A 57671-nucleotide genomic window follows, 5' to 3' on the forward strand; every position below is an offset into this window, starting at 1 on the left:
TTTTGAGAACTTAGCAAAACTCGATAATGAAATGGTTGTATTTACCTTTGAGGAAATGAAGCCTTATATCAGAAAATTAAGAGGTAACAAACCAACCAAGATCATCATTATTGATTTAGAAAAAAAGTTTAGAAACTTACTAGATGAAATTAAATCGATAATTAACAGCAATAATTTCAAGAGTAAAATACCCGATAAACACAAGCTCAACCCTGAGTATTGGTCTGAAAAGTATGTCCTAGTAACTAATCTAAAAACTTACTTTGTAAACAAAGCTATTGAAGATTTTAACTTGTCTAATGATCTGGTTGCTTGGGTAGACTTCGGATATTGTAGAGATAATACTACTCTGCTAGGTATTAATAATTGGTACTACCCTTTTGATGACTTACATGTTCATTTTTTCACATTAACAAAAGACAAGTTTTTTTTATTTTTTAACAATCCCAACTTCCCTCATACAAAAAACAAAGTTTTATCTGCTATTTTAAATAATAGAGCAGTTATCATAGGTGGCGTAACAGTAGCTAATCAAAATATTTGGAGAGAGTTCTTTAATGTTGTAAAAAATTGTCAAGAAGAATTATTTCAAAAAAACATTGTGGACGATGATCAAGGTGTTTATTTAATGTGTCATCTTAAGCAACCCAATCTATTTAAATTTCACTATCTTGGTAAAAATAGCAATGGTGAGCAAAATTGGTTTGGAACCATGCAAAAATTTCATGCTTAACTTATTTAGAGGCTGTAGTAGATAAGCACTATGCTAGACTACTTTTATGAAGATAACCCGTTGTAAACTAAGTAAAAAAGTACAGCGAAGGCTCTTAGAGTTTTCACGGCTGAAGTGACTGCAAGAACAGCCGCAGATTTGCTCGACATTCAACCTAACACTGCTGCACTTTTTTATCATAAAATTAGACTTGTAATAGACGACCATCTCTCATTAGAAGCTGATGAGCTCTTTTAGGTGTAAGTCAAATTAGATGAAAGTTACTTTGGCGGCGTACGTAAAGGCAAAAGAGGTCGCGGGGCTGCTGGTAAGACAGCTGTATTTGGTATACTAAAACGAAATGGTAAGGTTTATACCATTGTCGTAGCAGACACCAAACAAAGCACATTAATGCCTGTCATCAAGCGTAAAATCAAGCCTGACAGCTTTGTTTATACTGATAGTTATCGAAGTTACAATGCGTTAGATGTGAGCGAGTTTAAACATTTCAGAGTCAATCACTCTAAAGAGTTTACTTGCGGTAAAAACAATCACATCAATGGCATTGAGAACTTTTGGAATCAGTCTAAAAGAACACTCAGAAAATATAATGGGATCGATAAGAAGAACTTCCATTTATTTTTAAAAGAGTGCGAGTTTAGATTCAACTATGGATCACCGTCTACTCAGCTTAAAACGCTGAGAAAATGGTGTGATATTTAATCCTTATCTACTACAGCCCCTTTATTTATATATATCTATTTTTTAGATAGCCATAATAGGTTTGTTTTTCGAAATACTCTTCCTTGAAAGCCTCATGAATAGTCAACTTATGAATACTAGCTTGTGAAACTATTTTTTTGTATTCGTCTTCATTAAATTGCTTTTTTATCTCAGATTGTAATAAATGTGGAAAAGTATCATCAATAACAGGAAATTCAAAATCTATAATTTTTGACTCCTTTAATTCATTAATCATTACTTGAAAGAAAAAGTAATACTCAATTTTACTTTCATTTTCCCAATAATAAAGCAGCAAGTCAACCAAGGTCTTTGTAATCATTGAGTTTGGCTTAGAAAACATAATACTACTAAGATGTTTTACTTTAAATTCATCTCTCCAATTAAAGTAAAAATGTGTATCATTTGTACCCCAATTTTTATTAAGAGAGTTAGGATCACGGCTATACATAAAAAAATTACAGTTTGCATATTCCTTGGGTAGCCTATCTGTTAATAAAACGGAAGCATCTAGCCAAACCCCACCATAGATTGACAACAATGCAACACGCAGCAAATCAGAAAAGAATACTGGTCTAAAAACTCCATTTTTACGTTTTTCATCAACAAACTCTGGAAGCTTTATATATTCATTTATGTTTTCATCAGTAATTCTGATAACCTGATAATCGTGAGCATGACTGTCTACTGAAGAAAAACATATTTCCACCATTTCCGGTAAATTTTCTAATCCCTGTCCCCAATATTGCCAAATAATTTTTTTGCCTACCAGTTCTTTTTTGATTGGTGGAGTATCATACTTTTCTATTTTTTTGTCAGCGTATTGATCAAGAACCATCCTCCAGTAAGAGGCTACTTTTTCTTGCTTAATTTTATCATCATACTGATAATTCCAGCGCTTCCTTACATTTCTAGGCACTAGGCCATTATAGAAAACCTTAAAGGGCTTATTACGGATAACGTTAAAGATCTTTTGCATGGTCTACATACCTTTCAGAATTTTGTCTAATTTGGAACGTTTAATATTCAGAGTTATTCTTTGATGTATTCGCAGCTCTTTATTAGCAACAAGATAAAGCTCTGAGAAGTACTTATTGTATTGAGCATAGGTGTCTTTTAACAAATCTTCCTGATGGTTTTTAGCGATTTTATTTAACAGCCCTATATAACGTTTATATACTTTATACAGCAAATAATGATAGCCATCTTTTTCACCATCTCTCTGATAGTTTTCAACGCGATAAGTGAAAGCATATAAATAATCATCTACGTATTTTTTGTCGATATTCTTTAAAATAGACCCTTCACGCTCACGATACTTTATTACAGGCTGTTTTAAATAGCTATATTGAAAACTCTTTAATGAGATATCAGTCATATACAAAATATCTTCAAAATTCAATCCTTCTTTAAACCTTATGTCTTGTATTATCTGTCTTCTAAAAACCTTATTCCAAACATGATTACTATTATTTTCAATAATATTATCTAAGAAGCTATTGCTCTTATTGATATAATTTTTATTAGACGTGCCTATAAACCCTTTTTTATTTACCTCTTTTTTTCCTCGTAATGATACATAATCGGCACATAGCACATCCGAGTTCAATTTTTCTATTTGAGACATGACAGATTTATAAGCACCTTCGTACATAACATCATCAGAGTCAATAAACCAGATATACTCTGTTTGGCCCATATCGAAAAGCGCATTGCGTGTGTCTGACAAACCTCTATTATAAGGCGCATCGAAGATTTGCACTTGAGGGTAATTTTCAAAACGCTTGATAATAGCTGCACTATTATCTGTCGAAGCATCGTTCATTATTAAAATAGATGCTCTAGTATCGATTTGAGTGAGTATTGATTCTATACACTCTTCTACATAATCCGCTACATTATAAACAGGTATTAAAATACCAATTGTTAGATCTTCTTTATTCATACAACACTCACATTAAAAACTTTATAATTAACAGCTTGTTAATAAATTCTGAAATAATTGATAATACGCTTGAGTGACCTGTTTTTTATCATAATGAACTAAAACTTTCTCTCTAGCTGCCGTTGCTAGTGCTTGGTAGTTTGATGGATTAGATAGTACAGTCGCGATGATATTCGCCAGCTCTGTTGCTGCCCCGACTGGGAACAAGAAGCCATCCTTGTTGTCTTCAATCAACTCCTTTACTCCCATTGCAGTACTTCCCATAACGACACAGCCACTTGCCATCGCTTCTAGCACCGCTAGGTTCAGCCCTTCAAAACGGCTCGACATGATAAATACTTTATGTTGTAGCAATAGCTTTTCAACTTCGCTACTGTACTCTATAAAGGTCACTTGTTCATGCAGCTCATAGCGAGCAACCAAATCATGTACTTCTCTTTGGTAACGCTTGCGCCCACTACCAACTAAGGTAAGAGTGGGATTGATGCCTTTTTGCTTTAACTGATTCAGTGCTTCAATTAAAGTAACGTGATCCTTACTTTTAGCATATCTTCCCACCATAATCAGATCATGCGACCTTTCATTAACAGGTGCAAGATTCACACCGCCAAATCGAGTGGTATCAATACCATTTGGGATGGCTTGAATGGGTGCGTGAAGACCCTGCTCAGATAAGACTTGGGCTACGCCTTCAGAGACAGCCACAATTCTAGCAGTTGATTTACTTAGTTTACGCGTTTGGTATATCTTCCAAGGTGTATAGCGCTCTTTAGAGTTGTGTTCCACTTGTACCAAGCAAGGTACTTGTGCCAATAGCCCTGCCCGTCTTCCCAGTAAATGCTCAGGAAACCCATGCGCAACCAATATATCAGGCCGCCATTGCTCACATAGTTTTTTTAATTCGTGAACGGTCGCAAGATGGGTAGTACCTGTGACAACCTTGTAATCGATATCTTTATCTTCAAGTTCAGCAAGCTTTTCTGGTACGGTCGTTTTTTTACGACGCAGTACTAATAGGTTTTCAGTCGATTCTATTTGATTGTGAGCCTCAACCAAATCAATAGCAACTTTCGTGGCTCCTGAAAAGCCACCAGTGACAAAATGCAAGACTCTCAACAGCTTCTCCATTAATCTATTCAAAGTAAAACCAGACTTAGCTAAAAAATAAGATTCTATGACGCTCTCAATTTGAACGCACCTGCTTTAAGAATCGACATGCTAAGCAGCCGTATTCATAGATGGACACCATAGCAAGATGTAGCTTGAAACTAAGCGACGTTATGATACCGCATCCATAAATTATGTGCGAGCTTATCGTTAGTAGTTATAGCGAGCCTATGAACTTGATTTTAAGATACCTATTAGTACCACTCAACCAAAAAAGCTAAGACTTAAAACAGTCTTAGCTTTTTTATCTCATACAATATAATTTTAAATATTAATCAATAAAACTTAACCAATCCATATACTGCTCATTGCGACCATGAACCACATCAAAGTACAAGGTTTGTAGCTGCTCAGTCAAAGGTCCACGTCCACCATTGCCAATAGTACGATCATCATATTCACGAATAGGCGTCACTTCAGCCGCCGTACCCGTCATGAATATTTCATCTGCCAAATAAAACTCATCACGAGTGATACGGCGCTCAACGACCTTGATGCCTAGATTATCAGCGAACTGAATGATGGTGCGACGAGTGATACCGTCAAGTGCACCGCCCGCTAAATCTGGTGTATGCAATACGCCATCTTTGACTAAGAACAAGTTCTCGCCAGCACCTTGGCAGACGTAACCCTGCGGATCCATCAAGATAGCTTCGTCATAGCCATTACGAGTGACTTCTTGGTTGGCCATGATGGACACTGGATAGTTGCTCGAGGCTTTTGCCTTACACATGGTCACATTGGTCATATGATGAGTAAATGACGAGGTTTTTACACGGATACCATTTTTGATACCCTCTTCACCCAGATAAGCGCCCCAATGCCAAGCAGCAACCATTGCATTGATACTGTTATCACGTGACGATAAACCAAGCTTTTCTGCACCGACCCAAATGAGCGGACGAATATAGGCTTCTGCCAAGTTGTTTTGCTTGACCACATCTTTGTGCGCCTGCTCCAGAGTCGCTGCATCAAACGGTACATTCATTTGAAAGATTTTTGCAGAGCCTAACAGACGCTCGGTGTGCTCTTTTAGGCGAAAAATTGCCGTACGATTATCAGCAGTTTGGTATGCGCGCACACCTTCAAACACAGCCATGCCATAATGCAGGCTATGCGTCAGCACATGGACTTTGGCATCTGGCTGCTCAATCATTGTGCCATTCATCCAAAGCTTACCATCTTGTGTTGCCATATTCATTTTATAATCCTTATGTTAGCACTAACGGCTATTTTTTTAGGTATAGTCGACGCACGTATAAATGCTTCGACTAGAGGTTTTGATTAATCGTATTTATCAACATCATATGATAACACCGCAGCGTCAATTTTTATTGCTAAAATATAGTGTTATCCTTACTTAGAAATAACCAACAACTGACAGATTTATCGTAATGTGTCGCCGATTATATCACTGGCGGTGCTAGCAAATGAAATCTTTTAGTTTGAGTATCACAGGCTATTATTTATAAGCAAAAACCTTCTTAAAAATTAGGCGAATCGCCATCGGCCAAATTAACACCCATCAAATGTTGCCATTGCGCTTGTACTAATGCTCGTGTTTCTTTCCACAGTGACTCATCCACCAATAGCGATTGCTCTGATAGTGCCAATTGATGAGTAGCAGCACGAATTCTGAGGTAGGCATCCGTTAAATCTTGGCAGACTTGCTCCTCCCAAATACCCAGTGATGCCACTTCTTCAAAAATACGAACGTTGTCGCTCCATTTGGTCAGGCTCGGATGCTCATGCGAATAAGCCAATACTGCAAATTGCGCTAAGAATTCAATGTCAATGATCCCGCCTGCATCTTGTTTAAGATGAAACTTACCTGCTTGTTGTTGCCATTGACTGGTGCCCAGATGTTTTTGCATCTTAATACGCATACTGGTGACTTCTGTACGCACCTGCTCTATCGTGCGCGGTAATGATAATACGTCTCGGCGAATATCACAAAAGCGTGCCGTCACTCGTTTATCACCGCAAATCGCTCGCGCCCGTACCAAGGCTTGATGCTCCCACGACCATGCCTTTTCTAGCTGATAGGTTTCAAAAGCATGACAAGACACCACCATCATGCCAGCATTACCTGAGGGGCGCAGACGCATATCAATCTCATAAGCGCGGCCATCTCGAGTTTGGGTATTGAGATAGTTCATCAGCTTTTGTACCAAACGGGCAGCAAACTTCATACCGCTGACTGATTTTTCACCCGTGGTCATGCCCTGCTCTTTTATCTTATGTAAAAACACCAAATCCAAATCTGAAGAATAAGACAGCTCTAGCCCGCCAAGCTTGCCATAACCAATGATGGCAAAACCGCAATCTGCCTCGGTCACCGGATCGCCATCTTGACCAATAGGATAGCCGTAGCGTTTGACAATTTCTGCAAAAGCCCGTTCTAATGCGGCTTCTAGTACCACCGCTGCGATATATGTAAGAGAATCCGACACCTTCATAATCGGACGCTCAGCCAATACATCACTGGCGGCGACCGCCAACACTTGGTTCTTCTTAAATAATCTTAATACGCTGAGCAGCTCTTCTTCGTCATTAGGCTCTACGCGCAATAGCTGTTGACGCAAAATATCACGCAACTCTGGCTTGTCCGGCAAGTGGCGATAGCGCTGCTGTAAAAAAGTATCTAAGAGCACAGGATAATGTGCCAACTCTTTGGCAATCCAAGGACTGGCCGACAGCATGGGTATCAGTTCAATCGTTGCATTGGGGTTTTCTGCAATCATCACCAAATAGATAGAACGACGACAAATCGCTTCGAGCAATGTAATGAGACGCGGCAAAGCGGTATTGGCCAATTGCTGCTGCTCTTGATGAGCGAGTAACGCATGGATAATTACAGGATAAGCGTCATCCAACCGCTCGCGAGCCTCATCGCTTAAGTTAGCGACCATCTTTGACTGCCAAAAATCTTGTAACAGCACTCGGTTTTCTGCCGTTAACACATCATTCAATCGTGCAATCTGTTCATCAAGATGTTCGGGCTCAAGATCTGTGTCTTCATGATCCGGTACCTGACGTTCGGTCACCATACGCTCAAAGGGAACATTGACATTGTCTCGGTGGTGGTTAAGGGTATCTAACAGTGCATTCCAATCGTCAAACCCAAGGGTAACCGCCAAGTTATACTGCCACTGCGGATCATGTGGCAAACGCTGAGTCTGTTGATCATTAATCGCTTGAATGGCGTGTTCAAGCCGACGTAAAAAACGATACGCGGCTTGGAGCTCTTGATAAGTAGTCCTCTCTAGATACTCAAGCTTATGTAATACCTGCATTGCTTGTAAACAAGATTTCACCTGTAATTGAGGATGCCTGCCACCATAAATCAACTGAAAGGCCTGCACAATAAATTCAATGTCTCTGATACCACCAGCACCCAGCTTGATGTTATCCAAATCTTCCCGCTGAGCGACTTGGTTTTGAATAAGCGATTTCATCTCCCTGAGCGCTGAAAAAGCACTGTAATCCACGTAATAACGGAAAACAAAGGGCTTGATGAGCGCTTGTATCTCATCATAAAACGGCTGTTCTAGCTGCCCGACTACTCGCGCTTTTAGCCATGCAAAACGCTCCCATGCACGTCCATGTTGAGAGAAGTACTTCTGTAATGCAGATAGATGAATGGCCAAATCACTACCATCACCCCAAGGGCGCAGACGCATATCGACCCGAAAAACAAAGCCATCAGCCGTCTTTTGATCCAATAATTTAATAATACCTTGACCAAGCCTTGTCATAAACCGCTTATTATCTATGCTGCGCGTGCCTTTTGATTTATCACCGCTGGTTACACCACGAGCCTGATGGACAAAGATAAGGTCTATATCACTCGATAGATTCAGCTCATGAGCGCCAAGCTTACCCATCGCCATAATCGCCATGTCATCAATTTGCACGTTACCTTTGGCATTGACAAACGTTGGTTCGCCGTACTGTTTAATCAAATGCTGGTAGGTATAATCTTTGGCAAATGAGATACAGCCGTCTGCAAACTCAGACAGCTCGTCGGTCAATTGCTCAAGTGCTATCAGTTGTAAGGCATCTTGCCAAATCCAGCGCATCATCAGCAGTGTACGTAGATGACGCAGGCCACTCATTACCTTCACTTCATCAGCAAGTTGGTAATTATCATCTAACGTATAATCTTGAATCAAATCATCGATTTGCTGCCGAGTTAAGGTTCGATCTAACGGGTAGCTACGTAAAAACGTTTGGCATGAAACCGTTCGACTCTCCCAAATCTGATAAGCGAACTCGCTTGCCGTCTGCAATATTTGCAGCTGTTCGGTTGTATACTGACAATCTGTACCATGGGTCGCACGTGAAGGCATAGCGGATGACATAGGGAACATAACTCCTTGCATAGAGTGATAAGACTACGTGAACTTAGCGCATAAGTTTATCGTTTTTTCTTACGAAGTAGTCACAGCATCAACTAACGATACGCAATATGTCGGTATTTAATATAAAACTACGTTTAATGACAGTGACCCTATTTGCTTTTGAGCGCTTTATGGTAGCATAAACAACTTTAGCGCAGATGATTGAAAAGAGCTCTTATGACAACCATGACCCCATTGCTTCTGATTACTGCTGATCCTAGCCACCCACTTGCCCATTTAGCGCTACGTTATGCACGCGCTTATCTCAAAAATGCCGCCAATAGTAAAGATACCAATGACAATGCCACCTTAGATAATATCACCTTAAACGTATTTTTTTATGGCGATGCGGCTAATACTGCCAATGATCTACGCTGGCAGTCGGCGGATCAAATTAATTTGACCAAAGAGTGGCAAACGCTCGCTGAGCAGTTCCAGTTAGCGCTGCCTGTCTGTGTCAGTACTGCACTCAGTCGCGGCATTAGCGACACGGATAACAGCAAACGCCATCAACTTAATGGTGACAACCTTGCCACTGGCTTTTCACTGATCGGACTGAGTGAGCTGGCGATGATGATGCAAGGCGACTGTCGTTTGATGCAGTTTTGATGACTTGCCGTGCAGACAGATTACATCTTATGATAATAACTGTCAGCGACCAATTAGATTAGGAATTAACCATGAAATTATTAGTTCAGCTGCTCACGCCGACTGAAATGGCGAGTTATGAAGGCTGTGCGCTTGCATTAACGCTAGCGACCTTTGGTCATGAAGTACAGCTGTATTTGGATGCGCCTGTTTTTGGCTTGTTGATGCAGCCTGCGTCGCGTTTGCATGGCATGATTCAGTCGCTTGAGCTATATGACATGCCAGCCGCTTGGCTACCTGACGATGTTTTTAGCGGGTGGGTAACAGGTATGCTACCTATTGATTTGGCTTCACAATTGACATTGATACCTGAAGTGGTGAACGCTTCAGACTTTGAGCAAATACTACGCTTTTAGCCTCGCAATTTTATTTGTAATACTTTAAATACTAGGCCATGTCCTCATTTTAAAAATAGAGATGAGAATGAGGACACGCCTTATCCTAAATCTAGCAAAAAATCGGACACTGTTATGGCAACTTTATATCAAATACACAGCACAATGGATATGCTCAGGCGCAGTGTCGATGAGATGTCACGGACATGGCGCACCGGTGACAGTATTCTCTTGCTTGGTAGCACCGTGGCTTTTATCAGTTGGCTTGATGCGTATTTGAGTGACAATGAAATACAAGGCATCGCAAATATTTATGCCTTAGCCGATGATGTGGCGCAGCTGAGTACCAATACCAGTGCTAAGCTCAATCTAGAAGCCAAGTTGAGTGGGCTGTTAACCGATGAAGAATGGGTCAATCTAACTCAGAATACCAATGCTAGTAATACCAGTGCTAATAATACCGATGCTAATAATGCGGGGTTTGACAAAGTAGTGACCATCGCCCTATGAATAACGATAATACGATTAATCATGATATAACCAATCATGATATAACAGCGGCAATCAACGTTGAATTGGATCAAGACGGTCATTTATGTGACCATAATATCTGGACCCCTGATGTCGCTCAGCAATTGGCCGACACTCTAGAGGTGCATCTAGAAACTGAGCATTTACAAATTTTACAACAGGTACGGGCATTTTTTACTCAGTTTAATCACGCACCAGCCACGCGCCCACTGATTAAATGGTTACAGAAAACCTTGCCAGAGCATGATATCAGCAATCAGAAACTACAGCAGTTATTCAACACTGGCTTGGTTGCCCGCCATGTCAATCGCCTTGCCGGTCTGCCCAAACCACCCAACTGCTTATAAGATATATGGCATATATGATTGATAAGGTGTTATGAATGGCGATGAATACCTAAATGTTGGATCATCGCCTGCAATCAGTAAAAAATGCATGGCTATTTTGGATCGTACACTGTCAACGTCTCATACCCGATACTACGACCTTCATCACCAGTGAAGCCTTGCTGACGCCAGACCTCATACAGACATATCGCCACACTATTCGATAAGTTTAAACTGCGTGAATCAGCCAGCATAGGCAAGCGCAACCAGTGATCAGCGCCGATATCTTCACGTATATCATCTGCCAGACCTGCTGTTTCAGAGCCAAATACTAAGGCGACATTAGGTATCTGCTCAGGCATCAGGGCACAATCAGATTCGGCAGCCATCTGTTGCCCACCAAAGTCATAGTCATAAAAAGGCTTGCTCAGTTTGGTGGTCAATGCTGTGACAATATGACAATCCGCTGCCTGTAGCGCCAGTTTTGCTGTCGCCCAATCATCATGTACTTGTAGGTGCGCGTATTCATGATAATCCAAACCTGCACGCCGCAGCTTTTTATCATCAAGCTCAAACCCTAATGGCCTGACCAAATGTAGCTGCGCGCCCGTATTGGCACATAAGCGGATAATATTGCCCGTGTTACTAGGCATTTTTGGCGCTACCAACACAATATGGGTGGTCATATCGACTCCTTAAGTCGTCAAATCTGCGTATTATCGTCGATCCGAGATAACGTGGACAGACTCTACTAAAATGATGGTTATTTGAATTTCTGAGCAAAAGGTAATTAAAAGTTACAGTTTACTGCCAATAATTACATTTTGATACTTTGCACAGTTTTTAACTTTCACTATGATGTCTCTAACGGATATCGAGATAGTATTTATCTATTATTATCTTATCCAATAACCCCTCAGTGAGGCTCAAGCCTAATGCTTAGCATCACTGTTATTATTTATAACGACCCATTTTTGAGGATTCTATTATGAAAAAATTAATCATCGCATCTTTAACTGCTATGTTTGTTCTAACTGGTTGCAACACTTTTAAAGGTTTGGGCCAAGACGTATCAAGCGCTGGCGAAGCTGTTACTGGCGGCGCACAAGACGTACAAAATAAAATCTAAGTATTGATTTTTTTGCGTATTTGAAAGGCTTATCATTTATGTGATAAGCCTTTTTTTATAACTTTATTTTTCGATAGTAAAGACTGACATTAAAGACACCGTGAATATCTCCAATTATAAGAAGGCTCGCAATATCTGATTGAGATAACGTTGACCCAATAGCGTTGGCTGTAGTCGCTCCGTATTGTCTACTAGTAATCCCTGAGTAATCAATTGCACCACTTGTACAGCAATATCATCATCACTAAGCCCTGTCCTTGCAGTAAACATAGACCAAGCGACGCCATCATGTAGACGTAGCGCATTCAGCATAAACTCACTGACCAATTCATCACTGTCAATTTCCTGCCAACCCACCATTTTTGGTGCGTTTTGTTTAACAGAAGAATCAGTGGTATCTTGATAATCCACATAATCTTTAGGCAGTCGTGACTTACTAAAACGATAAATACCAGAATCTGCTAGCAAGTCATTCTTTAAGCCATTATCTGTTAATGCTGATGCTTCATGAGCAATCGTTACTTTACCATGCGCGCCCGCACCAATCGCTAGGTAGTCACCAAATTGCCAGTAATTAACATTGTGACGGCATGCCTTATCTGACGCGCCTGCCCACGCGGATACTTCGTAATTGCAGTAGCCCAATTGCTGCAACAACGCTTGACCTGCCTGCTCAATATCTGCCAAGTTATCCTCATCTGGTAAAATCGGCTGGCTACGGTAAAATACGGTATTGGGCTCAATCGTTAATTGATACCAAGAAATATGCGTCGCCCCAGCATCATGCGCCATCTGGATATCGTTCAGCGCCTCATTCATCATTTGCTGCGGTAGCCCATGCATCAAATCGACATTGACTCGCTCAAACCCAGCCACGCGAGCTGCACGAATCGCTGACAATGCTTGTGCAGGGTCATGTATGCGACCAAGGGTTTTGAGCTTATCAGCAGCAAAGCTTTGTACACCTATCGACAAACGATTGATACCCACCTCTAAATATTGAGCAAAAGGCGCATGCTCAAGCGTGCCCGGATTGGCTTCCATCGTTACTTCAATGCCATCAGCAAACTTAAAAATGTTGCGTAAGCCAGTAAACAATCGCTGGTATTGCGCAATGGGTAGCAGTGAAGGCGTACCACCACCGATAAAAATAGAACTGATTTCACGCGCTTGGGTTAACGACTGCTGCATGGCGGCATCTGACAGCAGCGCATCCACATATTCGTCATACATAGATAGCTGCATATCCATCGGCAGCTCATGCGAATTAAAATCACAATAAGGGCATTTTTTGACACACCACGGGATATGAATATAAAGCGCCAGTGGAATGGCGCTTACCTGTATCCCACTCGCAGTATTATTAGAGATGCTGAGATTATCAGAAAAATGAGCAGGTGTAATATTTGACATAAACGAAGGTATCTATAAAAAAGGTTACATAAATGGATGACTGCTGTCACTAGCAGAAAGTAGCGCTAGGATAACGGCTAATGTAATTAAAAAAAAGGCTATCTTAAAGAAAAGCCGATCAATAACAAAACCAGTCACAAATATCCATATTAACCCAGTACTTTTATAGGCAAAATAGTGAAGAATGATGGCATAAAATGACATTGTATTAAATGACATTGCATACAGTGATATTGCAAATAATGAATGGCTGATAATGATAAATAGGATAAAGATATGGCTTATTGGTTAATGAAGTCCAACCCCAAGTTTTTTGGTATTGATGATTTGCAACGCCTAGAGACAGACAGTTGGGATGGTGTGCGCAATTACCGCGCTCGTAACTTCATGCGTGATGAGATGCAGGTCGGCGACAAGGTATTCTTTTATCACTCTAGCGCTAAGCCGTCTGGCGTCGCTGGCATCATGATGGTAAGCAAAGCAGGCTACCCTGACCCTTGCCAGTTCCATCCTGAGCACCGTCATTACGATCCTATTGCCACCGAAGATGAGCCACGCTGGTATATGGTAGATGTCACTTTTGAGCAAGCATTTACTGATATTCTACCACTATCAGCCCTTAAATTTTTACCCGCACTTGAGGATTCACTATTAATGAGAAAAGGCTGTGAGCAACTTACCGTAATTCCACTAGACGCCAAACACTGGTACGCCATTATGGATATGGCAGAAACCCTTCATCTACTATCTGAGCAACCAGTGGTGAGATAGTAACGATTGAGTAAGGTTTTTAGTGTTATCAACGAACACTTATTGATGCGCTGCCTGCAAAAAATTTGCTATATTTGCGATTTATGCTCAACAATTCATTTCTCGACCTTCTTTATCACACCTTTATCTCCATTATCAGGACCCGCTTATGAGCGCACCCAAACTACTATTATCTGTATTAACCGTCAGTATATTAAGTCTGACCCTTAGCGCCTGTGGCAGTGACGGGGACAAGGTCAAAGAGGAATATGACCGAATAGAAGATCAGGTGAAAGATGAATATGATCGTGTGGAAGACAAGGTCAAAGAGAAGTATAAAGAAGTCGAAGATAAGCTGAGCGATGATGAAAAATCCATGGCCGAGATTCTGGAGTCAGTATTTTTACCAGAAGAATCACTCGATAATTTCTTGGACAAAATAACCCCAGAAGGCGGTCGCGGCGGTTTATATGTCGGACACTTTATTGAGATTGAAGATGGTGACAACGACGATATCGATATCGGTGCTGTTTACTTTGACATCAGCAAAGATGGCGCTGGCAGCGTCGATGGTAGCGTTAGTTATCAGCAGCAAGCCTGCCAAGAAAATAACACTTTGGGTATCAACTCAGCCATTAAGGTTGACAACTATATCGCGGGTAAAATAACAGGCAGTCTCGATACGTTAGCGTTTTTAGACATTAAATATGTCAATGATTTGGGCATAGAAACACCAAACTTATTAACCACCTTTGCGGGGAGCTTTGAGGAAAAAGAAGCAGGATCACCTTGGAGAGGTAGCTTTGAGTATCAGGATGGCCTCGGCGGTAAAAAGCTAACCAGTAGCGAAAAAAATTGCAGCGTCACTTACACCATCAGCGATCGCTCTAATTTTAAGACGTACCCACTTGATTATAGTCTGGGCAAAATGACTCTTGATGTCATCGGTAATGGCAGTCAAAAGACCGTCACTTGGCAAAATCCTGCCAATACCAAGTATTTACTGGTTAGCCAAATTGATGTCAACAAAGCCGAGTCTGGTGCCAACGGCTATGTGCAGAATGTGATATTAAGTAATCTTGAAACGCAGTTTACCCCTGTCATTCCAGCCATGTTCACCAATTACGTGATTGTCGTGCAAGCATTTGATGCCAATAATACCTTGATTGGCTATCAAGCGGTGGTGCAAGATTTGCCTGAGTCCCTATAAATGCCTGCTGATGTGCCTATAAGTTAGAATGGTTATCTTCAAGTGCTCACTCTCTTGAATCGATTACCTTTCACAGTCAGTTTTTAAGATCGATACAACGCTTTTAAAGCGTTGACATCATAGCGTGGCTTCTTTACCATTCTATTTATTTATGACCTGTCAATCCACTGCTTGGATTGACGGGTTATTTTTATTTTTGTGCCTGACTTTTTTTGCATACTCTGTCTATATAGGCTTGCTCATATTATTTATCGGAGTATTATCGTCGGCACGACTCCCCCTTTTACATCCAGCCAAAAAACTGGATTGGCTTGGTTAAACTTGCTTAGGGCGTGTCCTCATTCTCATTTGCTTTTCTGCTCAAATTTTTGGTTATGGTATGACCGTCTCGCTATTGTTTTGTTGATGGCAATATTTGCTCATCTATCATAATTACCGCAAAGAATAAAAAGTTGCTCACTATGGTTTTCCCATTATCTTTTAGAGATTTTAAAAGCTACAGCTTACGCTTAGGCGTGCTCGCGCTTCCTATTTTAATTACTCAGTTTTGCCAAGCAGCACTTGGTGTGGTCGATGCTATCATGGCAGGTCAAGTCTCCGCGCTTGATTTGGCTGCCGTCGCCGTTGGCTCTGGTATTTGGCTGCCGCTGTTTTTATTAGCCACTGGTATTTTAATCGCCACCACCCCTCTTATTGGTGAGGCGATTGGTCAAAATAAGCACCATCAAGTACCGCATATCACGCAGCAGTCTTTATGGACCGCCAGTGTCATTGGTATTATGGGCTTTATCATCGTTAATTTAGCACCCAATGTACTTGGGGTCATGGGTGTGCCTGAAAACATCCAACCGATAGCAACGCAGTATTTGCATGGCGTGTCGTTTGGTTTTCCCGCACTGGCTGTCTATGCGGTGCTACGCAGTTATTGCGAAGCACTTGGGCGACCTGAGCCGGTGACAGTGATTAGTATTATCGGGCTACTTGCCGATATTCCCCTTAACTATATATTTATCCACGGTCTGTTTGGCATGCCCGAAATGGGCGGCGCAGGCTGCGGGGTCGCAACAGCCATTGTGTTATGGATAAATGTTTTATTACTGGCGGCTTATACCAGCTTTACTAAGCGACAGCAGTTTGCCAGCACGCGCTTCTTTTATGCCTTTGCCAGTCCTAATCGTGCACAGATTAAAAAGCTCCTTAAACTTGGTATTCCGATTGGTATCTCTATCTTTTTTGAAGCCAGTTTGTTCAGCTTGGGCGCTCTTGTTATCAGTCCATTAGGTGAGCTAGCAACCGCATCGCATCAGGTGGCATTAGCGGTGACTTCCCAGCTGTTTATGATTCCGATATCGGTCGCTATGGCACTGACAATCATGGTATCCAATCGTTTTGGCGAAAAAAACCTCATGGCGTTACGTCAAGTGCAAGCCACTGGTCTTATCTGGACAGTATTGATTGCGCTCACTTGTATGATTGGTATTTGGCTATTTAGGCCGCAATTGGCAGCCGCATTCTCTGATAACCCAGCCGTTATCACGCAATCTATGCATTTACTTATTTTTGCCCTTGGTTATCAGCTGTTCGATGGCTGGCAAGTCAACGTCGCTGGTATATTGCGCGGCATGCAAGACACCACGATCCCAATGTGGGTCACGTTGTTCTGTTACTGGCTGGTGGCATTGCCACTCGGTGTTTATTTGGTTCGCTTCACCGATATAGGCGCACAAGGGTTTTGGATGGCATTAATCACAGGTTTATTCTTATCCTCTATTCTACTCACCCTACGCCTGCGCTACCAACAAAAGCGTCTGACGGCGATGTGGGGTTAATGCATCAGCTATACTGATGTAAATGCAGTATCTACTAACCATGACTAGCGCTACATGGTCACATAGACTATGATAAACCATTAAGCATTTCTTACTCGTAAGAAATGCTTACGTCATAATATGTAAAAAAACTCAGTTAACAACTGTACATCGATTGCTCATTGCCATGAATATAGGTATCATTAGCAATTACCTACACAATATTTAGTTACACTATTTCTTGAAATTAGTAGAAGGCAAAATTAAAACTATGGATATTGAAAAAATACGCACCCTAATCGCCCTCATGGAAGAAAGTGAACTGGTTAATTTAGAAATCAGCTCAGATGATGAACACATCAGCTTAACTCGTCACTATGATGCGCCTGCACCGACCATGATGGCCGCACCTGCTGCTGGCATTGCCCCTATCACTGCTGAAGCAAAGCCAGCGGTAAAAGCGGGTAGTGTTGAGACATCGCCGATGGTTGGTGTTTATTACTCAGCTCCTAGCCCTAATGATCCACCATTCGTAAAGGTCGGACAAAAGGTACAAGCTGGTGACACATTGGGCATCATCGAAGCTATGAAAATTATGAATCCTCTTGAGGCAACGCAAAGTGGTGTCGTTGACGAAATCTTAGTCGATAACTCCGAAGTGGTACAGTTTGGTCAACCCGTCATACGCTATAGAGCTTAACGACACTGTTTACCAACCTTTACCTCATTATGATAGAGATTTCGTTATCATTTGGCATTTTAGCTTGAGTTATTTTATCTTTATCGTAGCTCGATTTAATGGTGCCTAAAATAACGACTCTATCAATGACCGCCGCTTCGACAAGGATGACCCCATGATAAAAAAACTGCTCATCGCCAATAGAGGTGAGATTGCCCTACGTATCGTTCGAGCCTGCAAAGCCCTTGGCATAGAGACCGTCGGTGTCTACTCCACAGCTGATGCAAACTTGATGCACCTGCGCTTTGTTGATGAGGCAATCTGTATTGGCAAACCCAATGCCAATCAAAGCTATCTTGATATCAATACTATTTTAACCGCAGCTGAAATCACTGGTGCCGACGCTATCCATCCGGGTTATGGTTTTTTGGCTGAAAATGCTGAATTCGCTGAACGCGTCGAAGAAGCAGGTCTCACTTTCGTTGGTCCTAATGCTGACCATATTCGATTAATGGGCAATAAAGTCTCTGCCATTAATGCAATGAAAAAAGCGGGCGTACCGACCGTCCCTGGTTCAGTGGGCGCGGTAACGTTGCATAATGCTGAAGAGCAAGCACGCCATATCGGCTTTCCGTTATTGATTAAAGCCGCTTCTGGCGGCGGCGGTCGCGGTATGCGTGTGGTTGAGCGCTTCGAAGAAGTCATTGGTCAAGTACAGGCTGCTAAGCAAGAAGCTGAGCTGTGGTTTGGTGATGATACCGTGTATATGGAACGCTACCTACAAAATCCGCGCCACGTAGAGATACAAGTGCTTGGCGATGGTAACGGTAATGCCATTCACTTATACGATCGAGATTGTTCATTGCAACGTCGCCACCAAAAAGTATTAGAAGAAGCCCCTGCGCCTGATATCCCTGATGATGTACGTCAGCCTATCTTGGACGCTTGCGTCAAAGCATGTGAGTTGGTGAAATATCGCGGTGCCGGTACTTTTGAGTTTTTATTTGAAAATAATGAATACTTTTTTATTGAGATGAATACTCGTGTGCAAGTTGAGCATCCGGTAACTGAGATGATTACTGGCATCGACGTGGTCGTCGAACAGCTAAAAATCGCAGCCGGCTACGGTTTGTCTTATCGTCAAAGCGAGATTGAAATTCAAGGCCATGCCATTGAATGTCGTATCAATGCTGAAGACCCAGCGACCTTTATGCCTTGTCCTGGTACAGTCACTCAGTTATTTGCCCCCAGTGGTGCTGGTGTACGCTTTGACTCGCACCTCTACCCGGGCTACGAGATTCCAAGCTATTATGACTCATTGATTGGCAAGCTTATCTGCCATGGTCAAACGCGCCAGCAAGCCGTCTCTAAGACGCTGCATGCACTCGATGAATTGGTGATTGAGGGTATTAAAACCAATATCCCGCTGCATCGCGATGTCATTTTGGCAGATGACAATTTTATTCACGAAGCACAAAATATTCATTACCTTGAAAGAGAGCTTCTAACTGGCAATAAAAAGAAGGCGGATGTATAAGCTGCTTTGATTTATTGTTAAACATAAAAAAACCGCTACCTATTTAGATAGCGGTTTTTTATGTTTCTATTTTAGAAAAAATGGTTTTAAGTTTTATAAATAAAGAGAATGCTACGGCAACACTCTATTAAAATTCATAAAGCATTCATTACCATCAGGATCCGCACACCACTGCATTTGGTTGCCATCGTGGTTTAAAAACGCAATCAATGCTTCGTCAGTTTGGTCGATTTGGTTGCCTGAACAATCTACCTCATTGTTGTCATAGACTGTTTTTAGCGCAATAATGGGCAACCCTTCTTCGCGGTGCGTGATTAGGTAACGACCATATGTCCACTCTTTGCCACTCACTGCCCACATCTCATTATCGGCCGCAAAATTATATAGCTCGCGGCACTGATTTGCTTTTTTGGCAGAGACCTTTAACTGGTTGTTAGTATTTGGCTTAATATTAAGGACGCGCTTTTCACTTTGCACAAGGACACCGCCTTCTGTGTCAGCAGTCACTTTTGGCTCATCACTTTTTGTCTGTTTCAGCTCTTTTGCTACAGCTTGTCTGGCTTTAGCTTCTTTGGTCATCGTGATACTACTGTCTAAGTCGATTTCCCATTGTCCTGCGATAGCTGGGCTGATATGAGTGGTAATAGTCGGTTTAGTAACCACTTCGCCATTCACTGGCAATGACGCCAAAATAGCAGCCAATGAAAATGAAGCAAGTGAGATAGGTTCCATAATTAACCTTTTGTTTATAATAATATAATAATATGAGTTATGTACATTAGCGTAAGTCTTAGACATCAAAAACACAAGTAACATTATGCTATTAGTCGCGATGCTTTAGCCAACTGCAAGATAGGCGATAGTCATAAGTGTCTACTTTCTGCATATAGACTGTCTTTTTTCATGCAAAAAATAACGCCATCGCTTTACTTGCTAAAGACAAGAAGCGACAGCGTTATAGGTAAAAGTTATGAAAACGACCATAAAAATATTAAGCAGCGGCAGTGCTAACTGCTTGAGCAAACGCTGATAATGCGCCTTTAAGCATCGCTGATACAGTACTACTGCAAGTGCCAATGCCAGAATAAACTTCACCATCAACATTCAACTGAATGTAAGCAGCGGCGTTGGCATTGGTCTTGTTGTCATTATTGGTATCATCATCGATGCCATCACCGCTATTGTGCTGCGGATTAATCGCATGCTCAGCGTAGTTGATGACATGGATAGATTTACCCGTGTGCTGGGCAAGGCCGTCAATAAACGATGATAATGGACCATTACCAGTGCCATCAATATTAATGATGTCCCCATTCATTTGTACTTGACCATTAAAGTAGACTTCACCGCCTTTATTATTGACCGTATAATCTAATAGCTCAAAACTGCCTTGCTGTAGATATGTGTCTTCAAAGGTCTGTAAAATTTCATCATTCTGCAATTCACGGGCAGCTGATTCAGCCTGCTTCTGTACCACACCGCTAAAATCAATTTGCATCCAGCGCGGCAAATTAAAGCCATAGTTGCGCTGCAAGATATAAGCCACACCGCCTTTACCAGACTGGCTATTGATACGTACCACATCCTGATAACTACGACCAATATGTGCTGGATCAATTGGCAAGTAAGCCACATCCCAAACGTTATCCGTCTCGTTTTGATGCTTTTCGTTATAATCGAGAGATTTTTTAATGGCATCTTGATGTGAGCCGCTAAAGGCCGTAAAGACCAATTCGCCGACGTATGGATGACGCGGATGTAAGGGCAAATTGTTACATTCGCTGACCACCTGTACAATTTCGCTCATGTTACTAAAATCAAGCTCTGGATCGATACCTTGGCTAAACAAGTTCATCGCCATGACCATGATATCCATATTACCCGTGCGCTCACCATTACCCAATAGCGTACCTTCGATACGATCGGCACCCGCTAATACCCCAAGCTCTGCTGCTGCAACCGCGCAGCCACGGTCATTATGTGTATGCAAGCTGATAATGACATGCTCGCGCTGGGCAAGATGACGGCAGAAATACTCCACTTGATCGGCAAAAACATTAGGCATAGACGCTTCAACCGTCGCTGGCAAGTTTAAAATTACTTCCTGCCCTTGTTGTGGTTGCCATACTTCACAGACCGCATCACAGACTTCTACAGCATATTCAGTTTCTGTTTGACTAAAGCTCTCTGGTGAATACTGGAATACCCATTCCGTCTCAGGATACTGAGCCGCATACTGCTGTAATAGCTTGGCACCAGTGATGGCAATTTCCTTAATCTCGGCTTTGTCTTTACCGTAGACTTTTTCACGTTGTACACGGCACGTTGAATTATAAACATGGACAATCGCACGCTTCGCGCCTTTCAATGACTCAAACGTACGGGCGATCAAATGCTCACGAGCCTGTACCAATACCTGCAAAGTCACATCGTCTGGGACGTGATTTTCTTCGATAAGTTTACGAGCAAAATCAAACTCAACCTGCGCCGCTGATGGAAAGCCAATTTCAATTTCTTTAAAACCAACCTCAACCAACGTTTTAAAAAAACGCATTTTTTGTTCGATCGTCATCGGGTCAATCAGTGCTTGATTGCCATCACGCAGATCCACACTTGCCCAAATTGGTGACTTTTCAATCGTTTTGCTCGGCCAAGTACGATCTGACAGCGATGGCGCAAAAGCAAATGGACGATACTTTTTATAATCAAAAGCGGCATTTTTGGGTGTAATCTTTGCAGTCGTTGAAGCTACAGTGCGTTTGGCTTGGTCAGACATAATCAATCCTTAGATGATATGGGAATTTATGTTTTTAGCTGGACGGCTGGTGATTAGATCAATGTTTATCATACGAGATAACCAATGTTTATACCATAATAATATCAGAGTTTATGCAATAGAAATCAGCTTTCTTTGATAATATATGGCGCTATTTTAGTGAAAAAATACAATTTACTCAGTATAATTAGCTGAATTCACTAATAAAGCAACAGATCATGCCAAACAGTCATCTGGATAGTCCATATTTAGCCGATATTGATGAGATCGATCGACAGCTCTTGCGCGTATTGCAAACTCAGGCACGTATGAGTATCACCGAGCTTGCCGAACGCGTCAACCTGTCAGCCACGCCTTGTGCACGCCGTATTAAACGCTTAGAAGATGCTGGTATTATCACAGGTTATCACACCAAAACAGATGCGCAAAAACTTGGCTACCCGCTCGCCGTCTTTATCGCGATTAGTATGGACCGCCATACGGCTGAGCGCTTTGAGCAATTTGAGCGCAAGATTCAGAGCTTTGATGAAGTCATTAGCTGTAGCATTGTCACGGGTCGTACGGAAGACTACCTTATCAAGGTAAGGGTACGCGATATGGCACATTATGAGGAGTTTTTATTACATAGGCTCAATCGTATCGAAGGTGTTGCTCAAGTGCATACCAGTTTTGAGTTGCGAGAAATATTTAATCGTAGTGTGGTTTAGTAGTGTCGTTTAAATGGTAGTCGGTGGCTGTCGACGAAACAATAGTAACAGCACCAATCCAACCATCAATCCAGCGGCGGCAACGAGTAGCCCTGCATTGAAATTGTCGTCCTGCCCTGCCAATGCTACCGTCACCAATGGTCCCAAGAACTGACCCAATGCATAAGCCAAAGTTGCCAATCCTATCAGCAAATTTGAGTAAGCAGGATTGATGTTTTTAATCAAAGTGAGCGTCATCGACACCATACCTACGAATGTCAGCCCTAAAATAGCAGCATTACCATACAACCCAATAGCGCCGTCGAACCATATGGGCAAGCACATGCCAAATGCTTGTAATATTGTTAAACCTATTAATGTTTTTATTTCACCAATTCGTTTGGCAAGTGCGCCCCACAGTGGATTTGATAACATCGCAAACACACCAACGACTAGCCAAATGAGCAATCCAGCATACGTCTGCGTCGTGAGCCGCTGTGCTGCCATGACTGGCAAAAAGGTCGCAGAGGTAATATAACCGAATCCTGCCAGTACATAGCTCGCTGACAGCAAAGCAATAGCCTTACGATGACCAGCAATGGCCTCATACAAAGCGCGCTTAAAGCTCAAATAGGTTTGATGCACTGACACGTGCTGTTTAGGATCAGTCCGCAGCAAGTCGGAACCATTTGTTTGTCTTGGTTTTACCGCATAGAGTAGCCATAACAGAGGTAAGCTTGTAAAGCCTGCTACCAACCAAATGACATCAAAATGATAGCCCAATATTAACAACCACCACGTCAGTATGGCAGAGGCACTGATGCCCACACCAATACCTGCGTAGTGTACTGCCGACAGTACAGAGCGGCGTTCAGGACTTAAGCTTTGAATAACAAACGATGAGCTTAAAATCATCGCTACCCCGCTTGCAATACCTGCGATTAGACGAATGAGATACCATAGAGTTAATGACATATCGGGTACGACAAGTAGCATCGTTGTGACGACACTTATAATTGCCCACAGTGTCAGCGCTTGCCACGTCGAGCGCTGAGGCACAAACATGGCGATGAGGGCACCGATAAAATAACCGATGTAATTGATAGAGGCAAGCCAGCCTGCAATCGTCGTTGAAATCGAAAGTTGCACCATAATATCGGGCAAGGTGGCAGTAAACAAAAAACGCCCATAGCCCATGACGACTGCCATGCAGTACATACCGATACAGGCAATGGCAGCTTCATTGGTAATATGAGGAAAAGCACGGCTTTTGAGAGCAGTCATCATGACAGAGCCATTTTTGCGGCAATTAGCACACAATCCTTTGTGTTAGAGCATTCAAGAGCAGCGGCAGATTAATAATCAAACATACAAGCGAAAACTACGATACGTTTACTGTTGGTGACATGGTCACATCTGTTTCTGTGTGTCCTAGCATTTGTACGCGTTGATCACTAAACATATCCATATCAGGTGCCAGCGTACGCATAAAACGGTCAAAATAGAGCATCTGCTTGGTCAATAAAGCAAAGTCACGTGGGAAATGTATGCCATGGCGCTTACCGACTTCTACAATCTCAAGCATCATTTTATTTAGCTCATCGGCTTGCTCTTTGCTATTAAAAGGCACACCACTGATAAAGGATTTGTCCTCCGCCATAATAGTCTTCATCATACGCTGCAAATCATTACCCAATGCCACTACATCGACTTTATTGCCACCATGGGTCATTTCCATATCAATCATATGGCGCGCCATCGCTTGATAGTCACTGTCCTGCATGGCTTGCATCATACCCATGCATGCACGCCAACTCTCAGCTTTTAGCTTACCGACAATACCAAAATCTAAGAAGCCAATACGACCATCGGTTAATAGCATCAAATTGCCCGCATGCAGGTCAGCATGGAAACTGTTGCACAGCATGAGACTGGCAAACCACGTATTTAAGGTATCCGCCATGACTTGCGCAGGATCAGCACAATACTGACGCATGAGCGACTCATCGACCATAGATACGCCGTACAAGCGGCTCATGGTTAGTACACGCTTGGTAGTCAGCTCTTCATATACGTTGGGTGCTACCACGCGCGTATTACCTGATACGGCTAAGAACTGCTGAAAATCGCGGATGTTTTGTGCCTCAGCGATAAAGTCTGTCTCGGCAAGCATGCGCAGGCGAATCTCATCGATAATCGGCGCAATACTGGCAAACTTCATCGACGGCATCAGAATCTCAAGTAACTTAGTCACCCCATGCAATACGCCCAAATCCGTTTGCATAATGGTCTCGACGTCAGGCTTTTGCACCTTTAATACGACTTCATCGCCATTATGCAACCGTGCCGCATGCACTTGCGCAATAGAAGCTGATGCTAGTGGCTTTGAGTCGATATGGGCGAACTTATCATCAAGCGTCATGCCATCAACGGCCAACTCTTCTTTCAATACCTGCTCAATATAAGCATAAGATAATGGCGTGGTTTGATCCAAACAGCTCTGAAAAGCTTTTACATATTCACGTGGAAACAGTGACGGCGTACTGGCGATAAACTGACCAATCTTGATATAAGTCGTGCCCAATTGCTCAAACGTTTCTTTTAATAATGTGGCATCAGGCTTTTCACCTTTTGCCACTCTCAGCGCAGATAAACCTGCCACGCTGGCTGTTTGGCGAACACGGTTCATGACATTGAAGGTATGCTTTAATAAATGCGGACGATGAATTTTCATAAAAAACAACTATGGTCATAAGGAAGGTTTTTGAGAATAGGCGATCATAAATAATAACAAGCAACACAACCACTAATGAACAATCACTAATGACTACTACAGACAGGACACGCGGCATCTTGGCGATAGCCCATCAGCCGTTGCTGCATCTGGCTACCATCCCATACTAATAGCTTATTTGTCAGTGGATTTTTGGTTAATCCCAAATACTGCAGGGCAGCATTCGCTTGCAAATTACCCATGATAGCAGTGGTACTCGCTAGCACACCTGAGTTGGCACACGTACGCTCATCAGCCGCTGCATCAAGTACTACCGAACCAAACACGCAATGATAACAACCAGTGTTTAGTTGCGGCTCATATAAGGCTAACTGACCTTGCATCGCAATCGCTGAGGCAGATAATAGCGGGATTTTATAGTGCACGCTAATACGATTGATGACATCACGCGTAGCAAAATTATCGGTGCAATCTAAAAGCAAATCAGGCTTGCCTGTCGCCATATCGAGCAATTCATAAGCATTATCTTCACTCAATCTTGCAACTGTACCGCGAGCGGTAATGAAAGGGTTAATACGCTCTAACATGTGCGCCGCTGTTAGCGCCTTAGTTTGACCGATATCCTCAGGTAAAAACAGCGTTTGGCGCTGCAAGTTGCTGGCTTCAATAATGTCATCATCTATCAGATGAATTTGCCCAAGTCCTGCACGCACCAGCGTCTCAGAAGCAGGACAACCAAGCCCGCCTGCCCCTATCATAACCACCCGAGCTGATTTTAAGCGTAGTTGAGCGTCAATATCCCAACCGTCTAATAATATCTGCCTTGCATAACGCAGCAGCTCTTCATCCAACAACTGCCCTTCATCTGATGTGTGCGCCATATTTATTACCAATAACCTATTATTAAAAAAGTCTACTAACAAAAATCTGATGACTTAATTTGACCCAGCGTAACACGATCATTACCACCATAATCTTGTACTGTACGCACAGATTCGAAGTCACTGTCTACAAACAACTTGCGAACGGCATCACCTTGGTCAAAACCATGTTCGATAGCCAGTAGCCCACCGACACGCAAGTATTTCGGTGACTGTCCTACGATATGCTCTATATCGGCAAGCCCATGATTGGAAGCACTTAAGGCACTAATAGGTTCGGCTACAAGGCGTGCTAAATGCTCATCTTCCTCATCGATATAAGGAGGATTGGACACAATCACATCAAATAATAGCTCGCCATGACTGGGCAGCTCGTCATACCAACTGCTTTGTATAAACTCAATATCAGCAACATCATTGATAACTGCATTGTGCTGAGCAACCTTGAGCGCTTCTGGCGACATATCCACCGCAACGACTTGCCAACTTTCTGCCTCACTGTCTGAACGCTGCGTATTTAACTCATGTGCAAGACTAATCGCAATACAACCTGAACCCGTCCCTAAATCCAATAACCGTTTTGGGCTGCTGACACTGTTTGGCTGATATTTTATCCAAGTTAATACTTGCTCAATCAGTATCTCAGTATCAGGTCGCGGAATTAAAGTGTGCTCATTAACAGTAAATATCAGCGACCAGAACTCTTGCTGACCAGTCAAATACGCAAGTGGCATTCCTTGCTGCATCTTTTTTACACCTGCATTGAATTGCTCAAATTCACTATCAGTTAATTGGTAATCTTCATCCGTTATTAAAAATATCGCAGGCTTCTCGACGACATACAACAGCCAATCTGTTAGCCAAAATGACGGTAGCTTGCTATTTGCAGTCTCATTCGTCAATTGCTGAATGTGCTGCTTTATTTGACGAATACTTGATGCTGTCATATATAGTTCATCACCTATTAAAATTGATTACTCAAGTTTGGTAGAAAGTTCAACTGGATCGTCATTGCTACCAATAACCACATGCTTGTCTACCAAATAAATAAGTATCAAGACAGGTATCCCAATCAAGAATGTGATTAAGAAAAAGTTGGCAAATCCAATGTTGTCTGAAATGCCACCTGAATACCCACCCAGTACTTTTGGAAACAAAGTCATGAGTGATGAAAATATAGCGTACTGTACAGCGGTAAACTTAACTGAAGTAAGCGCTGATAAAAATGCAATAAAAACAGCAGTCGCAAAACCTGCTGCCAAATTATCAACAACCACTGCTAGGTACATATAATTCATATCACCAGGATGATAGGTCAATAGAATAAATAGAAGATTGGTTGTACTCGATGCTATAGCACCAATCAACATGACATGCATCATCTTCATTTTTTGAGCAACAAGGCCACCTAAAAATCCACCTGCAATCGTCATAAACAATCCCAGAAATTTGACCGCGTCAGCAATCTGAATTTTAGTAAAACCCATCTTAGCGTAGAAAACGTTTGATAGATTGCCTGCGACAATATCTGACACACGATAAAAACCTATCAACAATAGCAACAGTATTGCCTGCTTACCATAGCGACGGAAAAAATCAGCAATAGGCTCTACCCACAATCTTTTTGCCACCTCTTTTTTTGCCAGCCCGACTGATATAAGCGCATATCCCACAACCATAGCCACAGCCACACTACCCAACAATCTCACTACTTCTATCAAAAACTTTAGAAAAACACTGTCATCAGGAGCTTGGAATATTTTACCTATAAATACAAAAGCGCCTATAAACGCAAAAACTGACAAGATAAATAAGAATAATATTCTAATATTGTCATCACGAGACTGTACAACTGAGTCAATTTTGTTCACTATTTTGGGTTGATTTAAAATAAAAAATATCAGTAAGAAAGGTGCGCATGCCATTACCATCAAGAAATACATATTAATCGCTGGCAAGTACTCAATAGGTATTAACGTTAAAGGCCTACTCAATACTCTGGTTGCAAAGGTGCTGACGAATACTGGCAATCCATAAATCACACCAGGGATAAGGAGAAAAGCCGCGTATATGGAAAATATTTTTAAATTTCTTTTTTGTTTATATATTTCTAATGACTGTGCTGCTGGCTCATAAATAGCAAACGTCGTTAATAAACCGACTGACATGACACCCATCATCGTATAGTAAGTATTGCGCCATGCTTCATAATTATAAAGCTCTTCAGAAGAGCCAAAATAACTTGCTAAATAAAGTGCGCCTGCGCCTGCGACAATCATGCCAATACGATAACCAGCGACATATACTGAAGACAACGTAGGTTGCAATTCAAACCCTGCCAACTCAATACGATAAGAATCAACAACGATATCCTGAGTAGCTGATGAAAAACCAAGCAAAACAGCACCAAGCGCCATAACCCAAAGGACGTTTTCAGCAACAGGGTTAACACTAGCCATCGTAAAAATAGCAACCAGTATCATCAGTTGTGACATAAACATCCATGCCCGACGCCTACCTAGCCATTTAGTTAAGAAAGGAAGTGGCATTGAGTCAATCAACGGCGCCCAAATAAACTTAAACGAATAACCAAGACCTGCCCAACCAAACATTGTTATCACACCGGTTTCTAAACCCGCTTCACTAAGCCATAGTGATAGACTTGAAAAAACCAACAGAATAGGTACACCTGCTGAAAATCCAAGAAATAACATAATCATCACACGAATATCTGAAAAAGATTTCAATGCATCAGACCATGATTTTTTGACAGCTGATTGATTGGGTGGCACAGATTTGACAGCAGACATAATCGCTCACTAGCACTTAAGAAAAAGAACACAACCGCGCACAATTTTTATCAATCATTAGTATCATCTATCGGTAACTGATACTGATAAATAGCACTGATAAACGGGATCGATAAAAATTGCTTAACGTTGCACAAATACAGCCATTACAACAAAATTGAATTATGGTACTTGAGAACGCTGACCTTGACTAGACATTCTAACGATATTTTTGCATTAACCTTTCTTTCTACTAGTGAATAAAACCTAACTTATAGACTAGGGTTTACTTTCATATTAAGAATGGGTATAAAAATAAGGAAAATATCGCATTTTGCATCACAACCCTTTTATATAAACCCCTTTCTCTTGTGATTAGCCAATCATTATCCTGATAAGTTATTAATAATTCATGCTTTAATAACCAGAAATTCTTGCTACATTCTTACTTTTATATATTCATAAATTAAAACATTATTTGATATACCATTTATTTTATAAAACAATATGTTTGTATAAATTAGTTCCCTGAATCAATCATTCTTCTATATGCTAGAGATGACAAATGATTTTTGCAAACAATAGTAAATAACACACTCGATTGCCATTTATCTGATTACTGCCTAGGAGCCACATGATGACTAACTCAAACTCAACATCAGATGCTGCAAGTAACACCACTTATGATAAAGGAGATGGTCATGGACCAACCATTCATAGTGAAAATGTAGATACTTCGCACGAGCCACAACGTCCAAGCATGGGTGGCTGTCCTGTCATGCACCAAGCGCATACTACGAACGCCTCGGCAGCAACCGACTGGTGGCCGAATAGCTTAAATTTAGATATCTTGCATCAGCAGGATCACAAAACCAATCCAATGGATCCTGACTTTGATTATGCAGAAGCCTTTAAGCAATTAGATTTAGAAGCCGTCAAGCAAGATTTAAAAAATCTAATGACTGAGTCACAACCATGGTGGCCAGCAGATTGGGGTCATTATGGTGGGTTGATGATTCGTATGGCTTGGCATTCTGCTGGTACTTATCGACGCTCTGACGGCCGCGGTGGTTCTAACACTGGTAATCAACGCTTTGCGCCATTAAGCAGTTGGCCAGACAATGTCAACTTGGACAAAGCACGTCGTCTATTATGGCCAATCAAGAAAAAGTATGGTAACAAACTTTCTTGGGCAGATTTGATGATACTAGCGGGTAATATGGCTTATGAATCTATGGGCTTTAAGACGTTAGGTTTCGCTGGTGGACGTACCGATATTTGGCATCCAGAAAAGGATATCTATTGGGGTTCCGAGCGTGAATGGCTGGCGGCTACCAAAAATCGTTATGAAGATGATAATCAGCGTGAATCACTAGAAAACCCTTTAGCAGCGGTACAGATGGGCTTGATTTATGTCAACCCTGAAGGCGTCGACGGCAACCCCGATCCTATTAAAACGGCACAAGATATTCGTACAACTTTTGCTCGTATGTCAATGAATGATGAAGAAACGGTCGCCTTGACTGCTGGCGGTCACACGGTTGGTAAATGTCATGGTAATGGTGACGCTACCTTATTAGAAGATGAGCCAGAAGCGGCTGACATCAAAGAGCAAGGTCTAGGTTGGCGCAACCCTAAAGGTACAGGCAATGCTGGCGACACCGTCTCAAGTGGTATCGAAGGTGCATGGACGACGCATCCAACCCAATGGGATTATGAGTATTTTGAGTTATTGCTAAATCATGAGTGGGCACTGACTAAGAGTCCTGCTGGTGCTTGGCAGTGGGAGCCTATCGATATCAAGGAAGAGGATCGGCCTTTAGATGCACATGATCCAAGTGTACGCCGCAACCCAATCATGACCGATGCTGATATGGCAATGATTAAAGACCCTGCTTATCGTAAAATTTCAGAGAACTTTCATCAAAATCCAGAATATTTCGATGAAGTATTTGCAAAAGCTTGGTTTAAGCTTACCCATCGTGATTTGGGGCCAAAATCTCGCTATTTAGGGGCGGATGTGCCAAGCGAGGACTTCACTTGGCAGGATCCAATTCCACAAGGCAATGTTAATCTGAGCGCTGATGATATTGCAATCTTAAAAGCACAGATACTAGGCAGTGGTATCGACCATCGCGAATTTATTATTACCGCTTGGGATAGCGCTCGTACATTCCGCGCCTCAGACTATCGCGGCGGCGCCAATGGTGCACGCATTCGTTTAGCCCCGCAAAAAGACTGGCTAGGTAATGAGCCTGAGCAATTGGCTCGCGTACTTGAGGCGCTCACTGCCATTCAAACGAACTTTGATAAAGACGTCAGCATCGCAGATTTAGTGGTACTCGCTGGTAACACCGCCATTGAAAAAGCAGCAGCTAATGCAGATGTTCAAATTGAAGTGCCATTCGATGCGGGTCGTGGCGATGCGAGCGATGAGATGACTGAAACAGAGAGCTTCTCTGATTTAGAGCCACGACATGATGGCTACCGTAACTGGATCAAAGGCAGCTATGCCATATCACCTGAAGAGATGCTATTAGATCGTACTCAGCTGATGGGCTTGACTGCACCTGAAATGGTCGTTTTAATCGGTGGTATGCGTGTCTTGGATACCAACTACGCTCAGAGCCAACAAGGGGTCTTTACTGAGCGTGCTGGAACACTTAGCAATGACTTCTTTGTGAACTTGACAGACATGAGCTATTCTTGGCATCCCGTTAAGACAGACAATAATAACGCCTCTGCTCTCTATGAAGTACGTGAACGTGCTACTGGCAATCTGAAATGGCAAGCCAGCCGTGTAGACCTCGTGTTTGGGTCTAACTCTATCCTACGCGCTTATGCTGAGCTCTACGCACAAGATGACAACTTAGAGAAATTCGTTAAAGACTTTGTGAATGCTTGGAATAAAGTCATGAATGCGGATCGTTTTCGCTAAAACCCACTGAAATAGATACGCCTTTATCTTAAAAAAGCCCTCTTTAATCGAGGGTTTTTTTATTGTAATGGTTTACTTCTAGCAACGGACAAACGACTTATTCTATATTCCAAATAAACATAAATAGATAACCATTAAGTATATACAAGAATAAACACTTTGTTTTACACTACCTGCTTACTGCATATTTGTACATTTTCACTTTTGTATACAGACAGGGTTTGTATATTTATACAATAGGATTTAGTTATGGCAATCGACGTAGTGGTCAATCAGCGGCATTTACAGATTCAGCTCAAGCAGTTGGAGACAGTATGGCATACGGTGATTAATGGCTATAACTTAAGTCAGGCGGCGACCGTACTGCACACCAGCCAATCTAGCCTATCAAAACATATTGCGGCACTTGAAAATCAGCTCAAAACGGAAGTATTCGTCCGTCAAGGCAAACGCCTAACGGGTCTTACGACCATGGGTACAGCACTAATGCCGCATATCGAATCTATCTTCGCCGAGATCCGTACGATTGAAAACCTAAGTCTCGATTTTAATAATCCGAATATTGGCACGTTGACGATTGCCACCACTCACACGCAAGCGCGATATGTATTGCCGCAAGTCGTCAAAGAGTTTAAAGAGCGCTTCCCCAAAGTCAACCTAATACTACAACAAGCGGATCCAGAGACCATCGCGCAGATGGTCATTCGCGGGCAGGCAGATATTGGCATTGCAACCGAGTCTTTACTTCATAACAATTATTTACGCTGCTATCGCTATTATGACTGGACGCATCGCGTCATTGTGCCAAGCGATCACGAACTGGCCAATCACGAGTCTGTGGATTTGCCGACCCTCGCCAGCTATCCGATTGTGACCTATCACGGTGGCTTTACGGGGCGCGGTGCAATTGACAAAACTTTTGAAGAAGCAGGATTGGAACCAGATATCGTGCTAGCAGCACTCGATGCTGATGTAATCAGTACTTACGTAGGTCTGGGCTTGGGTATCGGCATTATCGCAGAGATGGCGTTTGAACCGAGTCACTATCAAAATTTAACTGCGATACCTGTCGATCACTTTGGGCGCTTTACCAGTTGGATGGCGGTACGTGATGATGCAGAAATTCGTCAGTATGGTCGAGCATTTATGGAACTGTGTCAAAAACAATTTAGCCAGTAAAGAACCATTCATTCATATTTTCACTAAACGTCAATGGCATCGTTATCAACAGATAATGATGCCATTTTCTATTCTCATTTCTACTCAAAATCGACTGCCGCGCATGTGATTCTTATAACTCTACCCCATTATTAAGATTTGTTATCGTCTTAACTTATAACCTTTATATTCAATAGAACCGCCCCATTATATGAACTATTGAACGACTAGTTACAGCAATATTGAATTAGTACTAGATTCTTGAGGTGCTGGTTTATCATTGCTGTCGCTAGTCTCTTTTATAACTAGAATCAAATACCAATATAACCATATAACCATGTCGTTGAAAGGCGGCATCATAAAAATAGGTGATTTATGAGTAACGCTATTCCCTTATCCTTTTTAGACCTAGCACCCGTGCCTGAAGGTAAAACCATCGCTGAGGGCATTGCCCAAACGGTTGAGACAGCACAGCAAGCAGAAAAATTCGGCTTAAACCGTTATTGGATGGCAGAGCATCACAATATGCCGGGCATCGCCAGTGCAGCGACGTCAGTACTACTAGCGCATATCGGTAGCCAAACCAAGCATATACGTATTGGTGCTGGTGGTGTGATGCTTCCGAACCATGCACCGCTCGTCATCGCTGAGCAATTCGGCACTTTGCAGGCATTATATGGTGATCGCGTAGATTTAGGGCTGGGTCGTGCGCCGGGTACTGATGGCGCAACCTTTCAGGCACTACGCCGTCAGATGCAAGATGCTGATCGCTTTCCGCAAGACGTTCAAGAATTGATGTACTTTTTAGGGAACGGTACAGATAATAGCCCAGTACAGGCATTTCCTGGGGCAAAGTCAAACGTTCCTATCTGGATATTAGGCTCTTCTCTTTTTGGGGCTACGTTAGCGGCGCATCTAGGACTTCCTTATGTGTTTGCCTCACACTTTGCACCGCAAATGCTTGGGCAAGCGATTACAGCCTATCGTGAACAGTTCAGACCATCAGCCTATTTGGACAAGCCTTATGTCATGCTAGCAGCCAATTTACTACTCGCCGATGACGATGCTAATGCACAGTATCATTTTACCTCTGCGCAGCAAAGCTTCGTACGCTTGCGCCGTGGTGAGACAGGTCAAATGCCGAAACCTACTCACGATATGGACAGTATCTGGAGCCCTGCTGAAAAAATGATGGTGGATAGCGCATTGTCAGTGTCATTCATAGGTTCTGTAGAAACTGTGAAACCGAGACTGGCGGCATTCCTTGCTCAGTATGAGCCAGACGAGCTGATTGTGACGGCTAACGTTTACGATCAGGCAGCGCGCATGCGTTCACTGGAACTTACACCTGAGTTAAATTTATTTACTTTACAATGAAATCAGACACTTGCATAATTATTAATAAACCTTAGCTGGATGTTTGACATGGATGCAACTCCTATTATCGGTGCCTCACTGCTTATTGGCTCATCAATATTTATGTACATTGTGGCCTTTCTTGCGGTGATGGCTGTCGGTGGTTATTTGACCTACCGCACCAGCCCAAAACGTAAGCAGCGGCGCGAAGACAAACGCAATAAAGACAATTCAAATTAATAAACGCTCTAAAAATATGCTGGGGGCGTATTAATTTAACGTTTAAAGCAATATAAAAAACCCTCTTTCTTATTTAGAAAGAGGGCTTTTTTTGGCTTGCTACATAATAAAAATACAGCAATCTTTACGTACTGTTATTCAGACGGCCTTACCATTCAATTGACGAGCCAAGATTTTTTTGTGCGGCTTGTTGTGCGACATATAGAGCGACTGCTGCATCAAAACTGGCTGCACCAACCGATTTAAATAACGTAACACCATGATTAGACTTAGCGGTTTTTTCTTGTAGCGCCCCTGTGACTAGCGCTTGTAAGTCACCACTGAGGTCGTCCCATGTCCATGCACAATCGACACTATCGTGAGCTTGGATTAAATCGCCCGCTTCATGACGACTGCCAACCAAATCATCGACAACGACCATGCGACTGTTTGCAATGACATCATTGCTTATCTCTTTCATTGAAGGCTGATAGGCGCCGACTGCGTTGATGTGTGCATCAGATTTAATATGGTTGAGATCAAACAAACCTTCTGTTGCACGGGTTGCGACATTGATAACATCTGCATCACGGATAGCATCATTGATATTTTCGCAAACCGTTATAGTAACGTCCCATTGCGGATACTCACGAGTAAATTTCACTTTGAAAATCTCAGCGCCTTCCCTGCTTCTATTCCATAAATATACTGTTTTAATCTCAGGACGTACCGTCAAAACCGCATGTAATTGCTCATAAGCCATGCCACCACAACCGACCACCGCCACACTTTGACAGTCAGCGCTTGCCATATATTTGGTCGCAATGCCTGACAATGCCGCCGTACGCACTTGAGTAATATAAATCCCATCCATAATTGCCAATATCTCACCAGTATCATTGTTTGACACGGTAATAATCGCCGTTGTGGTTGGTAAATTTCGGCTCGGATTATCAGGACAAATGGTGACCAATTTTACCGCGGTATACTCATTCTTACCATCATAAATCGTCGCGGGCATTGATAAATGCGAACCTGAGCGATGAGTGTCATCTTCACTAAAAGTTTCAATGACCAAACGTTCAGGCGCTTTGATCCAGTTGGGGTGCGCTGCCTGTTGATGTAACAATGCTTCTATCGCCCCAATGGCAGATTGCATATTGAGATGTTCGGTCACGATTGCTTTGTTTAGTAATTGCAATTTGAGTACTCCTATTTATAGATTTATTATTAGAACATGTTTTATCACGCCAAAACGGCTACTACATTAATCCCAACCCGCGTAATATTGCCGCACCAATCGCCATTCCAAACATACCTACGACGGTGGTAAAAGCCAAAATATTAGCAGCTAACACATCATTGCCACCCATGGCTTTTGCCATTACATAGCTGGCGGCGGCTGTTGGTGAGGCTGCCATCAAAAACAACACACCCATATGCACACCTGATAGACCAAATCCCAATCCAATAGCGATGGCAATCAATGGCGCAACAATAATACGTCCGATACTCGCCTGCATGGACAGCCCTGAAGGGTGCAACATCGACTTCAAATCAATACTGGCACCGGCGCAAATCAATGCTAAGGGCAATGCCACCGCGGCCAGTAAATCGCCAGTCGTATGAATCACACCTGTAATAGGCGGCAGCGGTGACGCCTTATAAGCAAATGCTGCTACCAATGCGATAATCAGTGGGTTGGTAAATAGTTTTTTGATAATCATGGTACTGCGACTGAGCCAAGTATCATCCACACTTTTGGAAACACGGCTGAGAGTGATAACCGCTAAGATATTAAACAGTATCGTCACCACACCCATATAGACAGCACCGATGCTTAAGCCACGTTCTCCGTAGGCATTAGCAACCGTTGCCAGTCCAATAATAGCCATGTTACTCCGAAATATCCCTTGTACAAACACCCCTTGATCAGCCGGTTTGCTCACAAAATATTTGGCGTAAATCTCTGCACCTATAAACAAGATGAATGTCACCAGAATACCAGCCACTATCAGCGTGATTTGTTTGCTGTAATCGACATCACTATCAACGACGCTAAAAAAAAGCAAACAGGGTAAACAGTAATTAAAGACAAAGCTCGATGCTTGGTCAATAAAAGTCTGGCTCGCCTCACCGCGTCTCTGCATAAAAAAACCCAACCACATTAAGGCAAGGTTGGGCAAGACAATGGTAATAGCAAAGACAATAGCATCAATCATAAATAGGCTCAGTTCGTTGACAAGCCCATCATGATATGGACATCAGCGAGATAAATTAACAAGTAATCATTAAGTTTTATAACCTAGTATAGAGACAAAATAGCAAGTAAGACAAGCGCCTGCTCTATTTTCTTTTAACAGCGGCTGTATTTTTAACAAACAAAAGCCCATAACGATATATCGCTATGGGCTTTTGTTATACTAGTTATACTACTATTACGAATCTAGCGCGGCCTTCGCTTTTTTATGTTTCTTCACTGTCATAGCTAATAATTGAACGGCTGCAGGCGTCACACCGCTCACGCGTCCTGCTTGAGCAAGCGTCGCAGGACGTATTTGCGTCAATTTCTGTACAATTTCATTCGATAATCCCGATACCACGCTATAATCAAAGTCCAGTGGTAGCGCTGTATTTTCTAGGCGTTTCATCTGATCAATGTCTTCTTGCTGACGATCAATATAGCCTGCGTATTTGACAGAAATCTCTATCTGCTCGCCTACTTGTGTATCGACCTGCGAATCAGTGATGGCAGCGATATCAGCAAAATGAATCTGCGGACGCTTGAGCAAATCAAAAGCAGTTGATTCTTTTGACAGCACCTCGCCCGTTTGCTCTGTGACTTTTTTGCCCAACGTATTAGCAGGGGTTGCCCACATATCTTTGAGACGTGAGGTCTCCGTTGTGATCGCCTCCATTTTTTCTTGATACGCTTGCCAGCGCACATCATCTACTAGACCAAGCTTGCGACCCGTCTCAGTTAGGCGTTGATCTGCATTGTCTTCACGTAATAGTAGACGATATTCTGCGCGGCTCGTAAACATACGATATGGCTCAGTCGTACCATGGGTAATCAAATCATCAACGAGCACGCCAAGATAGGCTTCATCACGGCGCGGTGTCCACGTTTCAAACTCACTATTATTAGTAGTAACCAATGCCGCATTGGTACCTGCTAGCAAACCCTGTACACCAGCTTCTTCGTAGCCAGTCGTACCATTGATTTGCCCAGCGAAGTAAAGACGATCGATAGATTTGGTCTCAAGCGTTGGTTTCAAATTTTGCGGATCAAAATAATCATACTCAATCGCGTAGCCTGGACGGGTGATATGCGCGTTTTCTAAGCCTTTCATACTATGAATAAACTCTAACTGCACATCAAACGGCAAACTTGTTGATATACCATTTGGATATAGCTCATGTGTCGTCAAACCTTCTGGCTCGATAAATATCTGATGGCTGTCTTTATCTGCAAAGCGATGAATCTTGTCTTCAATTGACGGACAATAACGTGGACCCACACCTTCGATTTTGCCAGAGAACATCGGCGAACGGTCTAAATTTTCACGGATGATGTCATGGGTGCGCGCATTGGTATGGGTGATGTAGCAATTGACCTGCTCTGGATGCATCGACACATCACCCATATAACTCATGACTGGCAGTGGCGTATCGCCCGGCTGTACGGTCATCACACTAAAATCAACGCTACGTGCATCAATACGTGCTGGCGTACCTGTCTTTAGACGACCGACTGGCAGCTTAAGCTCACGTAAACGATCAGCCAACTTGATAGAAGGTTGATCCCCTGCACGACCACCTTTTGAGCTTTCGAGACCAATATGAATCACCCCGCCCAAGAACGTTCCTGAAGTCAGTACCACCGTTTGCGTATTAAAGATAATACCCGTTGCAGTAACCACTGCCGTCGCACGACCATTTTCAACTAAGATATCATCAGCTGCTTGCTGGAATATATCAAGATTTGGCTGATTTTCAAGCGTATGGCGAATGGCGGCTTTATATAAAATACGATCTGCTTGCGCACGCGTAGCACGAACGGCAGCACCTTTACGACTGTTAAGCACACGAAACTGAATGCCTGACTTATCCGTTGCCAATGCCATTGCACCGCCAAGCGCATCAATCTCACGTACCAGATGGGATTTGCCGATACCACCAATTGCAGGGTTACAACTCATCTGCCCGAGCGTCTCAATATTATGTGTCAACAGCAAGGTCTGCGCGCCCATACGTGCGGCTGCCAAAGCAGCTTCTGTGCCAGCATGACCACCACCGATCACTACCACGTCGTAATTTTTTGGGTATTGCATATACGCCTCACTTGACTCATAACGCTGCTTTTAGCCAAAAACTATCATTACCAGAATTTTATGGCTAAATAGCATGGTCATCAGCAAATAAACGTCAGTCGGATTTAAAAAGTTAACGACTTGGAAAAGCCGCTAGATATTGGATTGCTAACCCATCATTATAACAATTTTTTGATGCTTAAAAAACGCCGCAGTAGAAACTATTTACATTAAGTGTTAAGCATCATTTTTAAACTTAGTAACTAGTAACTTAATAATTAGCGCCTAGTTACCAGGGCTCAGCGGTACGATTTGATCTGATTGACCACTGCTCAGCATATGCTGACTGCCATAACCTTCTGGATTGATCTGCAAATAAGCATTCATCAAGCCAATAGCATCGCCATCATTACTCGCCAAAATTTGCTCTTTAATCATGTCCACTGGCGGTAGCAGCAAGTTTTTTAGCAATGCCAAACGCTGCTGGTTATTACCTTTATTAACGACCATCTCGATAAGTTGACGCGCATCGATAGGTAAATCTGGCGTATTCTGTGCCAATAATGCCAAATGATAAGCGCCCGCAGAATCTTGATCCGCAACGATACGCTGCTCAATCGCAATATAAGTGGCTTCTGTTGCGCCGCCTGCCACGCTAAGCTGATGAATACATTTCAGGGCTGAATGTGGCTCATTGCCAGCAATTTCAATGATGCGCGTGGATTCATTTTTTAAATGCTCACGGCGTTTCTCTATGGTCGCTTGCTCAGCAGATACCGGTTCAGGTGTTTGTTGTTCTATTAGTTGATTGCTCATAATACTCTCTCATTATTTATGTTTTTATAATGCTTGCTGTTGAGCCATATATGGGGTCAATACTGACAAAAACAATAAAAGCCCGAGCGCCCATCTAAGGACTGGCTCGAGCTTTTATTGTTAAAACTTATCAGCTTGATAATAAAAAAGCTTAGATAAGTGTTTTCAGCATTATGCAGCAGGGCTGTTTGCTTCAACCAATGGCTTAAGCTCGCCTGATTGATACATTTGCAAAATAATGTCTGATCCGCCCATCAATTCGCCGTCAATCCACAACTGTGGAAAAGTCGGCCAATTAGCCACTTTAGGTAACGTCGCACGGATTTCTGGGTTTTCTAAAATATTTACAAACGCAAATGGACGACCGATTTGAGTAAGAACTTCAATCGATTTAGCAGAAAAACCGCACTGCGGAAATTGCGGCGTGCCTTTCATATAAATAATAACTTTATTGTCACGGATTTGATCACGGATCAATTGTTCAACGTCGTTTGCAGCAGTATTTGGGGTTTGTTCACTCATAAAAGCTCCTATTGATAAAGCGGTTCATTGAAAACAGTGATTGATATTACAAAATGATTGAGAAAAGAGATGGCTGATACATGGGGCAAGCGCCACGGTATTACAAGTACAACTCTATAGACTATATATATAAAATCTACATAGATAAAATCTGCGCGCAACTGACCCAGTCAATATGACTCGGAGTGCTCAAACAGCGATGACACCCGATCCAAGCTATCTAGATTCGACAACATTAGGCACTAATAATACCACGGCATTGGCCATAATGCCCTCTTGCCGACCTGTAAAGCCTAACTTTTCAGTGGTGGTGGCTTTAACGCTGATATTATTGACCGCAGTCTGCAAATCACTGGCAATATTATCACGCATGGCTTGGCTGTGCGGTGCCAGCTTTGGACGCTCACACATCACAGTGATATCAGCGTTGCCTAGACTATAACCAGCCTCTTGCACTTTACTGTAGACATAACGTAGCAGCACCCGCGAGTCCAACCCTGCATGGGCAGCATCTGTATCAGGGAAATGCTGACCGATATCGCCAAGCGCCAATGCACCAAGCAGTGCATCAGCAAGCGCATGCAGCACCACATCTCCATCAGAGTGTGCAAGCAAGCTGTGCGTGTGTTCAATAGGCACACCTGCTAGCACCACATATTGCTGCTGCTGACCATTATTGTGAAAAGCGTGAACGTCGATACCTTGACCAATTTTTATCATTATTATTCCAAGATGAGTGAAACGTGATTAAAATAATTCAAAACCACTATCTAAATTTCTAAAGCGATTTTACCAATGCCTAGACACCATCGGTCGCCACCAGTTTCAATTAACTGGTATAATATGACGTTTATTTTATCATAATACCAGATCCAAAAGATAAGCTGACGTCGTTCTGCTGAGACTACCTATTGTAGCAATGGCATAATTTTTGGCGTCAATATCTATTTTGGAGAACGTACAAATAGTTGAGCCGCTTTATGTCAGCCATACAAGATACCTCAAGCATAGCCGTTTCCGAGTCTTTTACGACTCATCGTCCATTAACACTTGCCGATATCGAAAATCCTAGCGCCAAGCACGTGATTGTCGGTATGTCAGGTGGCGTTGATTCTTCTGTATCAGCCGTTTTACTTCAACAAGCAGGCTTTAAAGTCGAAGGTCTGTTTATGAAGAACTGGGAAGAAGATGACGGCACCGAATACTGTACGGCAATGGACGACCTAGCGGACGCACAAGCGGTATGTGACAAAATCGGTATGAAGCTACACACAGCCAATTTTGCCATGGAATATTGGGATCGGGTTTTTGAGCATTTTTTGGCCGAATACAAAGCGGGTCGTACGCCCAACCCAGATATTTTGTGCAACAAAGAAATCAAGTTCAAAGCATTTTTAGACTATGCTTTGACGTTGGGCGCAGATTATATCGCCACCGGTCACTACACGCGCCGTAGTATGAACTATACGAATGCTAATGGCACTGAGGTTGCGCAGCTATTACGCGGGCTTGATAACAATAAAGACCAAAGTTACTTTTTACATGCGGTTGGCGGCGATAAAATCGCTAAGACACTGTTCCCAGTCGGTGAGCTTGAAAAACCAGTGGTTCGTCAAATCGCTGAAGAACATGATCTTATTACTGCCAATAAAAAGGATTCAACGGGTATTTGCTTTATTGGTGAGCGCCGCTTTAAAGACTTTTTACAACAGTACTTGCCGGCACAAAAAGGCGATATCGTCACTGACGATGGTCACATTATCGGTCAACACGATGGTTTAATGTATTATACGTTAGGTCAGCGCGGTGGTATTGGCATTGGCGGTGTCAAAGATCGCCCAGAAGAGCCTTGGTTCGTATTGGCAAAAGACTTGGACAACAACCGTTTGATCGTTGGACAAGGTCATGAGCATCCCATGATGCTGAGTAATGAGCTGCAAGCTTATAAGCTCGATTGGGTCGATGGTTTACCGCCTGCAGATATATTTACCGATGAAGGTTTACGTTGTATGGCAAAATCGCGCTACCGTCAGCCAGACCAAGCGTGCCGAGTGTTTTCTGTTGATGATAAAGGTTTAGAAGTACGAGTGATATTTGATGCGCCGCAACGGGCAGTGACGCCAGGTCAATCAGCAGTATTTTATATCGATGAGGTTTGTTTGGGCGGCGGTGTCATTGCCTCTATTGACGCGCCTTGCGGGATTTGACATCTCATTTAACATTAATTAATACAATGATTTGTCTTTTTTTAGGATACTGAATGACCGCTCGCCTTTTCGCCTTGCTGAATATCTCATTTTCTTGTTCGATATGGGTAAAGAGAGGTCTTACGCTTACTTTCATTGCTGCGTCATTTAGTGCACAGTCAGCACCATCAGAGCTGGGTAGTATTACGGTTACCAGCTCTAATGCTTCGACTGGTACTGCTTCTGGCACCTATATCGCAGCAGGTTCTGGTGCTACTGGTCGTTTTACTTTAGTGCGCAATGAAAATATTGGTTATAACAGTAATGCTGAGATAACACCGTCTAGTGGTACGCGTACCAATGGTATTGAGATCAGGAATGATTCTAATACTAGTATTGATAGAGATAAATTTGAGTACACTTTCACTATTACGCCTAATGATAACGCCTCTATACATACCATAAAAATTGGTCAAGCCAGCTATTCAATGGGTGGTAACTCAGAAATTGCACGTCAAACGTTAAGTTTTACCCAAAATAGTCAAATTAGTCTACCTGTGCAAGCCACTATCAAAAACAACCCAGATGTCCCCTATTACTATAATGCAATGGGTGATTATTTTATGGGGACCAAACTTAATGCGACTCAATTGAATTCACAAAATGCTGTGTTCAACCCGCAGCTGCGTACCGATAGCTCAAATGTGAATGGTAGTGGTTTATATTATTATAATATTACTAATCTAGCGGGTGCTACTGGTAGCCAAAATCCATATAGCCCTACTTTAACTAACAATCTAGTCGCCCTTAGCTCAAATAACGGGGTTTTACCACCGACGCCAACTTTTGAAAATATTATTAAAAGTATCAATAATGGCAGCACGTATTCTGCACTCTCATCTAATACGGCTATTTCCAATGGTGGTACTTATGTCAGTTATGGCATTGAAAATAGTCAAAGCAATTACGTTGTCGCGGTAAGAAATGCGAACGCTGTGACTTTGACCTATGAAGGTATTATGAATGGTAATATCGGCATTGCGCGTAACGTAGTCGGTGAAACTTTTAATGAATGGATCAGCTTTGGGGTAGAAAGTGAACCATTGAATTACGTCTTTTCAGGCACTGTATTCAATGATAATGGCGGTATAAACGATAGCGACATCAATGTCAAAAAAGATAACGCTACGATAGACAGCGGTATATATAACAATACCAACTTCTTCAATGGTACTTTTGACTCTGCTGAAAGTGGTATTGCAGGTAGCACAGTCAAGCTGGTTGACTGTACAACCAATGCTCCTTTTGAAACTATCAATATTCCTACTAATATTGTCGGTAAATATGAGATTAAAATACCTATCGCTTCTCTAACTGGCAAAAGTACTGTCTGCCTGATTGAAGAAAATAGTGGTAGCACTTATCCCATTCGTACTACTAATGAAAAAACTGTTATTTCCTTAACTACTAACAAGTATAACTATGAAAATAATAACTTTGGCAGAGTGATTGATAAGAACACAGCTTTAGTCCTTGAAAAAGAACAAGCACTTAACGATTGCAAAATCTCCTCATTGTTACCAAATCTAGAAAACAAGCTTGCCTATAGTCAAGCCGCCCTATCTGAAGTAACTCCAGGACAATGTATTGCTTACAAAATCACTGCGACCAATCGAGCCAACCTTAGTATCAATCACTTTGTTCTACAAGATGTCTTGCAAGAAAAAAATGTGAATCGCGCGATAGTGACATCAAAACTTGCGAATCCAATTCATCAAGCAAGCGAATATGCCGCAGACAGTGTCGTTATCGGCAATAACGGTACTGTTAAAACGGTAACCTCAATTTTAGATCCAAGGACAAAACGTAGTTTTTACTTTAATACTAAGTATGGCACGACATACTCTAATACACCCGATGCCCCTTAATAATGGCGTTATATGCATATTTTGATTTTATCAACGGCTACATTTGCTACACTACCCGTATTTTTTTGACCACAGTCTTATATGATGTGTTCATTTGTGTGATTTCACAGTTTTCATCACTTTTACTTTTTTAATTTAAAGGCATTATTATGAACTTACTTACCGCACTCTCCCCAATCGATGGTCGTTACGCCTCCAAAGCTGACAGCTTGCGTCCTTATTTATCTGAATTTGGTCTCATTAAAGCCCGCGTCACTGTCGAGATTCGCTGGTTACAGTCATTGGCTGATAACAGCGCTATTGGTGAATTGGCAGCATTTGATACCGATACCAATGCCTTTTTAAACAGTATCGTTGATGACTTTAGTGAAGCAGATGCCCAAGCTATCAAAGACATCGAAGCGACGACCAATCATGATGTAAAAGCCGTTGAGTACTTTATCAAAGACAAGTTCCGTGGTCAGGCAGCACTTGAAGATTCATTAGAATTTATTCATTTTGCGTGTACTAGTGAAGATATCAACAACTTGTCTTATGCATTAATGCTAAAAGACAGCCGCGAGATTGTGGTTGCTAAAATGCAAGAAGTGACTGATAGCATCGTTGATTTAGCGATTACCCATGCTGACCAACCCATGCTATCACGTACTCATGGTCAAACCGCTAGCCCAACGACGCTAGGCAAAGAAATGGCAAACGTCGCTTATCGCTTAGCCCGTCAAATCAAACAAGTCGGTCAAGTAGAGCTATTAGGTAAAATCAATGGCGCGGTTGGTAACTATAACGCTCATTACGCCTCATACCCTGACGTCGATTGGCAAGCACATGCAGAACGTTTCATCGATGAAAGTCTTGAGCTGACTTTTAACCCTTATACCACGCAAATTGAGCCGCATGATTATATCGCCGAGCTATTTGATGCTGTCAAACGTTTTAATACCATCCTAATCGATTTTAACCGTGATATTTGGCAATATATTAGCTTAGGCTATTTTAAACAGCGCCTAAAAGATGGTGAAGTTGGTTCTTCTACCATGCCGCACAAAGTGAACCCGATTGATTTTGAAAACTCAGAAGGTAACTTGGGCGTTGCTAATGCCATGCTGGCTCATTTGGGTGAAAAACTGCCAATTTCACGTATGCAGCGTGATTTATCAGACTCTACCGTACTTCGTAATATCGGTGTTGGTCTGGCACAAAGCATGATTGCTTATGATGCTTGTTTAAAAGGTGTCAGCAAACTTGAATTGAATGCCCAGCGCTTAAACGACGATTTGGATAATGCACAAGAAGTATTGGCAGAGCCGATTCAAACGGTTATGCGTCGCTACCGTGTTGAAAACCCATATGAGAAGCTTAAAGCTCTGACTCGTGGTAATGCGATGACTCGCGAAGCCATGCTGACATTCGTTGAAAGTGATGAGCTATCTGCGGTGAGCGATGCGGATAAAGCGCGCCTACGTGAGATGACGCCAGCCACTTATATCGGTAATGCGGCGGAGCAAGCGCGCACGATTAAAGAGTGGATTGCTAAGATTTAACTGGCAACAAACTTATCTTTATAAAATGTAAAAAAGATATAAATGAGCTCATTTATATCTTTTTTCAAAAAACCTTACTCTAAACACTATGATTTTTTTAAATACATAGTTAATGGGTGAGGTTTTATTCTTTATCGTCTTCATCTTTTTTATCACTGCTATCACCCGGTATGATGGCTTTGGTCACAGCAACAGTACCTTTGACGACGCCTTTAGTAGTTTTGTAGGCGACTTTTACAGGTACAGTGACGATTTTATGCACACAAGCTTGCAGCATAAATATACTGGCGATGATGACGATAAATTGTAATTTTTTCATAAATTTCCTACGGATAATGAGAGGCATTGATGGCTATAATTTCACCATCAGCTAGACGCTAATCATAAACCAATACATGTCAGCTATAAAGCACTGTTCTAGTTTTATATTCTGTCTACCTTGATATCCTTTCTACTTAAACACACGGATCTACCCATGACTTCTATACCGCTTTGTTTACCCGACTCTATCACGCCTGAGCAATTTTTAAGCGAATACTGGCAAAAAAAGCCACTCTTAATTAAACAAGGCTTACCACAGCTAATTGGCATGTTTGAACCTGACGACATGCTTGGTCTAGCACTAGAAGAAGATGCCGCAGTGCGCCTGCTGACTCAAGCAGCAAGTAAAAAAGAAGGTCAGGCGCAGTGGCAACTCAAAAAAAGCCCATTGACTGAAACTGATTTCGATAACTTACCTGAGCAATGGACTGTACTGGTGCAGAATATGGAACAGTGGTCGCCTGAGCTTGGTCAATTGTGGCAAGCCTTTGACTTTATTCCACAATGGCAACGTGATGACATCATGGTTTCTTATGCGCCAAAAGGTGGTTCAGTCGGCAAACACTATGATGATTATGATGTGTTTTTAGCGCAAGGGTTTGGGTCTAGACGTTGGCAACTGGGCAAATTCTGTGATAAAAATACCGAGTTTGTCGCTGATGAGCCGATTCGCCTCTTTGATGATATGGGTGAGATTATTTTTGATGAGATATTAGAAGCGGGTGACGTGCTTTACGTACCGCCGAAGCTGTCACATTTTGGTGTGGCACAAGACGATTGCTTAACCTTTTCATTTGGCTGCCGTCGTCCTAACTTGATGCAAATCATCGACAGCTTGGCTGATATCGCCACCAACGATAGCGATTTATTTATCCCAATGCTGCTGCCACAAGCGCTGCAAGCGTCAGGTGAATTGCAAGCGAGCAGCATCAATGCGATCAAAGATCAGCTATTACAAATGCTACAGTCTGAGCGTGGTAGTGATATCATTCGTCAAGCAGTTTCTGAAGTCGTCAGCAAACGCCAGTATGATGCGCTGATGCCAGAGGATACATTAGATACAGATGAGCTCATGCAAGCTCTAGCAGAAGGTGCTACCTTGCAAGCGGATTATAGCAATCGTTTGTTATACACCCAGGCGGATAATGACATCGTTTTATATGCCAATGGGCAACGCATTGACGGGCTTGACGAGACCGCAGTAGCGGTATTGGTGCGTTTGGCTAATGGCGAACACCTAAATAGTCAAGATGTCGCCGATGTTGACTCAGACGATTTGAGCGAATGGCTAGAGAACGGCTGGGTGTGGATTGATATTGCTGAATAATATCTATTAATCAGACATTAATCAAATAACGTAAATAAAAAAAACCGCTATCCGACAATTACTCAGATAGCGGTTTTTTCTTATAAATCGTATTCGGTATTTATAGCTATACCAAACACTGCTTCGCACTTATCAAAACGGATATAAGAGCGAAGTGGGTTTGTAATTAATACGGTTATTCTGTACCAAGTTCAAGCAAGCTAGCATTACCACCGATCGCTGTGGTATTGATTGTTTTGACGCGCTCAGTGACAAAACGATGCAAATAATCAGGCGTTAGCATCTCTGACAAGCCTTCCATATCAGTGACGCTGATGACTTGCGTTAAGATACCGTCTGTATTGGCAAGCTCTTGACTGATAGTCTGTACTTCGCTTCGATTGCCAGAGACTGCAACCTGTGCCAGACGATCGATATATAAAAGCGTGACGGTTTGCGAGTCATTCGCCACACTCAATACATCTTCGCTGATACCTGTATCATATAGTATCTTGGCAGCTTCATTGCACATCTCATCTTGGCTTGGGCAATGCAGGATGACTTCATTACCTGTCAATAGTGCGGCTACCAGCTGTCCTAATACTGCCATGGCTCTAGCAGATTCACCACCAATAACCATGGTCTTACCACGACCAGTGACATATAGATCGTTGGACTCACCAGTTGCACCAGTCATGCGATGCACCTCATCCAAGCTAGGCGCGGCGCTCAATAGATGATTGAACAAACGCTTTGCTTTATTGGCGTCACCAGTCAGCAGCGCCAACTTTGGAATAGCCGCTTGTAGATATGTTGCGCGATTCACTGCGCCAAGTAATCGCCAAGATTCACAAACCTGGGCATGATTTTTTTTGAATTCAGTCGCCATGTTGCTACTCCTTATGCGAGTTCTGTTTGAGTGGTGGTTTGGGTAGTGGTATTAGCAGTTGTTTGATTACTGCTATTTGACTCTGAGCTAAGCTGCATCAAACGTGCGACATAATGCGGGCCACCAGCTTTAGGACCCGTGCCAGACAGACCACAACCACCGAATGGTTGTACGTTTACGACGGCACCGATTTGGTTGCGGTTGATATAAGTATTACCTACAAACGCACGGCGCTCGATGTGCTCAACGGTATTTTCGATACGACTATGAATACCTAGGGTCAAACCAAAGCCTGTCGCGTTGATGGCATCAATCAGCTTATTCAGATCACGTGCTTGATAACGCAGTACGTGCAAAATCGGACCAAAATGCTCGCCACCGATCACGTCGATACTTTTCACTTCGATCGCTGTTGGCAATACAAAGGTAGACTGTTCTTGACTGACAACTGAGCTTGAGCTCATTGGTGTCTGTGCCAAGATAGTCGCTGTTGGCTCAGCGTCCATACGCTCGATATGCGCTTCAAGACTACGTTTGGCATCCGCATCAATCACTGGGCCCACATCTGTAGCAGCATATAAAGGATTGCCGACCGATAGCTCAGCCATATTACCTTGTAATAGCTCAATTAAATTATCAGCCATTTCTTCTTGCACGCACAATATACGACAAGCTGAGCAACGCTGACCTGCTGAACCAAATGCAGATAAGACAGCGTCTCTAACCACTTGTTCTGGCAATGCCGTTGAATCGACAATCATAGCATTCTGACCACCAGTTTCAGCGATAAAGACAGGTAGCTCACCACTGGCTTGTGCATGATCATTTAGGCTTTGGTTAATACGTTGAGCCGTTTGGGTTGAACCCGTAAATATCACACCTGCTATATTGTCAGCCGCTGTCAATGCACCACCAACATCGCCAGCACCGATCACTAACTGTAAGGCTTGTGTTGGTACGCCTGCTTGGTACATTAGCTGAGCACCAAAATGGGCAATCAAGCTGGTTTGTTCGGCAGGTTTCGCCACAACCGTATTGCCTGCTGCTAGTGCCGCTACGATTTGACCAGTGTAGATAGCCAATGGAAAGTTCCATGGGCTAATACAGACAAAGGTGCCACGTGCTTTATAAACTTGACGAGATTGCTTGCCAGCCAAATCGGTGAATTCATGCACGACGTCGTTTAAACGCTCTGCTTCATCGGCATAAAAACGGCAGAAATCAACCGCTTCTTTGATTTCATCAATACCGTCTTGAAGGGTTTTTCCCGCTTCGATTTGGCATAGCGCCATTAGCTCAGCGTAGTTTTCTTCATAGAGATCCGCTATCTTACGCAATATTTCAGCACGCTTAGCAGCTGATACTGCTTGCCAGACACGTTGCCCTGCCACTGCCGCATCGATTGCTTGACCAGCTATTTCAGCATTGGCATAAGTGACTTCACCAGCACTTACTTCGTGGTTCCAAGGTGCACGTACGGTTTGAGTCTCAAGCTTGTGCGTTACGCCCTCTACTTCATATTCATCAACTGCTTTGCCATTGACGATGGACGTCGCTGACCAAGTTTTATGCAAATGGCTATCGATAGCAGATTTAAAGGGCAGCCATTGTGACTCTACGAATATATTAGGACCAAAACTGGCACGGCGCGCACCATAAATCTCTAACGGCAACGGAATCTCTGGATTGTGTAACGTCGCATTGGCCAGCAGCTTGTCATAGGGATGTACTGTCAGCTTCTCAATCGGATAAGACTTGTCTAGCAGCTGATGGACAAACGAGCTGTTGGCGCCGTTTTCGAGCAAGCGACGTACCAAATACGGCAGCAAGTCTTTATGCGCGCCAACTGGGGCATAAATACGTACCGGAATTTGATACGCTTGTAAGATATGATCATAAAGAGCATCGCCCATACCGTGCAAACGCTGAAACTCAAACTCTCTATGCTTACTCATGGTCATAATTGACGCTAGGGTGTGCGCATTGTGTGTCGCAAACTGTGGCCAAATCAAGCCGCGCAGATGATCTGACAATAAGAAACGCGCACAGGCAAGGTAAGCAGTATCCGTGCCTTCTTTGCGTGTCCAGACAGGATAGCCTGACAGACCTTTTTGCTGGGCAAGCTTGATCTCAGTATCCCAGTAGGCACCCTTTACCAGACGTACTGGAATACGATCTCCCACCTCAGTCGATAGACGAGCCAGCCACACTAAAATAGCAATGGCGCGCTTAGAGTAACCTTGCACGACCAAGCCAAGACCATCCCAGTCAGCCGTCAAATTGTCACGGTACAAAGACTCAAACAGTTTTAAAGAAATTTCAAGGCGGTCGGCTTCTTCGGCATCGATACTAAGATCCACATTGACTTCACGTGCCGCTTCGATGAGCAGCAAGCAGCGTTGACGTAATAAACCCATGACTTGGGCTTCTTGCGTGGCTTCATAGCGAGGGTGCAATGCTGACAACTTGATAGATACTGATGGCTTAGGCATGCCTTCTTTGACTTTGATACTGGCAGTGGCTCTGATCGCATGCAGGTAGTCATTGAAGTATTTTTCAGCGTCTTTATGCGCAATAGCCGCTTCACCGAGCATATCAAACGAATAGGTATAGCCTTTATTACGATAAGGTTGGCTATTTTTATTGGCGTCCTCGATGGTCTCGCCCAATACAAACTGATGACCCATGATACGCATGGCTTTTTGCATGGCACTACGAATAACAGGCTCGCCCATCTTTTTAGTCATGCGATCCAAAAAGCCTGATGCTGTGGTGCTACTATCAATACTGACGACACGACCTGTCATCATCATGCCCCATGTTGAGGCATTGACCATAAAACCGTTGTCATTTTTGATGTGCTTTTTCCAATCAGCCACACTCATTTTGTCATGAATCAAGGCATCAGCAGTATAATTGTCTGGCACTCGAATCAAGGCTTCTGCCAAGCTCATCAGCAAGATACCTTCTTGGGTGTCAAGACTATACTCAAGCAGTAACGAGTCGACCATCTTGACCGCTTTGCCATCATTACGTACATGCTCAACCAGCTGGCGCGTTTGCTCAGCAGCGGCGTCACGTTCTTCTGTGCTGGGTTTAGCAAGTGGCAATAATTTGGACAACCAGCGCTCTTCATCAACGCTATACAACGGCGAAATACGGGCGTGCAGAGTTTCTGCCGACTGGGCAATGTAATCTGGCGATAGCAAATCGACAGGATTAAACAAAATCGGCTCTTGCGGGGTAAACTGGTCTACTGGGTTCATAACAACTCCATAACTATCGTTTAAAAACCATCATAAATAGTGCTTTAGGAAGTCTGATCGTCTGGTATAACTAACCATCACCATCATTCATTTAGATGATGGCTATCGATAGATACTTATAACAATAATCAAAAGTCCAAACGGCGCCATCACAAAACGAGAAAATCCAGCGTAGGCTGGAAGCGGTTAAGTAGGTCGTTCGACTGTTAAACGGGCTACGTTAACAATACAAAGGCAACAACGAACAGCTAAGCGGCATTAGTGCCTTCTTCTTGTTTGTAGTGAAAGGAGTGTGATGATCAGATATCGCTATTAAAACGAAAAAATCGCTTTAGCAAAAAAATCTGCCATCTTGAGTGCTGCTAATTCACTGTAAGAAAAACCTCTACGGCGTTGATTGAGGTGATGCGCTTAACTCGGCTATAATATCATGAAAAAAATTTTCAAACTAACGATATTGCTTATTTACACAAATTAATATATTTCTAAAAAACAATTAGTTAACAGCACTTTATCCCTTATGACGCACTGGTTATACTTTTCTATTTACTATTGGCGATTAATTGTTTTTTTAAATCAAACACTTGAATAAATTTAGGGAAATTTGAGCCATTTTAAATCAAAAAAAACCCCTTTATCGTTTCCGAATAAAGAGGAATTTAACGTAACAAAACTCGAAAGCAGTAAAGTAATATCGAACGCTCACTGCATCCTAGTAAAACTTATAAAACCACCAATTTGGTCAGCAAAATAACGGTCAATACCCAAACTGGGATCGTAATTTCAGAGAATTTACCAGTCATCAGTTTTACCGCGGTAAAGGTGATGAAACCAAGCGCAATACCATCAGCGATAGAGTACGTCAGCGGGGTCAATAACAGAACAACCGCTACAGGAGCCGCTTCTGTCAAATCTTCCCAATTGATTTCTTTTAGGGTAAATAACATCAGTACCGACACATAAAAAATCGCGCCAGCTGTGGCGTAAGCAGGAATCATACCAGCCAATGGTGCAAAGAAAATACTCAGTACAAACAATACGCCAACCGTCACTGCCATCAGACCTGTACGACCACCTGATGCCACTCCAGAAGCACTCTCAATATAACTGGTGGTCGATGACGTACCCAACATTGCACCAGCGACCGTAGCAGTAGAATCGGCCAGTAGCGCTTTGTCCATATTAGGAATATTGCCGTCTTTATCAATCAAACCCGCTTTATTGGCAATACCAACCAAACTACCTGTCGTATCAAATAAATCGACGAATAAGAAGGCAAAAATAACGCTGATCATACCAACGTCAAACGCACCCGCAATATCAAGCTCCATCAATGTTGGTGTGATAGATGGCGGCGCAGACATGATGCCAGCAAACTGTGTATGGCCTGTCAACAAGCTAATCACGGTGATAACCAAGATACCAATCGTCACGGCACCTGGGACTTTTTTATAGACCAAACCAATAATAATAAAGAAACCCAAAGCAGCCATCATAGGTGCAAATGAGGTCATATCACCCAGCATCACCAATGTCGCATCACGACCGACAATGATACCTGAGCTCTGTAGCGCAATAAATGCTAAGAAAGCACCGATACCTGCCACAATACCCTGCTTAAGGCTGTTTGGAATGGCATTGATAACCCATTCGCGAATCTTAAACAAACTCAAAATGATAAACAAGCAACCCGATAAGAAAACAGCACCTAGCGCAGTTTGCCAAGCGTAGCCCATACCCAATACAACGCCGTAAGTAAAAAAAGCGTTCAAACCCATACCTGGTGCGAGTGCCACCGGCAGTCTGGCATAGATACCCATAATAAAGCAGCCTATTGCCGCTGCTAAACAGGTGGCAACAAATACCGCCCCTTTATCCATACCAGCTTCCGCCAATACGTTGGGGTTGACAAAGATGATATAAGCCATGGTCAAAAAGGTGGTTATACCGGCAAGGATTTCCGTTTTGACTGTGGTGTTTTCACCATTAATCCCAAAATAGCGTTCAATTGCATTCATAAGTGTCGCGCCCAGCTTGCTAGTGAAAGAACAAATTTATTGATGCCTAAAATAAATATGACGTCAGCCAATGGATGGCGACGTCATTATCAAAAGACAGCGGTAACAAGGTGCAACATTTTAGAGAAGTTGCGGTACAAATTCAATCATTACCAGTGCCTTATGGGTACAAACCCACCTTTTCAGTCGATTGAGACATAACAGCCAGACAATATTTCAGATATCCACATATAAATTAACCTTATACTATGGATTGTACAAACAGCTGTTAATTATTTGGTATTTAACACTTTAACAAATGACCTTTTCGACATTTAGCAGTACACTAGGCGGCTGATAGCAATATGCATCATGACTGTCATATTATATTTTCGTTATTAAAGATCCTATCTGGTCTGCGTGTCGCGCCATACCAGCTATTATTAATTACCCATGAGTCCCATACATGCCTGAATCATTAAATATTATCGACCTTATTACCCAAGCCAGTCTCTTGGTGCAGATTGTGATGGCATTATTGTTATTGGCGTCTTTAGTCAGTTGGGTAATTATCTTTCGTATGAGCGCGCGGCTTGGTACGGCCAAAAATTTCGATCAACAGTTTGAAACTTGGTTTTGGTCAGGTGAAGATTTAGCCAAGCTTTACCAAGGCGTACAAGGCTCGCCTGAACGCCAAGGACTTGAACAAATATTTTATGTGGGATTTTCTGAATACTTAAGAATGCATAAAAAGCGCCAACCCAAAGATGACATCATCGATGGTGTTGAGCGCAAGCTACGAGTCGGTTTAGGACGTCAGCAGCAACTATTAGAATCAGGACTGACTACGCTAGCGAGTATTGGCTCAGTCGCGCCTTATGTTGGATTGTTCGGTACAGTTTGGGGCATCATGAACGCCTTTTTAGGGTTGTCACAAACGGAGCAAGCAACCCTAGCGTCTGTCGCACCTGGTATTGCCGAAGCATTAATCGCAACCGCTATGGGCTTGTTTGCAGCGATTCCTGCCGTACTGGCGTATAACCACTTTACCGCCAAATCTAGTCGCTTGTACGATTCACGTGCTTTATTTTGCGATGAAATGACGGGCATGCTCCAGCGCGAGACCAGTGCAGAAAGCACTGTTGGTAGAGACAATATCGCTACGAGAGAAACGCAATCTACGGCCAATCAGGCACAAGGACTATGAAATCATGAAACAGAGTCCCTATCGCCGTGAAAAAAAAGCGCTAAATGCGGAGATGAATGTCGTTCCTTATATCGATGTGATGTTGGTGCTGCTTGTCATATTTATGGTCACAGCGCCCATGCTGATTACGGGCGTCGATGTTGATTTGCCAAAAGAGCAAACCAATACCATGAGCCAAAGCCAACTACCCGTCATTGTGTCCTTGACCGATAGTGGCGATATTTTTATCAGTTATGAAGACAATGTTGACCTGCCGATTAGTGAACCAGAGCTGATTGATACCCTATCTAACTTACAAAATCAAAGTAGCGATGCTGGGGCGCAGCCTTTACAAGTCATGATTAATGCCGATCAAAACAATCAATATGGCGCTATCATGACACTCATGGCCACCTTACAACAAGCAGGCATTCAAAAGGTGGGATTATTAACAGGCGCACCCTTGCCCACACCATCATTGTAATAAATCCTATTCCTCGCTCAGCTTGCTATAATAAAGTAGATAATTTGATGAACCTCGTCCTTGAGTATCTTTACCATGCATAATGCTCCTGTCGTTTATGTACCGACCCAACCTGAAGGCAATGGGCTAACATTGCCTACGCTACTTAGCGTGCTGGCACATGGTCTCGTGATTGGGATACTCGTTTATACTTATCAACATACTAAAACCGACACTGTGGAAAGTATTGAGACGGTCATGGTCTCCCCTGAGCAATTGGCTGAAATGCAAGGTCAAATCCTTGCCAATCGTGCAGCGGCAGCTAGCGCGCTGCAAGCTGCAAATAGCACAAGCAGTGCATCGAGCACCTCATCATCAGAAAGCTTTAGCGATAGCGCCAGTCAGCCAATGCTGATGAGCGAGGAACAAAATCAGCGTCTGCTTGAGCAAAATCAAGAATACGAGCGCAATATGGCTGAGTTTGCAGCACAATTGGATGAGTCGGTGACAGAAGAGCATAGTCAGGTGGAGCAAAACAAAAATGAAAAGCTGATAGAAGAACAAAATCAGCTGGGCGATTTCCGTAATAAACAAAATAACCCGCCAAAGATTACACGCCCGACTGCGACTGATAAAAATTTAAAGATTAATACAGGTGATTCTGGTAGCGCAGGTCAGAGATATGATCTAGAAGCAGACGGCAACTCAACAACATCTAATGGTGGTAGTGGCAGTACCTCTCGTTCTACTGGTGAGTTCAAAAGTGCTATATTAAGTAAAATACAAAGCAAACTTGATACCCCAATCGAAACACAGGGTCTAACCACGTCATTGTCGCTCAAATTAGATACCAGAGGCAACGTGAAATCTGCAAAGGCTAGTGGTCCAAATGCTGTCGTCAACCAAGCAGTTGAACAAGCTGCACGCGCTGCTAGCCCATTGCCAATTGATTTAGACAATCCTGAAAGTTTTGCAAATTTGACAATCAACGTTACTATTAATTGATTTTGTATAGCCTCTAATCCTATATCATTAATGGTTTTCTACTATCTTAAGGTTCTTGTTTATGAGTTTAAGCAAGTGTCATATATTACGTAATACCTCAACTTTACTGCTATTGCTGTCTTTTTTTCTATTATCTAGCTACTCTGTCGCTGGCACATTACCAGAAAGCCATAATGTCAAAAATGAGTTTATGGATCAAAAAGCCTTGTTTGCCGCTATTACTACTAGAAAAAATGATTTAAGTAATGAGAGTCATGTAACAACAGCTATATTAGAAAAAATTAAACGTAATATTACTCTACCCACTGCTACCCCAGAATCAACAACTACTTTATACTTTAAGTTGGATGAAAAAGGTAATGTGTTATCTGTTAAAGCTCAAGGTACAAATCCTGCTGTAAATCAAGTAGTAAAAAGAGCAGCCTTATCTGCTAGTCCATTACCCATTGGCTTAAATAAACCTGAAAACTTTAAAGACTTGATAATTAAAATTAACGTTCAATAAAAAACACCTAACGTTGTACAGTTAATCTCACTATAAATAATAATTAAGCCTGTATGATGAACCAATTATTTCTATTTTAGGATATTACTTCATGAAGCTATCTACACATTCTATCCTTCGTGCCACTTCAAGCCTGTTGTTAATCACTCCCTTGTTATCAGTGCCTGCTTATGCCGCTGAATCAATGGTGCTTGATATGACTGTTACTGCGCCAAGACAACAAAACCAAGTCGCGTTTGTACCCTTTGCTGGTGATTCTGTGTTGTCACCCATTATCGTCAACGACTTAAGCAAAGAAGGTCTAAAAATTACTAGCCAAAACCTACCGCAGCAGCCACGCAGTAGTAGCGAGCTGGCGGGTACTTTGCCAGTATGGCAAAATTTAGGTATTCCGTACTTAGTAATCGGTAGCACGCGTACCAACCGAGGTAAAATTATCACAGATTATGAAGTGATTGATGTCAAATCGGGGCGAATTCTTGAGGGTAAGCAAACCTCGACAACAAATAAAGATCCTGACAGTATGCGTCGTGCTGGACACGTCATTGCCAATAAA

General features: G+C 42.6%; 49 protein-coding genes and 1 pseudogene (1 of these 50 running past the window's edge). 26 read left to right on the forward strand and 24 right to left on the reverse strand.

Annotated features, from left to right (window positions below; translation table 11 throughout):
* The coding region (locus tag ACT3S4_RS08015) for a WlaTC/HtrL family glycosyltransferase (protein WP_444760855.1) at window positions 1-733 on the forward strand (733 nt) is incomplete at its 5' end.
* A 46-nt stretch (window positions 734-779) separates the two neighbouring features.
* Window positions 780-1435, forward strand: a pseudogene (locus ACT3S4_RS08020) (IS1595 family transposase).
* 25 nt (window positions 1436-1460) lie between these two features.
* On the opposite strand, the gene ACT3S4_RS08025 reads toward ACT3S4_RS08020, so the two are convergent.
* From ACT3S4_RS08025 to glnE, 5 genes are all read right to left on the reverse strand, one after another.
* Window positions 1461-2432 (reverse strand): capsular polysaccharide synthesis protein, encoded by a 972-nt coding sequence (locus ACT3S4_RS08025; protein WP_198330327.1) that lies wholly within the window; start codon window positions 2430-2432, stop codon window positions 1461-1463.
* Window positions 2433-2435: 3 nt separating this feature from the next.
* Window positions 2436-3398, reverse strand: coding sequence for a glycosyltransferase family 2 protein (locus ACT3S4_RS08030; protein WP_087815254.1), 963 nt, complete (start codon window positions 3396-3398; stop codon window positions 2436-2438).
* A 27-nt stretch (window positions 3399-3425) separates the two neighbouring features.
* Window positions 3426-4514: a glycosyltransferase family 4 protein gene (locus tag ACT3S4_RS08035; RefSeq protein WP_176393082.1), complete on the reverse strand. Its 1089-nt coding sequence runs from the start codon at window positions 4512-4514 to the stop codon at window positions 3426-3428.
* A gap of 322 nt (window positions 4515-4836) precedes the next feature.
* Window positions 4837-5766, reverse strand: coding sequence for a branched-chain amino acid transaminase (locus tag ACT3S4_RS08040; protein ID WP_087815250.1), 930 nt, complete (start codon window positions 5764-5766; stop codon window positions 4837-4839).
* 283 nt (window positions 5767-6049) lie between these two features.
* A complete protein-coding gene (glnE, locus tag ACT3S4_RS08045; RefSeq protein ID WP_087815249.1) occupies window positions 6050-8929 on the reverse strand; it encodes a bifunctional [glutamate--ammonia ligase]-adenylyl-L-tyrosine phosphorylase/[glutamate--ammonia-ligase] adenylyltransferase in 2880 nt (959 codons plus the stop codon).
* 216 nt (window positions 8930-9145) lie between these two features.
* On the opposite strand from glnE, the gene tusD reads away from it, so the two are divergent.
* The 4 genes from tusD (at window position 9146) to ACT3S4_RS08065 (ending at window position 10829) form a co-directional block, all read left to right on the forward strand.
* Window positions 9146-9577: a sulfurtransferase complex subunit TusD gene (tusD, locus tag ACT3S4_RS08050; RefSeq protein WP_201501367.1), complete on the forward strand. Its 432-nt coding sequence runs from the start codon at window positions 9146-9148 to the stop codon at window positions 9575-9577.
* A gap of 71 nt (window positions 9578-9648) precedes the next feature.
* Window positions 9649-9972, forward strand: a complete 324-nt coding sequence (locus ACT3S4_RS08055) for a hypothetical protein (protein ID WP_201553732.1) — start codon at window positions 9649-9651, stop codon at window positions 9970-9972.
* A gap of 114 nt (window positions 9973-10086) precedes the next feature.
* Window positions 10087-10461, forward strand: coding sequence for a hypothetical protein (locus ACT3S4_RS08060; protein ID WP_227690009.1), 375 nt, complete (start codon window positions 10087-10089; stop codon window positions 10459-10461).
* Window positions 10458-10829, forward strand: a complete 372-nt coding sequence (locus ACT3S4_RS08065; protein ID WP_374190031.1) for a TusE/DsrC/DsvC family sulfur relay protein — start codon at window positions 10458-10460, stop codon at window positions 10827-10829. The genes ACT3S4_RS08060 and ACT3S4_RS08065 overlap by 4 nt, the downstream gene beginning before the upstream one ends.
* Before the next feature lie 92 nt (window positions 10830-10921).
* Here ACT3S4_RS08065 and ACT3S4_RS08070 read toward each other — a convergent pair whose 3' ends face one another.
* Complete coding sequence (locus ACT3S4_RS08070; protein WP_201501369.1) at window positions 10922-11494, reverse strand: tRNA (cytidine(34)-2'-O)-methyltransferase; 573 nt, start codon at window positions 11492-11494, stop codon at window positions 10922-10924.
* Between the two features lie 302 nt (window positions 11495-11796).
* Here ACT3S4_RS08070 and ACT3S4_RS08075 point away from each other — a divergent pair, with 302 nt between their 5' ends.
* Window positions 11797-11937, forward strand: a complete 141-nt coding sequence (locus ACT3S4_RS08075; RefSeq protein ID WP_045447789.1) for an entericidin A/B family lipoprotein — start codon at window positions 11797-11799, stop codon at window positions 11935-11937.
* A gap of 114 nt (window positions 11938-12051) precedes the next feature.
* Here the strand turns inward: ACT3S4_RS08075 and hemW are convergent, their stop codons facing one another.
* The gene (gene hemW, locus ACT3S4_RS08080) at window positions 12052-13350 is read right to left on the reverse strand and encodes a radical SAM family heme chaperone HemW (protein ID WP_201501370.1); all 1299 of its coding nucleotides are present in this window, start codon (window positions 13348-13350) and stop codon (window positions 12052-12054) included.
* 276 nt (window positions 13351-13626) lie between these two features.
* Between hemW and ACT3S4_RS08085 the strand changes: the two genes are divergently transcribed.
* The 5 genes from ACT3S4_RS08085 to accC all read left to right on the forward strand — a co-directional run bounded on the left by ACT3S4_RS08085 (window position 13627) and on the right by accC (window position 19334).
* On the forward strand, window positions 13627-14121 hold the full coding sequence (locus tag ACT3S4_RS08085; protein ID WP_087815241.1) for an EVE domain-containing protein: 495 nt from the start codon (window positions 13627-13629) through the stop codon (window positions 14119-14121).
* A 148-nt stretch (window positions 14122-14269) separates the two neighbouring features.
* Window positions 14270-15310: a hypothetical protein gene (locus ACT3S4_RS08090; RefSeq protein ID WP_087815240.1), complete on the forward strand. Its 1041-nt coding sequence runs from the start codon at window positions 14270-14272 to the stop codon at window positions 15308-15310.
* Window positions 15311-15771: 461 nt separating this feature from the next.
* Window positions 15772-17139 carry an MATE family efflux transporter gene (locus ACT3S4_RS08095; protein ID WP_055124142.1) on the forward strand — a complete coding sequence of 456 codons (1368 nt, stop codon included), beginning with the start codon at window positions 15772-15774 and terminating at the stop codon, window positions 17137-17139.
* Window positions 17140-17389: 250 nt separating this feature from the next.
* Window positions 17390-17818: an acetyl-CoA carboxylase biotin carboxyl carrier protein gene (gene accB, locus ACT3S4_RS08100; protein WP_045447773.1), complete on the forward strand. Its 429-nt coding sequence runs from the start codon at window positions 17390-17392 to the stop codon at window positions 17816-17818.
* Between the two features lie 154 nt (window positions 17819-17972).
* The gene (gene accC, locus ACT3S4_RS08105; RefSeq protein WP_060490945.1) at window positions 17973-19334 is read left to right on the forward strand and encodes an acetyl-CoA carboxylase biotin carboxylase subunit; all 1362 of its coding nucleotides are present in this window, start codon (window positions 17973-17975) and stop codon (window positions 19332-19334) included.
* Window positions 19335-19445: 111 nt separating this feature from the next.
* Here accC and ACT3S4_RS08110 read toward each other — a convergent pair whose 3' ends face one another.
* Window positions 19446-20066, reverse strand: coding sequence for a hypothetical protein (locus tag ACT3S4_RS08110; protein WP_045454982.1), 621 nt, complete (start codon window positions 20064-20066; stop codon window positions 19446-19448).
* 259 nt (window positions 20067-20325) lie between these two features.
* Window positions 20326-22110: a 2-isopropylmalate synthase gene (gene leuA, locus ACT3S4_RS08115; protein ID WP_444760856.1), complete on the reverse strand. Its 1785-nt coding sequence runs from the start codon at window positions 22108-22110 to the stop codon at window positions 20326-20328.
* A gap of 218 nt (window positions 22111-22328) precedes the next feature.
* Between leuA and ACT3S4_RS08120 the strand changes: the two genes are divergently transcribed.
* Window positions 22329-22817, forward strand: a complete 489-nt coding sequence (locus ACT3S4_RS08120; RefSeq protein ID WP_201559817.1) for an Lrp/AsnC family transcriptional regulator — start codon at window positions 22329-22331, stop codon at window positions 22815-22817.
* 9 nt (window positions 22818-22826) lie between these two features.
* Here the strand turns inward: ACT3S4_RS08120 and ACT3S4_RS08125 are convergent, their stop codons facing one another.
* The 5 genes from ACT3S4_RS08125 to ACT3S4_RS08145 form a co-directional block, all read right to left on the reverse strand.
* Window positions 22827-24083 (reverse strand): YbfB/YjiJ family MFS transporter, encoded by a 1257-nt coding sequence (locus ACT3S4_RS08125; RefSeq protein WP_444760857.1) that lies wholly within the window; start codon window positions 24081-24083, stop codon window positions 22827-22829.
* Between the two features lie 94 nt (window positions 24084-24177).
* A complete protein-coding gene (locus ACT3S4_RS08130) occupies window positions 24178-25530 on the reverse strand; it encodes an ABC1 kinase family protein (protein WP_444760858.1) in 1353 nt (450 codons plus the stop codon).
* An 86-nt stretch (window positions 25531-25616) separates the two neighbouring features.
* Window positions 25617-26411, reverse strand: a complete 795-nt coding sequence (locus ACT3S4_RS08135) for a HesA/MoeB/ThiF family protein (protein WP_087815234.1) — start codon at window positions 26409-26411, stop codon at window positions 25617-25619.
* A 35-nt stretch (window positions 26412-26446) separates the two neighbouring features.
* A complete protein-coding gene (prmC, locus tag ACT3S4_RS08140; protein WP_087815233.1) occupies window positions 26447-27358 on the reverse strand; it encodes a peptide chain release factor N(5)-glutamine methyltransferase in 912 nt (303 codons plus the stop codon).
* Between the two features lie 27 nt (window positions 27359-27385).
* Window positions 27386-29221: an AmpG family muropeptide MFS transporter gene (locus tag ACT3S4_RS08145; RefSeq protein ID WP_087815232.1), complete on the reverse strand. Its 1836-nt coding sequence runs from the start codon at window positions 29219-29221 to the stop codon at window positions 27386-27388.
* A gap of 739 nt (window positions 29222-29960) precedes the next feature.
* Here ACT3S4_RS08145 and katG point away from each other — a divergent pair.
* The 4 genes from katG to ACT3S4_RS08165 all read left to right on the forward strand — a co-directional run bounded on the left by katG (window position 29961) and on the right by ACT3S4_RS08165 (window position 34892).
* Entirely contained in the window at window positions 29961-32138 is a 2178-nt protein-coding gene (gene katG / locus ACT3S4_RS08150; protein WP_201555040.1) for a catalase/peroxidase HPI, read from the forward strand.
* 249 nt (window positions 32139-32387) lie between these two features.
* Window positions 32388-33317: a LysR substrate-binding domain-containing protein gene (locus tag ACT3S4_RS08155; RefSeq protein WP_045446223.1), complete on the forward strand. Its 930-nt coding sequence runs from the start codon at window positions 32388-32390 to the stop codon at window positions 33315-33317.
* A 354-nt stretch (window positions 33318-33671) separates the two neighbouring features.
* Window positions 33672-34673: an LLM class flavin-dependent oxidoreductase gene (locus tag ACT3S4_RS08160; protein ID WP_087815229.1), complete on the forward strand. Its 1002-nt coding sequence runs from the start codon at window positions 33672-33674 to the stop codon at window positions 34671-34673.
* A 48-nt stretch (window positions 34674-34721) separates the two neighbouring features.
* Window positions 34722-34892, forward strand: a complete 171-nt coding sequence (locus ACT3S4_RS08165) for a hypothetical protein (protein WP_176393081.1) — start codon at window positions 34722-34724, stop codon at window positions 34890-34892.
* A gap of 148 nt (window positions 34893-35040) precedes the next feature.
* On the opposite strand, the gene ACT3S4_RS08170 is transcribed toward ACT3S4_RS08165, so the two are convergent.
* The 6 genes from ACT3S4_RS08170 to ispF form a co-directional block, all read right to left on the reverse strand.
* Window positions 35041-36072, reverse strand: coding sequence for an ornithine cyclodeaminase family protein (locus tag ACT3S4_RS08170; protein ID WP_087815227.1), 1032 nt, complete (start codon window positions 36070-36072; stop codon window positions 35041-35043).
* A gap of 61 nt (window positions 36073-36133) precedes the next feature.
* On the reverse strand, window positions 36134-37093 hold the full coding sequence (locus ACT3S4_RS08175) for an AEC family transporter (RefSeq protein WP_087815225.1): 960 nt from the start codon (window positions 37091-37093) through the stop codon (window positions 36134-36136).
* Window positions 37094-37309: 216 nt separating this feature from the next.
* The gene (mnmG, locus tag ACT3S4_RS08180; protein ID WP_087815223.1) at window positions 37310-39205 is read right to left on the reverse strand and encodes a tRNA uridine-5-carboxymethylaminomethyl(34) synthesis enzyme MnmG; all 1896 of its coding nucleotides are present in this window, start codon (window positions 39203-39205) and stop codon (window positions 37310-37312) included.
* Window positions 39206-39469: 264 nt separating this feature from the next.
* Window positions 39470-40000 carry a hypothetical protein gene (locus ACT3S4_RS08185; protein WP_087815221.1) on the reverse strand — a complete coding sequence of 177 codons (531 nt, stop codon included), beginning with the start codon at window positions 39998-40000 and terminating at the stop codon, window positions 39470-39472.
* A 171-nt stretch (window positions 40001-40171) separates the two neighbouring features.
* A complete protein-coding gene (gene grxD / locus ACT3S4_RS08190; RefSeq protein WP_045446215.1) occupies window positions 40172-40522 on the reverse strand; it encodes a Grx4 family monothiol glutaredoxin in 351 nt (116 codons plus the stop codon).
* 216 nt (window positions 40523-40738) lie between these two features.
* A complete protein-coding gene (ispF, locus tag ACT3S4_RS08195; RefSeq protein ID WP_045446213.1) occupies window positions 40739-41242 on the reverse strand; it encodes a 2-C-methyl-D-erythritol 2,4-cyclodiphosphate synthase in 504 nt (167 codons plus the stop codon).
* A gap of 260 nt (window positions 41243-41502) precedes the next feature.
* Between ispF and mnmA the strand changes: the two genes are divergently transcribed.
* The 3 genes from mnmA to purB all read left to right on the forward strand — a co-directional run bounded on the left by mnmA (window position 41503) and on the right by purB (window position 46177).
* Window positions 41503-42729: a tRNA 2-thiouridine(34) synthase MnmA gene (mnmA, locus tag ACT3S4_RS08200; protein ID WP_087815219.1), complete on the forward strand. Its 1227-nt coding sequence runs from the start codon at window positions 41503-41505 to the stop codon at window positions 42727-42729.
* Between the two features lie 53 nt (window positions 42730-42782).
* Window positions 42783-44636, forward strand: a complete 1854-nt coding sequence (locus tag ACT3S4_RS08205; RefSeq protein WP_087815217.1) for a hypothetical protein — start codon at window positions 42783-42785, stop codon at window positions 44634-44636.
* Between the two features lie 149 nt (window positions 44637-44785).
* Window positions 44786-46177 (forward strand): adenylosuccinate lyase, encoded by a 1392-nt coding sequence (purB, locus tag ACT3S4_RS08210; RefSeq protein ID WP_201553726.1) that lies wholly within the window; start codon window positions 44786-44788, stop codon window positions 46175-46177.
* A 124-nt stretch (window positions 46178-46301) separates the two neighbouring features.
* Here purB and ACT3S4_RS08215 read toward each other — a convergent pair whose 3' ends face one another.
* Window positions 46302-46496, reverse strand: a complete 195-nt coding sequence (locus ACT3S4_RS08215) for an NF038104 family lipoprotein (RefSeq protein ID WP_087815212.1) — start codon at window positions 46494-46496, stop codon at window positions 46302-46304.
* 156 nt (window positions 46497-46652) lie between these two features.
* Here ACT3S4_RS08215 and ACT3S4_RS08220 point away from each other — a divergent pair, with 156 nt between their 5' ends.
* Entirely contained in the window at window positions 46653-47825 is a 1173-nt protein-coding gene (locus tag ACT3S4_RS08220) for a cupin domain-containing protein (protein ID WP_201553725.1), read from the forward strand.
* Window positions 47826-48000: 175 nt separating this feature from the next.
* Here the strand turns inward: ACT3S4_RS08220 and ACT3S4_RS08225 are convergent, their stop codons facing one another.
* The 3 genes from ACT3S4_RS08225 to ACT3S4_RS08235 all read right to left on the reverse strand — a co-directional run bounded on the left by ACT3S4_RS08225 (window position 48001) and on the right by ACT3S4_RS08235 (window position 53977).
* Window positions 48001-48693, reverse strand: a complete 693-nt coding sequence (locus ACT3S4_RS08225; RefSeq protein WP_045446201.1) for a 1-pyrroline-5-carboxylate dehydrogenase — start codon at window positions 48691-48693, stop codon at window positions 48001-48003.
* Window positions 48694-48704: 11 nt separating this feature from the next.
* Window positions 48705-51959: a bifunctional proline dehydrogenase/L-glutamate gamma-semialdehyde dehydrogenase PutA gene (putA, locus tag ACT3S4_RS08230; protein WP_087815208.1), complete on the reverse strand. Its 3255-nt coding sequence runs from the start codon at window positions 51957-51959 to the stop codon at window positions 48705-48707.
* Window positions 51960-52681: 722 nt separating this feature from the next.
* Window positions 52682-53977 (reverse strand): NCS2 family permease, encoded by a 1296-nt coding sequence (locus ACT3S4_RS08235; protein ID WP_055124161.1) that lies wholly within the window; start codon window positions 53975-53977, stop codon window positions 52682-52684.
* Between the two features lie 445 nt (window positions 53978-54422).
* Here ACT3S4_RS08235 and tolQ point away from each other — a divergent pair, with 445 nt between their 5' ends.
* The 5 genes from tolQ to ACT3S4_RS08260 form a co-directional block, all read left to right on the forward strand.
* Window positions 54423-55163, forward strand: a complete 741-nt coding sequence (gene tolQ / locus ACT3S4_RS08240; protein WP_045452254.1) for a protein TolQ — start codon at window positions 54423-54425, stop codon at window positions 55161-55163.
* Window positions 55164-55167: 4 nt separating this feature from the next.
* Window positions 55168-55626, forward strand: coding sequence for a protein TolR (gene tolR, locus ACT3S4_RS08245; protein WP_045452251.1), 459 nt, complete (start codon window positions 55168-55170; stop codon window positions 55624-55626).
* Between the two features lie 75 nt (window positions 55627-55701).
* Complete coding sequence (locus ACT3S4_RS08250) at window positions 55702-56610, forward strand: energy transducer TonB (protein WP_444760859.1); 909 nt, start codon at window positions 55702-55704, stop codon at window positions 56608-56610.
* Window positions 56611-56671: 61 nt separating this feature from the next.
* Window positions 56672-57115, forward strand: coding sequence for a cell envelope integrity protein TolA (locus tag ACT3S4_RS08255; RefSeq protein WP_087815200.1), 444 nt, complete (start codon window positions 56672-56674; stop codon window positions 57113-57115).
* Window positions 57116-57206: 91 nt separating this feature from the next.
* Window positions 57207-57671: the 5' portion of a PD40 domain-containing protein gene (locus tag ACT3S4_RS08260; protein WP_176393080.1), read on the forward strand. 837 nt of this gene lie beyond the right edge of the window; 465 of the gene's 1302 nt are visible here — the first part of the coding sequence; its start codon is at window positions 57207-57209; its stop codon lies beyond the right edge, outside the window.

The organism is Psychrobacter sp. AOP30-A2-5, from assembly GCF_052378115.1.
Classification (GTDB): domain Bacteria; phylum Pseudomonadota; class Gammaproteobacteria; order Pseudomonadales; family Moraxellaceae; genus Psychrobacter.

Coding starts and splice junctions, on each gene's coding strand:
- katG (WP_201555040.1), top strand. CDS start 29,961: ATGGGTGGCTGTCCTGTCATGCACCAAGCGCATACTACGAACGCCTCG.
- leuA (WP_444760856.1), bottom strand. CDS start 22,110: ATGTCTGACCAAGCCAAACGCACTGTAGCTTCAACGACTGCAAAGATT.
- prmC (WP_087815233.1), bottom strand. CDS start 27,358: ATGACAGCATCAAGTATTCGTCAAATAAAGCAGCACATTCAGCAATTG.
- ACT3S4_RS08075 (WP_045447789.1), top strand. CDS start 11,797: ATGAAAAAATTAATCATCGCATCTTTAACTGCTATGTTTGTTCTAACT.
- glnE (WP_087815249.1), bottom strand. CDS start 8,929: ATGTCATCCGCTATGCCTTCACGTGCGACCCATGGTACAGATTGTCAG.
- ACT3S4_RS08215 (WP_087815212.1), bottom strand. CDS start 46,496: ATGAAAAAATTACAATTTATCGTCATCATCGCCAGTATATTTATGCTG.
- ACT3S4_RS08065 (WP_374190031.1), top strand. CDS start 10,458: ATGAATAACGATAATACGATTAATCATGATATAACCAATCATGATATA.
- ispF (WP_045446213.1), bottom strand. CDS start 41,242: ATGATAAAAATTGGTCAAGGTATCGACGTTCACGCTTTTCACAATAAT.
- ACT3S4_RS08235 (WP_055124161.1), bottom strand. CDS start 53,977: ATGAATGCAATTGAACGCTATTTTGGGATTAATGGTGAAAACACCACA.
- mnmA (WP_087815219.1), top strand. CDS start 41,503: ATGTCAGCCATACAAGATACCTCAAGCATAGCCGTTTCCGAGTCTTTT.
- hemW (WP_201501370.1), bottom strand. CDS start 13,350: ATGTCAAATATTACACCTGCTCATTTTTCTGATAATCTCAGCATCTCT.
- ACT3S4_RS08185 (WP_087815221.1), bottom strand. CDS start 40,000: ATGAGCAATCAACTAATAGAACAACAAACACCTGAACCGGTATCTGCT.
- ACT3S4_RS08130 (WP_444760858.1), bottom strand. CDS start 25,530: ATGAAAATTCATCGTCCGCATTTATTAAAGCATACCTTCAATGTCATG.
- ACT3S4_RS08030 (WP_087815254.1), bottom strand. CDS start 3,398: ATGAATAAAGAAGATCTAACAATTGGTATTTTAATACCTGTTTATAAT.
- ACT3S4_RS08225 (WP_045446201.1), bottom strand. CDS start 48,693: ATGGCGACTGAATTCAAAAAAAATCATGCCCAGGTTTGTGAATCTTGG.
- mnmG (WP_087815223.1), bottom strand. CDS start 39,205: ATGCAATACCCAAAAAATTACGACGTGGTAGTGATCGGTGGTGGTCAT.
- accB (WP_045447773.1), top strand. CDS start 17,390: ATGGATATTGAAAAAATACGCACCCTAATCGCCCTCATGGAAGAAAGT.
- ACT3S4_RS08120 (WP_201559817.1), top strand. CDS start 22,329: ATGCCAAACAGTCATCTGGATAGTCCATATTTAGCCGATATTGATGAG.
- ACT3S4_RS08040 (WP_087815250.1), bottom strand. CDS start 5,766: ATGAATATGGCAACACAAGATGGTAAGCTTTGGATGAATGGCACAATG.
- ACT3S4_RS08255 (WP_087815200.1), top strand. CDS start 56,672: ATGAGTTTAAGCAAGTGTCATATATTACGTAATACCTCAACTTTACTG.
- ACT3S4_RS08125 (WP_444760857.1), bottom strand. CDS start 24,083: ATGATGACTGCTCTCAAAAGCCGTGCTTTTCCTCATATTACCAATGAA.
- ACT3S4_RS08220 (WP_201553725.1), top strand. CDS start 46,653: ATGACTTCTATACCGCTTTGTTTACCCGACTCTATCACGCCTGAGCAA.
- ACT3S4_RS08070 (WP_201501369.1), bottom strand. CDS start 11,494: ATGACCACCCATATTGTGTTGGTAGCGCCAAAAATGCCTAGTAACACG.
- ACT3S4_RS08025 (WP_198330327.1), bottom strand. CDS start 2,432: ATGCAAAAGATCTTTAACGTTATCCGTAATAAGCCCTTTAAGGTTTTC.
- ACT3S4_RS08060 (WP_227690009.1), top strand. CDS start 10,087: ATGGCAACTTTATATCAAATACACAGCACAATGGATATGCTCAGGCGC.
- ACT3S4_RS08055 (WP_201553732.1), top strand. CDS start 9,649: ATGAAATTATTAGTTCAGCTGCTCACGCCGACTGAAATGGCGAGTTAT.
- grxD (WP_045446215.1), bottom strand. CDS start 40,522: ATGAGTGAACAAACCCCAAATACTGCTGCAAACGACGTTGAACAATTG.
- tolR (WP_045452251.1), top strand. CDS start 55,168: ATGAAACAGAGTCCCTATCGCCGTGAAAAAAAAGCGCTAAATGCGGAG.
- ACT3S4_RS08090 (WP_087815240.1), top strand. CDS start 14,270: ATGAGCGCACCCAAACTACTATTATCTGTATTAACCGTCAGTATATTA.
- ACT3S4_RS08110 (WP_045454982.1), bottom strand. CDS start 20,066: ATGGAACCTATCTCACTTGCTTCATTTTCATTGGCTGCTATTTTGGCG.
- ACT3S4_RS08175 (WP_087815225.1), bottom strand. CDS start 37,093: ATGATTGATGCTATTGTCTTTGCTATTACCATTGTCTTGCCCAACCTT.
- accC (WP_060490945.1), top strand. CDS start 17,973: ATGATAAAAAAACTGCTCATCGCCAATAGAGGTGAGATTGCCCTACGT.
- ACT3S4_RS08155 (WP_045446223.1), top strand. CDS start 32,388: ATGGCAATCGACGTAGTGGTCAATCAGCGGCATTTACAGATTCAGCTC.
- tusD (WP_201501367.1), top strand. CDS start 9,146: ATGACAACCATGACCCCATTGCTTCTGATTACTGCTGATCCTAGCCAC.
- ACT3S4_RS08135 (WP_087815234.1), bottom strand. CDS start 26,411: ATGGCGCACACATCAGATGAAGGGCAGTTGTTGGATGAAGAGCTGCTG.
- ACT3S4_RS08205 (WP_087815217.1), top strand. CDS start 42,783: ATGACCGCTCGCCTTTTCGCCTTGCTGAATATCTCATTTTCTTGTTCG.
- ACT3S4_RS08160 (WP_087815229.1), top strand. CDS start 33,672: ATGAGTAACGCTATTCCCTTATCCTTTTTAGACCTAGCACCCGTGCCT.
- ACT3S4_RS08145 (WP_087815232.1), bottom strand. CDS start 29,221: ATGTCTGCTGTCAAATCTGTGCCACCCAATCAATCAGCTGTCAAAAAA.
- ACT3S4_RS08250 (WP_444760859.1), top strand. CDS start 55,702: ATGCATAATGCTCCTGTCGTTTATGTACCGACCCAACCTGAAGGCAAT.
- ACT3S4_RS08095 (WP_055124142.1), top strand. CDS start 15,772: ATGGTTTTCCCATTATCTTTTAGAGATTTTAAAAGCTACAGCTTACGC.
- ACT3S4_RS08085 (WP_087815241.1), top strand. CDS start 13,627: ATGGCTTATTGGTTAATGAAGTCCAACCCCAAGTTTTTTGGTATTGAT.
- purB (WP_201553726.1), top strand. CDS start 44,786: ATGAACTTACTTACCGCACTCTCCCCAATCGATGGTCGTTACGCCTCC.
- tolQ (WP_045452254.1), top strand. CDS start 54,423: ATGCCTGAATCATTAAATATTATCGACCTTATTACCCAAGCCAGTCTC.
- ACT3S4_RS08165 (WP_176393081.1), top strand. CDS start 34,722: ATGGATGCAACTCCTATTATCGGTGCCTCACTGCTTATTGGCTCATCA.
- putA (WP_087815208.1), bottom strand. CDS start 51,959: ATGAACCCAGTAGACCAGTTTACCCCGCAAGAGCCGATTTTGTTTAAT.